The organism is Pseudomonas sp. LBUM1661, assembly GCF_059695925.1.
This window is the reverse complement of sequence record NZ_CP166794.1, coordinates 1,648,221-1,705,429: the sequence shown is the minus strand read 5'-3', so window position 1 is coordinate 1,705,429 and position 57,209 is coordinate 1,648,221. Positions and strand designations below refer to the sequence as shown.

The following is a 57,209-nucleotide window of genomic DNA, read 5'->3' as shown; positions in this document are numbered from 1 at the left end:
TAGGACGAGTCTGTGGGATAAATCACCACCCCGCCTTTGCGGATGATCTCGACAGCCTGTTTGATCAGGCGCGCTTGCGGGTTTTCCGGATGAATCTGGAAAAATTGACTCACATTCTCTACCTGTTCAGACGGCGGCAATAATTGGGTCATGTTTGAATCGACACCACAGTGGTGGCAGATCCTCCGGGAACGGGCGGTATTCGCCGATCTCGGACCAGCCTCCAGGGCCATGAAAATCACTGCCGGCGCTGACCAGCAGACCGAACTCGCGGGCAAGAATGGCCAGGCTGCCCACTTGTTCGGCGGGCTGATGGCCATTGACCACTTCGATCGCGTGGCCGCCTGCTTGAATATAGTCAGAAATCAGGCGACGACGTTTGCTGCGAGTGAAATCGTAATGCCAGGGATGCGCCAGGCTGACCCAGGCTTTGGCGGCGCGCAGGGTTTCGACGGTTTCTTCCAGGGTCGGCCAGTGTTGCTTGACGTCCCCCAGCTTGCCGGCACCCAGCCATTTGCGGAAGGCTTCGGCGCGATCCTTGACGAAGCCTTCGCGCACCATCCAGTCGGCGAAGTGCGGACGGGCCGGCGCGTTGCCGCTGTCGCCCAGTGCCTGCTGAATGGCCCGGGCACCTTCCAGCGCTCCCGGCATGCCTTTCAACGCCAACTTACGGCTTATTTCTTCGGACCGTAGCCAGCGGCCATCGTGCAATTTAGCGATGGCTTCGACCAATGCCGGCGCATTGACGTCGAAACCGTAGCCCAACACATGAATGGTCGCGCCGCCCCAGGTGCAGGACAATTCGACGCCGTTGACCAGTTGCATCCCCAGCGCGGTCGCCGCGTGGCGGGCCTCATCGAGGCCTTCGAGGGTGTCGTGATCGGTCAAGGCCAGGACTCGCACGCCTTTCTCGAACGCACGCGCAACCAGTACAGCAGGCGCGAGAGCGCCATCGGAGGCGGTGCTGTGGCAGTGCAAATCGACATTCACGGGGATGTGTAACCTCAAATCAGCTGGCGCTATCGCGCGCCCATATGTTTGTTATTATGCCGCCACATCCTGCTTCTGGCTGCCACTGTGAAACAATTCATCGATTTCATCCCGCTTCTGCTGTTTTTCATCGTCTTCAAAATCGATCCACGGGTCGTCGAGATTGCCGGCCACGAGGTAACTGTAGGCGGTATTTACAGCGCCACAGCGATGCTGATCATCAGTTCCGTGGTGGTTTACGGCACGATCTTCATCAAGCAGCGCAAGCTGGAGAAGAGCCAGTGGCTGACGCTCATTGCCTGCCTGGTCTTCGGTAGCCTGACCCTGGCGTTCCACAGCGAGACCTTCCTGAAATGGAAAGCCCCGGTGGTCAACTGGCTGTTTGCCCTGGCCTTCATTGGCAGCCACTTCATCGGCGAGCAGTTGCTGATCAAACGCATCATGGGCCACGCGCTGACTCTGCCGGAGCCGGTCTGGACACGCCTGAACATCGCCTGGATCGCCTTCTTCCTGTTTTGCGGCGCCGCCAACCTGTTCGTCGCGTTCACTTTCCAGAGCTACTGGGTCGACTTCAAGGTCTTCGGCAGCCTGGGCATGACGCTGCTGTTCCTGGTGGGCCAGGGCATCTACCTGTCTCGTCACCTGCACGATACCGATACCACTACGCCAAAAACCGAGGACTGACATGCTTTACGCAATCGTTGCCACAGACGTCGCCAACTCCCTGGAAGCTCGCCTGGCCGCACGGCCTGCGCACCTTGAGCGCTTGCAAGTGCTCAAGGGTGAAGGTCGTATCGTATTGGCGGGCCCGAACCCGGCCGTCGACAGTAATGATCCGGGCGCAGCGGGTTTCACCGGCAGCCTGATCGTCGCCGAATTCGATTCCTTGAGCGCCGCCCAGGCCTGGGCCGACGCCGACCCGTATATCGCCGCAGGCGTCTACGCCAACGTTTCGGTCAAGCCGTTCAAGCAAGTCCTGCCGTAACTTCCCGCCGCACGATGAACCTTATCGGTTCATCGCGCTCTCAACGCTCATTATTCTCGTTTGCCGGCCGACAACCTGCCCAATACTCGTATTGGAATCAGGAGTCGCGATGCGCAAAGGTCCGTTGTGTCTGATGTTGGTCACGTTGTCGATCGTGGCGCCTGCCCACGGTGAAGAAAGTGCAGGCGGTGGTTCAACGCCCCTGTCCTTGAGCGCCGGCGGCCAGATCGCCGAGTTGCAGCAGCGCTTGAAGGTGAGCGAGCAGCAACGAGAAGAACTGAGCAAACAACTGCAGAATACCGATAGCGAACGCGAAAGCGCTCAGTTGGGCCGGTTGCGCCAGGAGAACCAGCGTCTGAAGCTGCAACTCAAGGAAGCCCAGGCGAGCAGCCCGCTGCCACGCTGGCTGACTGATCAGCAGCAATGGTTCGTGATTGGCGCGGGAGTAGCGCTATTGGCTCTGCTCTGCGGTATCTTCGCCAGTGGTGCAACGAGAAAACGTAGGCAATGGCTAAATTGAGTGAGTCATGAGCGAGCTGTTATTAATTGATGATGACCAGGAGCTGTGTGAGCTCCTGAGCAGTTGGTTGAGCCAGGAAGGCTTTCAGGTCCGCGCCTGCCACGATGGGCAGAGCGCTCGTCGGGCACTGGCAGAAACGTCGCCGGCAGCCGTGGTGCTGGATGTGATGCTGCCGGACGGCAGCGGCCTGGAGTTGCTCAAGCAATTACGCAGCGACCATCCGGACTTGCCGGTGCTGATGCTGTCGGCCCGCGGCGAACCGCTGGACCGCATCCTCGGCCTGGAACTCGGCGCCGACGATTATCTGGCCAAACCGTGCGACCCACGGGAACTGACAGCCCGTCTGCGCGCCGTGCTGCGCCGCAGTCATCCGGCGGCGGTATCGAGCCAGCTCGAACTGGGCGACCTGTGCTTCAGCCCGGTGCGCGGCGTGGTCAGCATCGACGAACAGGAATTCACCCTCACAGTTTCCGAAAGCCGCCTGCTTGAAGCCTTGCTCAAGCAACCCGGCGAGCCGCTGGACAAACAGGAACTGGCGCAGATCGCCCTCGGTCGCAAGCTGACCCTGTATGACCGCAGCCTGGACATGCACGTCAGCAACCTGCGCAAAAAGATCGGCCCACACCCCGACGGCCGCCCACGCATCATTGCCCTGCGCAGCCGCGGTTACTACTACAGCCTCTGAAACCGAACGCGAGGCTGCGTTCGGCTTGTAGCAGAGGCAAAGTGTTGGATTTGTCAGGTCGGTGCGAAATCGTCTTTACCCAAGCTTTACGCTCCGCTGACCGCCGCTGACCTTGATCTCCGTAATCTGTACTCATCCGGAACGTACCGGGAACGAGACAAGGAGATTCACCATGCGCAAGACTCTTATCGCTCTGATGTTCGCTGCCGCCCTGCCGACCGTTGCCATGGCCATGCCTGAAGGTGCCGGCCCTATGGGTCCGATGGACGGCTCGCGCCACGGCGGTCAGATGCACGGCATGCACGGTAAAGGCCCGTACAGCCAACTGGACCTGAGCCGCGAACAGCGTGAGCAGATCCGCAAGATCATGGGCGAGCAGATGCACTCGCGTCAGCAACTGGTCGACAAGTACCTGGAAAAACTCTCGCCAGCGGATCAGAAAGCGCTGAAGGACGAAATGGCGGCCAAGCACCAGAAAGCCCAGGCCGATGTCCGCGCAGTGCTGAAACCAGATCAACAGAAGCAATTCGACGAGATCCAGAAAAAGAAGGCTGAGCGTCGCGCAGAATGGGCCGAGTTCAAGGCCTGGAAAGCGCAACAACCGCAAAAAGCGCAATAATGCGCTAACCCGACCCAACGGCTAAACCCCGTTGGGTCTGACTTCATTCAGTCTAATGTGGGAGCGGGCTTGCTCGCGAAGGCGGTGTGTCAGGTAAAGCATTTGCTGTCTGATACACCGCCTTCGCGAGCAAGCCCGCTCCCACATGGGTCTGTGTTTGTTTGAGGATTTTCTGTGCGCTCATTGTTCTGGCGTATTCTGGCCAGCTTCTGGCTGGCCATCGCTCTGGTTGCAGGGCTCTCCATTCTGCTCGGGCACATGCTCAACCAGGACGCGTGGATTCTCAGTCGCCACCCGGGCCTCAACACCCTGGCCGAACAGTGGACGCAAACCTACGAATCCCAAGGCGAGGACGCGGCCCAGGACATTCTCGAACAGCGCAAGCGCCAGTATCACATCGACGTTCAAGTGCTCAACGAGAGCGGCGATCCCGTGGTGCGCGGTACCTTCCCACGGCGTGCGGCGGCCTTTGAGGCGCGGCAGAACAACGATGACCGACGCCTGCCGTGGCGTCGCCTGACCGATGAATACACCAGCGCAAAAACCGGCGACACCTACCTGTTGATCTACCGCATTCCGCACCCGGAACTGGACGCCTGGCACCGCGAAAGCCTGCTCTGGCCGTTGAGTGCACTGGGGATCGCCCTGGTCGTACTGACCTTGTTCAGCCTGTTCGTGACCTTGTCCATTACCCGCCCACTCAATCGTTTACGTGGTGCGGTGCATGATCTGGGGCAAACCACCTATCAGCAGAACAGTCTGGTCAAACTGGCCAACCGGCGCGACGAATTCGGCGTGCTGGCCAATGATTTCAACCGCATGGGCGCGCGCCTGCAAAGTTTGATCGGCAGCCAGCGCCAACTGCTGCGTGACGTGTCCCACGAACTGCGCTCGCCCCTCGCCCGGCTGCGCATTGCGCTGGCATTGGCTGAACGGGCCAACCCCGAGGAACGGGAAAAACTCTGGCCACGCCTCACCCGCGAGTGCGACCGCCTCGAAGCGCTGATCAGCGAAATCCTGGTACTGGCGCGGGTCGATGCCGACAACGCCAGCGCCGAAGACGTCGATCTCAACGCCCTGCTCAACACGTTGCAAAAGGACGCTCAATTGGGTTCGCCGGAGCAGAGCGTGCGCCTTGAGGCCGAGTCGCAGCTGAACCTCAAGGGCTGGCCGACGATGATCGAGCGCGCCGTCGACAACCTGCTGCGCAATGCCCAGCGCTTTAACCCGGTGGGGCAATCGATTGAAATGCAGGCGGTGCGTCAAGGTGAACGGATTGTGGTCAGTGTGCGTGACCATGGGCCCGGTGTAGACGCCGAGCATTTGAGTCAGTTGGGTGAGCCGTTCTATCGGGCGCCGGGGCAGACCGCGGCCGGGCATGGCTTGGGACTGGCCATTGCGCGCCGCGCGGCGGAACGGCACGGCGGGAGTCTGGTGCTGGCCAATCATCCTGATGGCGGGTTTGTTGCCAGCCTGGAATTGCCGTTGGTGCCAGGGGCGGTGGTGCAACCCTGAAACCCTGTGGGAGCGAGCCTGCTCGCGAAGACGGCAGCACATCCAACACCAATGTGATTGGAAGACCGCTTTCGCGAGCAGGCTCGCTCCCACAGTAGATTGGTGGTGTCAGGCCTTCCCGGGCCAGGCGCTGACGAATTCGGCGAGGTCCACTTTTTCCGCCACTCGCGGCTCTTTCTGCGGCGTGCCCAGGTACAGGAACGCGATCACCTCTTCCCCTTCCGCCAACCCCAACCCTTTGGCCACGTGCGCCGAATAGGCCAATTCACCGGTGCGCCACACCGCGCCAATGCCTTGCGCATACGCCGCCAGCAAAATCCCGTGAGCCGCACAACCGGCCGCCAGCAGTTGTTCGGATTTCGGATATTTGACGTGATCCTGCAAACGCGCGATCACCACCACGACCAGCGGCGCACGCAGCGGACCGTTGCGCGCCTTGTCCAGCGCCGCTTCAGAGACTTCGCTGTCCTGCAACTTCGCGGCTTCGGCCAGCAGCTCGCCCATTTGCTCGCGCGCTGCGCCTTCGACTGTCAGGAAACGCCAAGGCTGCAAGTGGCCGTGGTCCGGCGCCCGCATGGCGGCGGCAAACAGCACTTCGCGCTGCTCCGCGGTGGGTGCCGGGTCGAGCAGTCGTGGAACGGAAACACGGTTGAGCAAAGCGTCGAGAGCCTGCATCGGCCACCTCCTGAAAAAATTGTCCGGGCATTCTAGCGGTATCTACCGCCGGGATGCCCGTTTACATGCCCAGCACCACAGGTAGAATGGCGCCCTTCCTTATTTCAGCCGAGCGGATTTCATGGCGTTGCCGACCTTACGTCTCATTGGATTCATCATCGGCCTCTTCCTGATCACGCTGGCCATCGCCATGGTCGTGCCCATGGCCACGCTGGTGATTTTCGACCGCACCGGCGACCTGCCCTCGTTCCTCTGGGCCAGCATGATTACTTTTGTCGCCGGCCTGGCGCTGGTCATCCCCGGCCGCCCCGAGCACGTCCATCTGCGCCCGCGCGACATGTACCTGCTGACTGTCAGCAGCTGGCTGGTGGTGTGCATCTTCGCCGCGCTGCCGTTTTTGCTGACCCAGCACATCAGCTACACCGACTCGTTTTTTGAAAGCATGTCCGGCATCACCGCCACCGGTGCGACGGTGCTCACGGGCCTGGACAACATGTCTCCCGGCATCCTGATGTGGCGCTCGTTGCTGCACTGGATCGGCGGCATCGGGTTTATCGGCATGGCGGTAGCGATTCTGCCATTGCTGCGCATCGGCGGCATGCGGCTGTTTCAGACCGAGTCGTCAGACCGTTCCGAAAAAGTCATGCCCCGTTCGCACATGGTGGCGCGTTTGATCGTTGCGGCCTACGTCGGCATCACCATTTTCGGCAGCCTGGCGTTCTGGTGGGCCGGGATGAGTCCGTTCGACGCGATCAACCACGCGATGTCAGCGATTTCCACCGGTGGTTTCTCGACCTCCGACCAGTCTTTGGCCAAGTGGCCGGAGCCTGCAGTGCATTGGGTCGCGATCGTCATCATGATTCTTGGTGCCCTGCCGTTCACCCTGTATGTAGCGACTTTGCGCGGTAACCGCAAAGCACTGATCAAGGATCAGCAGGTTCAAGGCTTGCTCGGCATGTTGCTGGTGACCTGGCTGGTGCTCGGCACCTGGTATTGGTGGACCACCCAGTTGCATTGGCTGGAGGCATTACGGCATGTGGCGCTGAACGTGACCTCGGTGGTCACGACCACAGGATTTGCGCTGGGGGACTACAGCCTCTGGGGCAATTTCTCGCTGATGCTGTTCTTTTATCTGGGCTTTATCGGCGGATGCTCGGGCTCGACCGCCGGCGGGATCAAGATTTTCCGCTTCCAGGTTGCGTACATTCTGCTCAAGGCCAACCTTCACCAGTTGATTCACCCGCGCGCGGTAATCAAGCAGAAGTACAACGGTCACCGTCTCGATGAAGAGATCGTGCGGTCGATTCTGACCTTTTCGTTCTTCTTTGCCATCACCATCTGCGTGATCGCGCTGCTGTTGTCGCTGCTCGGCGTCGACTGGATGACTGCCCTAACTGGCGCGGCCGCCACGGTGTCCGGCGTCGGTCCGGGACTGGGCGAGACCATCGGCCCGGCAGGCAACTTTGCGACCCTGCCGGACGCCGCCAAGTGGATTCTCTCGTTCGGCATGCTGTTGGGCCGACTGGAGATCATCACCGTGTTTGTGCTGTGTATTCCGGCGTTCTGGCGTCACTGACAAGAACAGGCGCCGCCATCAGCCGCACCCGGTACTCGCCGGGGGTGGCATCGAACCAGCGGCGGAAAGCACGGAAAAAGTTGCTCGGGTCGGCGAACCCCAACAGGTAGGCAATTTCCAGCAGCGTCATGTTTGGTTGCGCCAGATACTGCTCCGCCAGTTCGCGCCGGGTGTCGTCCAGCAACGTCTGAAAACTCGTGCCCTCTTCCTGCAAACGTCGCTGCAAAGTCCGTTGCGACAGGTGCAGCGTCTGCGCCACAGTGTCGCGCTTGGGCTCGCCCTGGGGCAGTAAACGGCACAACACCTGCCGCGCCTTGTGGGTCACGCGGCTCTCGGAAAACCGCGCCAGGTACTCGCCGGCAAACCGGTCGTGCAGCAGCGCCATGGCCTCGTTGGCCGTAGGCAACGGCGCCTCCATGTCGGCACGCTCGAAGATCAAGGCGTCGTAAGGCGCATTGAACACCAGCGGCGCATGAAAGGCCTGTTTATAGGGCTCGAGATTGGCCGGCTCATCGGCCTGGAACAAGACCTTGCGCGGTTGCAGGGTGCGCCCGGTCAACCAGCCGCACAATGCCAGCGCGCAAGCCAGGGAGGCTTCGGCACTCTGCCGGGTGGGTGGCAGATGGTCGCCGTGGACCGTCAGAATCAGCGCATAGCCTTCATCCAACAGTCGGAAACTCAGGTCGGCACTTTCAGCAATGATCCGCTGATAACGCACCAGGCGCTGAAAGCCCTCGGCCAGGGTCTGGCTGGACATCAAGGCGTAACCGGCGACATGGAAGGAGGCCGGTCGCACCACCTTGCCCATGTTCAGGCCAATCGCCGGGTTGCCGGACAGCTCAACCGCGCGCTGCCACAGTCGTGTCATGGAATCTTGCGGGAAGCGGGCATCCGGATCATCCAGTGCCGCGTAGTCGAGCCCCAGCTGCTTGAACAGAACCCGGCAATCCAGGCCGTCCATCTCCAGTGCTTTGACAATCCCCATCGCCCAGCTTGCAGAAGTCGTTCGTTCGCTCATGGCGTTTTCTTACATGATGAGCCGCATGCTACGGCCAATTTCCGAAGGATACTAAAGTGGCGCCTATTGTCACTGGCTGATGCCAATGTTCACTCTAGACTCAAATAAGCTACCCGCAGAACAACTTGCAGTCATAACAATAACCACAGAGATCGCAGTCGTGGAAAACGTCAAACGTTTCAACAGCTTCGCTGAGTTCTACCCGTATTACCTCAGCGAGCACAGCAACAGCACCTGCCGACGATTGCACTTCATCGGCACGACGCTGGTCATTTTAATCCTGGCGTTTACCCTCGGCAAAGGTGCATGGCTGTTCCTTTGGGCCCTTCCGCTGGCCGGTTACAGCTTCGCGTGGGCCGGGCATTTTTTCTTCGAGAAGAATCGTCCTGCAACCTTTCAGCATCCGTTTTACAGCCTGCTCGGCGATTTCGTCATGTACCGCGACATGATTCTGGGTCGAGTGCCGTTCTAGGTGCAATCAGTCACAACAAGAGGAAAGGCGATGAATGCCAATGCCCGCTTCACCCACATGCAGGACGGTACGCAAGAGGACTGGGCGATCATCGCCGCCGATTTCAGTGCCTATGCGAGGCAATTGCCGACCCGGATTGTGGCGCACCTGAAACTGCTGGAGGGTGATTTTGGCGGCTTCCCGGTGGATCGCCTGACCCATTCCCTGCAAACCGCCAGCCGCGCGTGGCGCGATGGCCGCGACGAAGAATACGTGGTCTGCGCGTTGCTGCACGACATCGGCGACACCCTGGGCTCCTACAACCACCCGGACATCGCCGCGGCGATCCTCAAGCCGTTCGTCAGTGCCGAGAACCTGTGGATGGTCGAGAAACACGGGATTTTCCAGGGGTACTACTTCTTCCATCATTTGGGCATGGACCGGCACCTGCGTGAGCAATTCAGTGATCATCCACAGTATCAGGCGACCATCGAGTTCTGTGCCAAGTACGATGCGGCGGCGTTTGATCCGGGGTACGACACGCTGCCGTTGAGCTTCTTTGAGCCGATGATGGCGCGGTTGTTTGCGCAGCCGAAGAATTCGATTTACAAGGCGGCGATGGAGGAACACACGCCAGCCTGACAAATGATGGGGACCGCTGCGCGGTCCATCGCGGGCAAGCCCGCTCCCACAAGGTTCTCGGACGTTCACAAACTGTGTGTTCACCTCGATCACTGTGGGAGCGGGCTTGCCCGCGAAGAGGCCCTTTCAGGCACTTTATTTCTACCAGGCTATGCCGGCTCCGGGACTTTCACCGCCTTCAACTCAGCCTCCCGCGCCTGGGCATCCGCCAACCGGAACAACTCGATCGAGCCATCCCAATGCTCGATCAGCGCCGTGCACGACTCGACCCAATCCCCGCAATTGAGGTAGTCCACCCCGCCGACCTTGCGAATTTCGGCATGGTGAATGTGCCCGCACACCACGCCATGCAATTCGCGTTTGACGCATTCGTGGGCGATGGCTTCCTCGAAATCGCTGATAAAGCTGACCGCGGTTTTCACCTTGTGCTTGAGGTACGCCGACAATGACCAATAGCCATAACCATAGCGGGCGCGCCAGTGGTTGAGCCAGCGGTTGAGGGTCAAGGTGAACTCGTAGGCCGAGTCGCCGAGAAAGGCCAGCCAGCGGTGGTAGCGGGTGATCACGTCGAACTGGTCGCCGTGGATCACCAGCAGATGACGGCCATCGGCAGTCACGTGCACGGCTTCATCGACCAGTTGGATGTTGCCCAGAATCAGCTTCGAATAACGACGGAGGAATTCGTCGTGGTTGCCGGTGACATAGATTACCTCCGTGCCGCGCTTGCTCATGGTCAGCAGGCGACGAATCACGTTGGTGTGCGCTTGCGGCCAGTACATGCCGCTGCGCAGTTTCCAGCCGTCGATGATGTCGCCGACCAGGTAGACCTTGTCCGCGTGGTAGCCCTTGAGAAACTGCGACAGGTGTTCGGCCTGGCAATCCCGTGTGCCCAAATGCACATCGGAAATCCATAGGGTCCGCACACGCTGCTTACGACTGGGTTTGGCGAGCTCGGCGCTGGTCATGGGCAACCCTCTGCGATTGTTTTTGCAAGCTTGCGCCAGCCCGGTTAACTGCCCATGACAGCGGCAAGTCAGTCCTGTGACAGCGCTCGCCGGTGTAGACTGACGCCCTGCCTCAGGAGACCTGCGATGAGACCGATCCTCACGCTACGCCACTACACTCACGACCTGATCGTCCACAGCCACGACCACGCGCAGCTGGTGTTCGGGTTGTCGGGTGCGCTGGATGTCGAGGTCGACGGGCGTGGCAGCCAGGTGGTTCAGCAGAGTTTCGCGGTGGTGCCGTCCGGAGCGCATCACGCCTGCGGCAGCGCCAATGGCAGCCGTTGCCTGGTGCTGGATGTGCCCGGTGAGGATTGGGTTTTTCAGTCATTGGGGGATCACGCCGACGCCAGCCGTCGCTTGCTCGACAACGCCGGGCGGCTGTCGCTGGATGCCGGGCAAAGCCAACTGGTGAGTTGGCTGGCGGGCAGTCAGGTCAGCGATCCACTGATTGCGCAGCAAGGCGCGGTGCTGTTGTTGGCCAGCCTCAATCACGCCAAACCCGAGCGTGTCGGCGGCCGCCGCCTGCCTTATGCGGCGCTGAATGCACACATCGATCAGTACGCCGCCTATCCGCTGCAAGTCGCCGATCTGGCGCGCCTGGCAGGCCTGTCCAGTGCCCGGCTGCATGCACGATTCGTCGCCGAATGCGGGCAGACACCGATGGACTACATTCGCAGTCGGCGACTGCACAGGGCGGTGGGATTGCTGCGAGACTCGGCGTTGCCCATTGGTGAGATTGCCAGCCGGGTGGGCTACAGCTCGCAGAGTGCCTTTGCCGCGGCGGTGTTGCGGGAATTCGGTGCATCGCCGGGCCAGTTGCGCCGCGAGGCTGGCGACAAAGGACGATAGTCTGGCGACAGACATGACTTCGCGTTGCGCGATTAAATAGCAGCTGGCGAAGCCTGCGGCTACAAGGGCGGTGTCTGTCTAAGCTCACTACGTTTATCAAGGATTGCAATGACTCCCCGCTCCGCCCTCGGCGCCCTGCATATCGGCGCACTCATGTTCGGCCTGACCGGTGTGTTCGGCAAACTGGCGGCGGCCTCCCCCGCCGTCATCGTCTTCGGTCGTGCGGCGTTTGCCGTGCTGGCGTTGGCGGTTTTTGCACGGTTTGCCAGCAACACGCGCTGGCAGCAACTACAAGCCGTGGACTGGCGCCGCCTGCTGCTCAGCGGCTTGCTGCTGGCCGGGCACTGGGTGAGTTTCTTTATTGCGGTGAAGGTGGCGGGCGTGGCGATCGCGACGCTGGGCTTTGCCAGTTTCCCGGCCTTTACCGTGATCCTCGAAGGCCTGATCTTTCGCGAACGAATTCGCGCCAACGAAATCCTGCTGGTGGTGCTGGTGAGTATCGGATTGGTGTTGGTCACGCCCGACTTCGACCTGGCCAGCGGCGCCACCACCGGCCTGCTCTGGGCGGTGGGTTCAGGTTTGCTGTTTTCGCTGCTCTCGCTGACCAACCGCGCCAGCTCCGGGCGGATTGCGCCCGTGCAGGCGGCGCTGTGCCAGAACGTCGTGGTCGCGCTGTGCCTGCTGCCGTTGGCGGCGCCGCAGTTGAGCGAAGTGCGTGCCATCGACTGGCTGTGGATCGGCCTGCTCGGGGTGTTCTGCACCGCTGTCGCACACAGCCTGTTCGTGGCCAGCCTGGCGGTGATCAAGGCGCGAACGGCGGCTGTGGTGTTCGCCCTCGAGCCGGTGTACGGCATCACCGTGGCCTGGCTGCTGTTCAATGAAAACCCGACCCTGCGCATGTTGATCGGCGGTGCGTTGATCATCGTGGCGATCGTGGTTTCCAGTCGGCTCTCGGGTGGCTCAAACAAGAAAGTCGTGGCCGCAGAAGCCGCGTCTCACTGAGTCCTGTCGTTGTGCCCCAAGTCGCGGTCCGGATCAATTTGATCGCGGACCCGCTGCTTGAGCACCTTGGCCTCGGGGAAACCACCGTCAGCCTTGCGCTCCCAGATTTGCACGTCGTCACAGAAAATGTGAAAGACCCCACCGGTGCCGGGCACCAGCGACACTTTGCCCAGATCGTCGCCGAAGGTGCTGAGCAGCTCCTGGGCCAGCCAGGCAGCGCGCAACAGCCACTGGCATTGCGTGCAATAGGTGATGACGATTTCTGGTTTGCGGGCGGTCATGATCGGCGAAGCTCCTGAGCCTGAGGGCGTCATCATAACTGCCTTTTTGGCTCGAACGCCGTCAAAATGTGGGAGCGGGCTTGCTCGCGAATGCGGTGTATCAGGCAACATCAACGGTGACTGATACACCGCATTCGCGAGCAAGCCCGCTCCCACATTTTGATTAGCGGTGCGGCATTATCGGATGCCAGCCAACAGATTCCGGGCGGTCTGCTTGAGTGGCTCGTTACCTTCCTTGAGCAGTTCGTTGAGCAGTTCGATGGCACTGTCCAGGTCGCCGTCGTCGATGCAGGTCTGGGCTTGCTCCAGTTTGCTGGAGCTGTTCGGCTCGTCCGGTTCCGGATGCAGCGGCTCAAGTTCCAGCGACTCGCCGGCATCGCTGAACTCGTTGAGAAAGGCGTCGTCCAGAGACTGTGAGTCCGGTTCCGCGACCCACTCGATTTCCGGCTCGTCGAGTATCGCGTCATCGGGCATTTCGAACACCTCGGGCAACACGTGCAGGTTCGAGATGAACGCGGGCTCGTCGACGTGTGGCGATACATTCGACGGTTTCGCGGCGGCCGGCGGGTTTTCAAACGGACTGATCAGGTCCCAATTCGAATCCATCGACAAATCATCCAGGTTCAACTGGAACTCATCGCTGGGCACTGCTTCAGCAATAGATGCTTGGGTTGGCGTTATTGCCACGACGGCAGCCAACGGTGCCGCACTGCTCAATTTCGGGAAGCGAGCGCGCAGGTCGTGGAGTTTCTGGACGTCGTACCCGGCGTCACGCAGGCTGTTTTCCTGGGTTTCATAGGCGCTCGCATCCCCTTGTTTACCCAGCACTTCCAGCAGTTGCACGGCCAGATCGGTGCGCTGCGGTTCCTTGATCAGCGCCTCCCGCAACAAACCGATCGCTTCGGAAAAACGACCATAGGCCAGATAGATGCCGACCCCTTCGAGCACATCGCCCGCTGGAGCTTCTTCAGCCGACCCGTTTGCGGATTGCCGCACGGCAGCCTGCGCAACTGGTTCTGTCGCGGGTTTGAGCACCGGTTCATGCCGCAATGGCAACACCGCTGAAGGCTCGGGCACCACCTGGGCCTGCTGACGTTGACGCCGAACGAACAGCCCCAGCAACAGCAGAATCAGCAGCGCCAGTACCCCAAAGATCGGCAGCCAGTGGGTCGGTTCGGGCTCGTTGACCACGACCGGCGCAGGCGCCACAGCGACCGGTGCAACCGGCTCCGCTGGCGCCTGCCTGACTTCTGCCAATTGGGTTTGCAGTTCGGTCACCTGCTTTTTCTGGCCGGCGATCTGCTCGTCTTGCGCCTGGAGTTTCGCGTTCAACTGATCGAGGCTGGCTTGCAGCTGCTGATTTTGCAGCACGCTGGCGGCCAGTTGTTCAGCAACAGGATCAGGCACAGGTGCAGCGGCAGGTTGTTCGACACGAGGGGTTGGCGGCTTCTTGCTCTTTGGCGCGGGCGCAGGAGCGACGCTCGGTTCGACGGTCGGGAATGCGGAAGACCGGGAATCGGCTACCGGTTCATCACTGACAGGAACAATCCCCGGTGAACCCGGCGGATCGATCAATACTGTGTATTCGCGCAGCACGCGGCCGTTCGGCTGATTGAGCTGCACGAGGAAATTCAGGAACGGCTCTTTGACCGGTTTGTTCGAGCTGACCCGGATCAGACTGCGGTTGCCGCGCAGGATCGGAGTGAACTTCAGATCGTTGAGGAAGAACACGCGCTCGACGCCGGCGCGGCCGAACTCGTCCGCTGTCGCCAGGCTGACGGAGAGCTCACCCTCCTCCAGGCCGGCGGCATCCACCAGGGCGATGTCGGCGCGCAGCGGTTGATTCAGCGCCGAATGCAGGGTGATGTCACCCAAGCCCAGCGCGGGCGCCAATGCCGAGTAAGTGACAGCACCACCGACCAGAAGCCACCTGGCGCAACACCGCGAAACCACGTGCCAACTCTCGAGCATGAGCATCCCTTAAATAACCAGAACCAACCTTGTACGTATTCGCACATCCGGTACGAACACGATATTGCCTAGTAGTTCTTTATAGTCTGCCCAACGGGGTATCTCAAAAGTCCGGTGCGCGGTTATGCCTCAAGATTTTTCCAGGTTAGCCAGAATATGCCCGTGGACACGCATGCAGACCTTCAAGTCCGCCTCATCGACGCCTTCGAACAACTCGCGGCGCAGTTGGGTGGCAATGGTTTCAATTTGTTCGATCAACGGCAGGGCTGGCGCACAGAGGACAATTTTTTTCGCCCGACGGTCTTCCAGCACCGATTGACGTTGCACCAATCCCTGACTTTCGAGACTGTCGAGCAGGCGGGCCAGGGTCGGCCCTTCTACGCCGACGCTTTGCGCCAGTTCCCGTTGGGTCGGGGCCTCCTCGAATCGCGCCAGGTGCAGCAGCACCAGCCAGCGGGCCTGGGACAAGCCAAGGCCGGCCAGCCGGCGGTCCAGTTCGGCACGCCAGCCGCGCGACATCTGGGCCAGTTGCATGCCAAAGCGGTGTTGATCGGTTAACGGCATAAAACACTCATGATTAGACTGAAATAGAGAAATACTAATTATTAGTCAGCTAAGCATGACCCTTGGCTGGAGGCAAGGCTTGCTCTGTACTGAATCGTTACATCTATGAGGCGGGTCACTTAAATCTCGAATTCCGATTGCAGCGCGGCCCGAACACAGTACAAAACCCCTTCCGGCACACGACCGGCGAACAGCGCGGCGATCTCCGCCACGGGCGGCAATTCGCCTTCGCCGTCGAGGAACGCATCCTGGATTTCGCCCATCAGCTCTTCGGGCAGATCCAGCGCCTGCTCCAGCGACAACTGCTGTTTGCCAATCGCTTCGGCCAGCATCGTGTAGACGTTCTTTTCCGAGCACTGCAGCTGCCCGGCGATCTGCAGCGGCGTCATGCCGGCGCGGGCCAGGGTGATCAGTTCGTGGCGCACGTCGGCCACCACTTTCGGCGCCTCGACCTGGCCGCCGAGGACTTCCAGGAAGGCGTCGCCGTAACGCTCCAGCTTGCGCGCGCCGACGCCGCTGACCGTGGCCATTTCCGCCAGCGAGGTCGGCTGGCTGCGAAGCATTTCCAGCAAGGTCGAATCGGGGAAAATGACGTACGGCGGCACACCATGTTCTTCGGCGAGCTTGCGACGCAGGGCGCGCAAGGCTTCCCACTGCTCGCGTTCTTCGCCGCGTACCAGTTGGCTCGCCTGGCTCTTGCTGCTTTTCGCGGTGGTTTGCGGCTTGAGGTCGCGGCGCAGTTCCAGGGTGACTTCACCCTTGAGCAGTGGCCGGCAAGTGTCGCTCAGGCGCAAGCCGCCGTAGCCTTCAAGGTCGATGTCCGCCAGACCACGGGCAACCAGCTGTCGGAACAGCGAGCGCCATTCACTCTCGCCCATTGCCTTGCCGACACCGTACACCGACAGATGCTGATGGCCGAAGCTGCGGACCTTTTCATTGTCCTTGCCCAGCAGCACGTCCACCAGATGCCCGACGCCGTAGCGCTGGCCGGTGCGATAGATCGCCGAGAGCGCCTGACGGGCCGGCTCGGTGGCGTCCCAGGTCTGCACGCCATCGACGCAGTTGTCGCAATGGCCGCAGGGTTCGGGCATGTCTTCGTCGAAGTAGGCCAGCAGCGTCTGGCGGCGGCAGCGGGTTTCTTCGCAGAGCGAGAGCATGGCGTCGAGCTTGTGCTGCTCCAGACGCTTGTGACGCTCGTCGCCTTCGGAGTTCTGCAGCATCTGCTTGAGCATCACCACGTCTTGCAGGCCGTAGGCCATCCAGGCATCCGCCGGCAGGCCGTCACGACCACCGCGACCGGTTTCCTGGTAATACGCCTCAAGGGATTTCGGCAAATCGAGGTGCGCGACGAAGCGCACGTTGGGCTTGTCGATGCCCATGCCGAACGCCACGGTGGCGACCATGATCAGGCCTTCCTCGTTGAGGAAGCGCTTCTGGTGGTGAGCCCGCGTGTCGTTGGGCAGACCGGCGTGGTAAGGCAGCGCCGGGAAGCCTTGTTCGCTGAGGAACACCGCCACTTCATCGACTTTCTTGCGCGACAGGCAATAGACGATGCCGGCATCGCTGCGCCGCTCGGCGAGGAATGCCAGCAATTGCTTGCGTGGCTGCTCCTTGGGCACGATGCGGTAGAAAATGTTCGGCCGGTCGAAACTCGAGAGGAAACGCTCGGCATTCTGCAGATGCAGACGGTCGACGATTTCTTCCCGGGTGCGCTTGTCCGCCGTCGCCGTCAGGGCGATGCGCGGGACGTTGGGGAACAACTCCGCCAATTGGCCCAGTTGCAGGTATTCGCGGCGGAAGTCGTGGCCCCATTGGGACACACAGTGAGCTTCGTCGATGGCGAACAGGGAAATCTCGAGGCTTTGCAGGAAGGCCAGCATGCGCGGCTGCACCAGTCGCTCGGGCGCGAGATAGAGCATTTTCACTTCACCGCGCTTGATCCGCGCGGCCAGGTCGCGCTGTTGCTCCGCGCTCAACGTGGAGTTCAATGCGGCAGCGGCGACGCCCAGCTCTTCGAGGGTCGCGACCTGGTCGTCCATCAGCGCGATCAGTGGCGACACCACCACCGCCAGGCCTTCGCGCAACAGCGCAGGCACCTGGAAGCACAAAGATTTGCCGCCACCGGTAGGCATCAGCACCAGGGCGTCGCCGCCACTGGCCACGCGCTCAATGATTGCACCCTGACGGCCACGGAAACTGTCGTAGCCGAAGATGTCCTTGAGGACGCGTTGAGCCTGTTCGAGCATAAAAACTCCAAAAATCACCGAAACATCCCTGCAAGGCTGGTTCAGAACCACGAAGGCTGCACCGACAAATCGTAAGTGCGCATTGCATGACGCTTCACATTTCAGCCGTGACGCCAGCAGGGCATCACAAAACGCGCGAGTATACCCGAGCCCTGCCCGGCAAAGGGCGCCGCTGATAAGAGGCTCGTGGGTGCAAATATGCCGCGCGGCTGGCCTGAGTGCTCAAGAAGGCCTAGAATTCCCGCATCTGTTTAATTCCCAAGGTAGCCCTTTAATGTCCTTCGCTGAGCAACTAACCCGCCTGCAAGTCTTCCTCGACGCCGACGAACTGCATGACGAGGCGCTGGACTACGTGGCCGCCCACGGCTACCTCACTGCGCTGTCGATCTGTTCCGAGACCGTTCCCGACCGTGAATGGATCGACGCCCTCTTCGCCGAAGAGCCGCATTACGCCGACGACACCGAGCGTGAAGCGATCGAATCCACCCTGCTGGCCCTCAAGGCTCATATCGCCCGCCAACTGGCGTCCGACGAAGAGTTCGAGCTGCCGTGCGACCTGGACCTGGGCGAAGAGCCGGATGATTCCGACCTGCGCGGCTGGTGCATCGGTTTCATGGAAGGCGTGTTCCTGCGCGAAGCGGCCTGGTTCGAAACCGCCGAAGACGAAGTCAGCGAAATGCTGCTGCCGATCATGGTCGGTTCGGGTCTGTTCGACGAACAGCCTGAGTTCGAAGACATCGCCAAAGACGCCAACCTGATGGACGACATGATCGTTCAGATCCCGGAAGCCCTGACCGCGCTGTACCTGCTGTGCCAGGCACCCGACGAAAAACCTGCGATCCTCAAGCCACGTCATCACTAAGGTTTTGCCTATGGACAACCCCATAGGCAACCGCTCCCTGATGTTGCGCTACGTGCTGCTGGCCATCGGCTGGCTAAGCGTAGCGTTGGGGGTGATCGGGATTTTCCTGCCGGTATTGCCCACCACGCCTTTCCTGCTGCTGGCGGCCGCCTGCTTCGCCCGCAGTTCGCCGCGTTTCTATCAGTGGCTGGTGGAGCACCCACGGCTTGGGCCGTGGATTCGCGACTATCTTGAGGGCAACGGCATTCCACTCAAGGGCAAGGTCTACGCCATTTTGCTGATGTGGGTGAGCATTCTGTTCTCCTGCTACCTGGTGCCGCTGCCTTGGGCGCGGGGGTTTATGTTGACCAGTGCGGTGTTGGTGACGGTCTACATCCTCAGGCAGAAGACTTTGCGCAAGTTTTGAGTCTGTTTTTTGGGGCTTTTTTGATTGGGGGGCATATCCGTTTCTGCGGTAACGGCTACTTTTGGTTCCGCCCTTACGGCGGGTCACTTGGAAAAGCCCCAAGTAACCAAGGGCTCTTGCCCCGCCATTCGGTGCCTCGCTTAGGCTCGGCATGCCCTCACTCCGGCATTGCTCCGGGGGCCCGCCGCCATCGGCCATCCATGGCCGGGGGCGGCTACCGCGGCATCCTTGCCGCGGTGCCCCCTACGCAACGCCTGCGTTCGGCCTCTGGGAAAGGGGCAGCAGATCAAGATCAAAAGCCGAAGCAAAGCAACAGCAAGATCAAAAGATCGCAGCCTTCGGCAGCTCCTACATTGACCGTGTTCGACCATCTATTTGTATCGCACCGATCCCCTGTAGGAGCGAGCCTGCTCGCGATGGACGCACAGGCACCGCGGTTATCCCGTTGAAACGCGCCATCATTGACGTTCTTCGCGAGCAAGCTCGCTCCTACAGAGGAACTCGCATTCCCCAATCAGGCCGGCCCGCAGGCCGCCGTGCTTTTGATCTTGATGCACCGCCCCATCGTGAGGCCGAGCGCAGGTTCTGCGCAGTGGGCAACCCGGCAGGGATGCCGGGTTAGCCGCCCCCGGACAGGGATGGCCGATGGCGGCGGGCCCACGGAGCAGGACCGGAGCGAGGGCATGCCGAGCCTAGGCGAGGCACCGAACGAAAGGGGCAAGAGCCCTTGGTTACTTGGGGCTTTTCCAAGTGACTCGCCGTAAGGGCGAAACCAATAGCGGCCATCACCAAAAAACGGATATGCCCCCGATAAAAAAGCAAGCCGTTACCCAAGAAACGGATATGCCCACCATCAAAGACCCATAGACCCGACGACAAACCCGCCCAGACTAAAAACACCGCCTAGACTCCAGACATCTGCACTTGAGCAGCCAGACATGTCCCGTAGTCTGCGTAGTCCAGGATGGTCAACGCTCCGACTTCGGCTCGGCGGATGGCTACTGCTGTCGGTTTTGCTGTTGACCGGGCTCGGCAGCGTATGGGCCGAGTGGAATTTTGCGCAGATTATGCAAACCGCTGAAAACCGCTACGGCCCCCTCGGCCCCGCCCAGGGACGGATCGTGGCCTGGAGCCAGATGCTGCAAAGCGAAATCAACGCGCCTGCGCCCGAGCAACTGAATGCAGTCAATCACTTCTTCAATCAACAACTGACCTTTCAGGACGACAGCCGCATCTGGCGTCAGACCGATTACTGGGCCACCCCCGTCGAATCCCTGATCAAGGGTGCCGCCGACTGCGAGGACTACGCCCTGGCGAAGTATTTCAGCCTGCGCCACCTCGGCATTCCCAGCGAGCAACTGCGCATCACCTACGTCAAAGCCCTGAGCCAGAATCAGGCGCACATGGTGCTGACCTTCTACAGCAGCCCTACGGCCGAGCCGCTGGTGCTGGACAACCTCATCGGCGACATCCGCCCCGCCTCCCAACGCAAAGACCTGCTGCCGGTGTACGCCTTCAACGCCGAAGGCCTGTACTTGCCAGGAACCAATGGCGGTCAACGCAGCAGCGATTCGAAAAAACTGTCGCGCTGGCAAGACGTACTGAAAAAGATGCAGGCCGAAGGGTTCGCCGTGGGCGACGGCTAGCCACCCGGTAAGGAGCGATTTATGTCACTGCGCAAACAGTTGTTTCTCGCCATCTGCCTGTTCTTGCTGGTGGCGTTCAGCGGCAGTTTTTTTGTCGGCCTGGAAAGCTCCCGCGACCAGACGCTCGGCCAGTTGCGCTCCCACGCCCAGGACGCCGCCACCGCGCTGGGTTTGTCGTTGACCGCGCAAATCGACGACCCGGCGATGATCGAGTTGATGGTCAGCTCGATTTTCGACAGCGGTTATTTCAACAGCATCCGGGTCGTCAACATTGTCGATGAGCACGTGTTGGTAGAACGCAGCTCGCCGTCGCACATCAAAGGCGTTCCCGGTTGGTTCGTGAGCCTGGTCAACCTCCGTCCACAAGGGGGTGAAGCGCTGATCATGCGCGGCTGGGAGCAAGTGGCGCGGGTCGAAGTGCTGAGCAATCCGCAGTTCGCCCTGGCCAAACTCTGGGACAGCACCCTCGGCAGCCTGATCTGGTTGTTGCTGTGTGGACTGCTCAGCGCGGTGTTCGGTGGCTGGTTATTGCGCCGGCAATTTCGTCCGCTCGACAGCATGGTCAAACAGGCCGAAGCCATCAGCAAACGCGAGTTTGCAAGCCTGCCGAAACTGCCACGCACCCCGGAATTGAAACGCGTGGTCCTGGCGATGAACCAGATGGTCGAGAAGCTCAAGGCGCTATTCGCCGAGGAGGCGGCGCGCAGTGAACAGCTACGCGCCGAATCCTATCAGGACAGCCTGACGGGCTTGGCCAATCGGCGCTTGCTGGACGAACAACTGGCCGACCATTTGCTCGAGTCCGAGCAGAGCAGCGACGGCCATTTGTTGATGTTGCGGATCAACGATCTGGTCGGCCTCAACCAGCGCCTTGGCGGCCAACGCACCGACGCCTTGATCAGGTCCGTCGGTGAACTGCTCACACGCCTGACCCAACTACCCGAGCGTCGGACCTGGCTCGCGGCGCGCAATCGAGGTGGAGAGTTCAGCCTGCTGACGCCGGGCGTCGACATCAAGGAGGCGGTGCGCCTGGCCACGGAAATCAGCGCCACCCTGGAAAACCTGCGCCTGACCGGTGCCAGCGATTGCATGCCGGTCGCGCATTTGGGCATCGTCGCCTATCACCCCGGCGAACCGGCCAGCGACGTGCTGATGCGCCTCGATCACGCGCTGACCGAAGTCCGGCAACATCCCGAACGGCCGTGGATGCACCTGGCCTACTCCGAGACCGCGACAAACCATACCCAACAAGACTGGCGTAGCTGGATCGACGACGCCCTGACCGAAGGCAAGCTGCAGTTGTATTTCCAGCCGGTGGTGCAATGCACCGACACCAGCCAGGTGCTGCATCACAAAGTCCTGGCCCGCCTGCTCGACCCGCAAGGTCAGGCGATTGCCGCCGGGCATTTCCTGCCGTGGGTCGAGCGTCTCGGCTGGTCGGCGCGGTTCGACCTGGTCATGCTCGAAACCACGCTGGAATACCTCGTCGTCAACCGCTGGCCGTTGGCGTTGAGCGTGTCGGGCAGCACCCTTCGCGATCGGGCCCAGTTGCAGCTAATCCTCGACATGCTCGAATCGCTACCCGACCTCGCGCCGCTGCTGACCCTGGAAATCGATGAACGACAACTGCCGCCTCCCGACGAACTGCAACGCCTGAGCCACAGCCTGCTCGACACCGGTTATCGCATCGGCCTGCAGCACTTCGGCGGCAGCTTCAGCCAGATCGGCAACCTGACTCAACTGGGATTGGCTTACTTGAAAATCGATGGGGCCTACATTCGTGGCATCGATGAGCAACCTGACAAGCGGCTATTCATCGAGGCGATCTTCAGGGCCACCAACAGCATTGATTTGCCGCTGATTGCGGAAATGGTCGAAACCCAGGGGGAATTGGAGACGATCAAGGAACTGGGGGTGTTCGGGGTGATGGGTCGGTTGATCGGGCCACCGGAGCCGATGTGATGTGCCAGTTGGACCGAGTCATCGTTCTTCGCGAGCAAGCCCGCTCCAGAACAGCAAAAACCCGCCATCCCCTTTCACCGGGATGGCGGGTTTTGTCGTTTCAGATCAAACCGTATCCACCTTCAACGAATGATCATTGAGCATCCCGTTGATAATCGTCGCCGTATCATGCCCCCCGGCAACCACCCCGCCCGCCCCCGGCGTCACCCCGTAATGGCTGGCCAGGTTCACCCCGGCGAGGTCGATGGTCTGGTTCGGCGCAGCGCCGGCCATGCCGCTGACGTCGATGCTGGTGACCAGTGATGCGCCGCTGCCGGTGATTTTGAAGTGCAGGTAGTCATCCAGCGAGGCGGCGGTGCCGTTTTCGCCTTGCAGCAGTTGCGACAGGTCGAGCTTGTCGGTGCCTGGGGTGAAGTCGGTGACGACGTCGTGGCCGCTGTTGCCTTTGAGCCACTGGAAGGTGTCGGCACCGCTGCCGCCGGTGAGGGTGTTGTTGCCCAACCCGCCGATCAGGAAGTCGTCCCCGCCCCCGCCCTTGAGAATGTCGTCACCCAAGCCGCCGTTGATGATGTTGCTGTTGTTGTCACCGGTGAGGCTGTCGTTGAAGTTCGAACCGGTGAGGTTTTCGATCCCCGTCAAGGTGTCGGTGCCGGCGCCGAGGGTGTTTTGTGCAGTGAGCAGGCTCAAGTCGACAGTGACCCCGGCCGTGGCGTGGGCATAACTGGCGGTGTCGTTGCCAGTGCCGCCGTCGAGCAGATCGTTGCCGGCACCGCTGAACAGCAAGTCATTGCCGGCGCCACCGTGCAGCTCGTTGGTGCCTGAACCGGCGGTAAGCACATCGTTGCCGTCGCCGGCATTGATGACGTTGTTGCCCGTGCCGGCTATCAACACATCATCGCCCGCCGTGCCGGTGAGGGTGTGGCCTTCCTGATAGCTGATGGTCACGCCGGCGCTGTCGCTGCCGCCATGGTTGTCGTTGGCGGTGTAGGTGCCGTGGTAGTCCGGGGTGATGTCGTGCGCCCCGGCATAGTTGACGGTCATGGTCAGCTGGTAGTCTTCCGAGCCCTTGCCACCGCTGCCCGAACCATTGTCATCGATGTTGATGAGATGGATCTGGTAGGTGCCGTCCGCCGCAGCGGTGATGGTCTGGCCATCAGCGATGGGAATGAACGCGCCACCATTGACCGAGTACTCCATGACGACATGACCGGCGGTCAGATTGTGATCAAGGTTGAGGGTTTCACCCTGCTTCAGATTGACGGTGATACGGTCTTCATCGTTGGCGCTGCTGGTGGAGACCTGGCCCAGATAACCACTGACCACCAGCACCGCCGTCATGGTGGCCGCGTTGGCAGCAAAGGCGCTGCGCACATTCGCCAATGCCTGGTTAGCCGCGAGGTTGCCGCTGTTGGCAAAACTGATGAGGCCACTGCCGGTGAAATCTCCGCCCTTGGCGATCCAGCCGGTGTTGAAGGTCGTCGGCGAGGCCGTGAGCTGATCGCCGTTGGGATCGGTGTCGTTGGCCACCAGCAAATCACCCGGCACCACGACACTGCCCGACAGCACGTTGGTGATGACGTGATCATCGACCGCCACCGGCGGCGCGTTCGGAAGAACTTTGACCACCAGCGTGGAGCTGGCCAGGTCGCCGTCGTTGTCGCTGACGCTGAAGCCGATGTTTTCGGTGAGCACCACCCCCGTGGTTTGTTGCGAGGTGTAGGTGTACTCGCCGGTGTCGAGGTTCACCACCAGCGTGCCTTTGTTATCGGTGGCGATGCTCAGGGTGTTGTTGACCGTGTTGAACGTGCCGTGGTTGAGGCCACCGCTGAAGGCCAGCGAGCCCTGGTTGCTGTTCCCTTTGGGGTCAAAGGTGTAAGTGGTGCCGTCCACCGTGATGGTTTTGATGAAACCGCCATCGGCACCGAACGTGCCGCCCTCACCCAGCAGCGAGCCAGTGACCGGCGCGCCGACCACGGTGCCCGACAACACCGAATTGAGTTGGTTGAGGTCGGTCACCACCACGGCGTTGGTGTTGGTGTGGGAACTGCCGTCGTAGGCCAAGGGATCGAGGTTGGCGTTGCTCACGCCGCTTCCCAGGCCAATCGCGTAGTTCTTGATGTCATTGGCGTCGAGGAACGCTTTCCAGGCCGCCTCATCCGCAGCACTGATCGTTCCAATGTTGGGCTTGCCGTCGGAGAAGAAGTAGCCGACGTTCTGTGCCCCCGTCAGTTTTCCGCTGGTGTCGAACGCGTCTTGCGCCACGGCCACGGCCGCGTCGTAGTTGGTGTTACCGCCCGGTGTCAGGCCGGCGATGATTGACTTGGCCGTGGCGACATCGACCCAGACCGAAGTCTTGTCGGTGGCGCCGGTGCTGAAGGTGACGATCTGCACTTTCACATCGCCCAGGTCGTCGTACTTGTCGAGCAAGGCGCTGATCGCCTTTTGGGCCAGCTCCAGTCGCGACAGGCCACCCACACGGGAAGCTTCGGCCATGCTGCTGGACACATCGATCACCAGCAGCAGGTTGGAGTCGATCTCCATGGCCGCCACCGAACGTTCCGACGCCACGGCTTTGGGCACGTCATCGACGATGTTGACCACGATGGTGCTGGTGGTGCTGTTGCCCAGTGCATCGGTGGCTTTGTAGGTGAAGCTTTCGCTCAGGGTGTTCGGTCCGTCGTTGGCGTTCGGTGAGGTTTTCGGCGCCGAGGTCAGGGTGTAGGTGTAGGTGCCGTTGGGGTTGAGGAGGATTTGCCCAAAGGTGCCGGTGGCGCTGCCGACCAGCGTGTACGTCACGGCGCCACTGGCGCCGGTGACCGAGCCGACCAACGTGCCGGAAGCGGTTTCGCCGGTGTTGCCGGGCTCGCTGCCGGTGACGGTGCCCGCCGCCAGGTCCTGGCCGTCCTTGCTCAGGTCGAGGGCTTTTTCGTAGACGGTCACGTCGGTATCGGTGACCGCCCTGATGCAACTGTTGCTGACATCGATGGTGATGGTGGTGGTGCTTTGATCGCCATCGGCATCGCGCACGGTGTAGGTGAAAACATCGGTCGCACCGGGACCGTTCACGGCGTTCGGGTTGCTGTGATAAACCGCGTTGCCATTGGCATCAAGGGTCAGGTAGCCGTAGGTGCCGTTGATTTGTGAGCCGAGGCCACCAATGGCCGAGGTCGAGGTGTCCGCGCCTGCACGTACGCCGACCACCGCACCACTGAGCGCCGGGCCGTCGGCACCGCCGATGTCGTTGTCCAGCACGTTGCCGCTGACGGTGCCGCCTTCTACCACGCTCGCCGAATCCGCTTTTGCGGTCGGCAAATCATCGACGATGTTGACGTTGATTTGTCCCGACGCAGTGCTGCCATCGCTGTCGGTGGCCACCACGTTGATGTTCTCGGTGAGGCTGTTGGCACCGTTGGCGTTCGGGTGGGTTTCGTTATCCACCAGGGTATAGCTGTAGCTGACGACGCCAGTGGCCGGGTTGTAACCGGTGATGGTCAGGGTGCTGCCCAACGGCGTAACGGTCGATTGCGGGAAGCCTGCCGCCACACCGCCGGTCAACACACTGATGCCGCCCACGGTCAGGGTTTGCAGGCCGTCGAGCGCGGTGACGGTGAACGTACCGCTCTGGGTCAGGGCTGCCGCGTCTGGATGGGTGCCGTCGCTGAGGTTTTTCTCGTAGACCGTCAGTTCGCCACAATCAATATCCAGGCCCTTGATGATGACGGGGTCGTTGTTGTTGTGGATGTTCAGCACCAGTGTTGCGGTGCTGGTGTCGCCGTCCGAATCAGTGAGGGTGTAAGTGAAATTTTCCGTGCCGTTGCCATTGCCGTGCAGCGCTTTGAAGTCGGCGTCGCTGGTGTTCAGGGTGTAGGTGTACGTACCGTTGGCGTTCAACACCAGGGTGCCGTAAGTACCGGTAAAGGTGCCGGGAGTGACGGGGCCGGCGTTCGGGCCGATCGGTACGCGGTCGGCACCTTGCACGTCGTTGGTCAACACGTTGCCGTCGAGGGTCAGCAAGGTTTCCGACGCCGTGTGGACGTTGCTGTCGTTCACCGCTTTGGGCACGTCATCGACAATGTTCACCACGAGGGTGCTGGTGGTGCTGTTGCCCAGCGCATCGGTGGCTTTGTAGGTGAAACTTTCGCTCAGGGTGTTGGCGCCGTCATCGGCGTGGGGCGTGGTGCTCGGCGGCGTTGTCAGGGTGTAGGTGTACGTGCCGTTGGGGTTGAGCTGGAGCTGCCCGTACGTGCCGGTGGCGCTGCCGACCAGGGTGTAGGTGATCGCGCCAGCGGCGCCGGTGACCGAACCGACCAACGTGCCGGAAGCGGTTTCGCCGGTGCTGCCAGGCTGGCTGCCAATGGCGGTGCCGGGCGCCAGGTCCTGACCGTCCTGGGTCAGATCAAGGGCTTTCTCGTAGACGGTCACGTCGGTATCGCTGACCGCTTTGATGCAGCTGTTGCTGACATCGATGGTGATCGTGGTGGTGCTTTCATCGCCATCGGCATCGCGCACGGTGTAGGTGAAAACGTCGGTCGCACCGGGGCCGTTCACGGCGTTCGGGTTGCTGTGATAAACCGCGTTGCCATTGGCATCGAGGGTCAGGTAACCGTAGGTGCCATTGATCTGTGAACCGAGACCACCAATGGCCGAAGTCGAGGTGTCGCTGCCGGCGCGCACGCCGACCACCGCGCCACTGAGGGCCGGGCCGTCAGCGCCGCCGACGTCGTTGTCCAGCACGTTACCCGACACCGTCGCCCCCTCGGCCACCGAGGCGTGATCCGGGTTGGCGGTGGGCAGGTCGTCGACGATGTTGACGTTGATCTGCCCCGACGCGGTGCTGCCGTCGCTGTCGGTGGCGACCACGTTGAAGTTCTCGGTGAGGCTGTTGGCACCGTTGGCGTTCGGATGGGCTTCGTTGTCCGCCAGGGTGTAGGTGTAACTGACCACGCCCGTGCTGGCGTTGTAACCGGTGATGGTCAGGGTGCTGCCCAACGGCGTGACGATCGACTGCGGAAAGCCCGCGGCCACGCCGCCGGTGACCACGTTGATCCCGCCCACGGTCAGGGTTTGCAGACCATCGAGGGCGGTCACCGTGAAGGTGCCGCTTTGGGTCAGTGCCGGTGCATTGGGGCTGGTGCCGTCACCGAGGCTTTTCTCGTAAACGGTCAGTTCGCCGCCATCGGCATCCAGACCGCCAATGGTCACCGGGTCATCGTTGTTGTGGATGTTCAGCACCAGTGTTGCAGTGCTGGTGTCACCGTCGGAATCGGTGATGGTGTAGACGAAGTTTTCCGTGCCGTTGCCATTGCCGTGCAGTGCTTTGAAATCGGCGTCGCTGGTGTTCAGGGTGTAGGTGTACGTGCCGTTGGCGTTGAGCACCAAGGTCCCGTAAGTACCGACGAAGGTCCCGGGGGTGATCGGCCCGGCACTCGGGCCGACGGGCACGCGGTCGGCGCCTTGCACATCGTTGGTCAGTACGTTGCCGTCGAGGGTCAGCAAGGTTTCCGAGGCCGTGTGGGTGTTGCTGTCGTCCACGCCTTTGGGCACGTCATCGACGATGTTCACGTCCAGATTGCCATTGGCCGTGGTGCCGTTGTCATCGACCACGACCACGGCAAATTGCTCGGAAATGCTGTTGGCGCCGCTGGCGGTCGGATGCGCTTCGTTATCGGCCAGGGTGTAGCTGTAGCTGACCACGCCGGTCGCGCTGTCGTAGCCGGTGATGGTCAGCGTGCTGCCCAACGGCGTGACGACCGATTGCGGGAAACCTGCGCTCACGCCGCCGACCACCACGTTGATGCCGCCCACGGTCAGGGTTTGCACACCGTCGAGGGCGGTGAGGGTGAAGGTGCCGCTTTGGGTCAGCGCCGTGGAATTCGGAGCGCTGCCGTCGCTGAGGTTCTTTTCGTAGACGGTCAGCTCGCCGCCTTCAGCGTTGAGGCCGCCAATCGTGACCGGGTCGTCGTTGTTATGGATGTTCAGCACCAGGTTTGCGGTGCTGGTGTCGCCGTCGGCATCGGTCAGGGTGTAGGTGAAGGTTTCCGTGCCGCTGCCGCCACCGTGCAAGGCTTTGAAGTCGGCATCGTTGGTGTTCAAGGTGTAGGTGTAGGTGCCGTTGGGATTGAGTACCAGGGTGCCGTAAGTCCCGGTGAACGTGCCGCCGATAATCGGCCCGCTGCCAGGGCCGGTGGGAATGCGGTCTGCGCCCTGGGAGTCGTTGGGCAGCACGCTGCCGGTCAGGGTCACCAGTGTTTCCGAGGCGGTGTGGGCGTTGGTGTCGTCGACGGCCTTGGGCACATCGTCGGTGATGTTGACGTCCAGCGTGCCAGTGGCCGTATCGCCGTTGGAATCACCGGCCACCACCGTGAACTGTTCGCTGAGGTTGTTGATGCCGTCACCGGCCGAATGGGTTTCGTTGCCGTTGAGGGTGTAGCTGTAACTCACCACGCCCGTGGCCGGGTTGTAGCCGGTGACGGTCAGGGTGTTGCCCAATTGAGTGGTGATCGATTGCGGGAAACCGACGACCACACCGCCGCTGATCACGTTGATCCCGCCGATGCTCAGGCTGGTCAATCCATCAGGTGCAGACACGGTGAACGTGCTGTTCTGGGTCAATGCACCGGGGTTGCTGGCCGAACCGTCGGCCAGGTTGGCTTCGTTGAGGGTCAGCTCACCCCCCACCACTGAAAGCCCGGTGAGGGTGACCGGGTTGTTCGGTACCGGCGGAATAACGCCGGTGCCGCCGGCACCTGCACCGTTGTCGCCGTTGTCCGGATCACCGGCCAGACGTTCCAACGGGAATTCGGGAATGCCATTGAAGCCTGCGGTAGGGAACCCGATAGTCGGGTCGACCCGACCGCCCACTTCTTCGAGCATCACGAAACTGTGCCCGCCACCCGCCGCTCCGGGCGCCCCGGTTGACGTCGGGCCGGCCGCTGTAGCTTCACCGGTCTGGGTCGGGTCATCCCCCGCCGCGATGGCTTTTTGCAGTTGCTCGACATCCGTCAGTTGCGCCTGAGTCGGCGTCACCGCTTCAGCGGTGTCGACGTGGGGCGCCTGATGCGCGAGTAACTGGGAGGTCATTTGCAGGCTGCTGCCACGCCCGAGCGTCAGTTCCTGGCCATTTTGCAGGTGCACCGCCACCGCGCCTTCGGCCCCGGTGATCAGTTGATCGCCGGCGAACAACCGGTCCCCCTCGACCAAGGCACGCCGGGTGCCGTCGCTTGCTTGCGCGAACACCTGACCAATGACCTTACTGACGATACCGATGAGCGTAGCCATGTGCATTTCCTCCGCTGCCAACCGCTGTCGGCGCCCTGTTTGTGCGAAGAACTGCTCATGGTGTAAGCGGGTTGACTGGCGGATCGTCTGCCGGAAAGCGGTTACTTGAAGCAAGCCGCTGCCCCGGCGACGTTCTCGCCAAGCATGTCGCTCGTGGGCGACGTGTCCGGTTCGGGATAAAACCCTATGCAATCAACAGCATCGGGATCCACTTCCAACACAACTGCCCTGTGAACGATTCGTAACAGTCCTGATCCACCAAAGTGACAAAAAACCGTCGCCACCAGACTGTTCCGTTTCCCTCCCCTCCAGCACTTCTCCGCTCTATGTCGCTAAGTGGATGAAACTATCCTCAGGCCCGAAATGAACAACCTAAAGCTCATAAATCAAGGGCTTTCGGAGTGAACAATGTGCTGGATTTTGCAGAGCGCATAAGTTTTTTTTGGCATAGGCGTTATGAAAAACAGTTCTTAGGTTCTCTCTAGAATGTTCTTAGCTCTGTTGTTACAAGCATGAAACGGTTTTACCTATAAATGCCGTCAAATAATTGGCGACTGATAAGCACCATCAGGACTTCAGGGAGATGTATCCATGCGCGCCTTAACCCCTCTTTGCAGCGCAATTCTGTTGGCTATGGCCTTCACGTCCCACGCTCAAGCCATGTCATTGACCGAAGCGATCCAGAGCACCATTGCGACTCACCCGGAGCTGGCGTCGCGGGTGGACAGTCGCCTTTCGGCCGATGAAGACGTGAAAGTCGCCAAAGGGGGCTTTTATCCATCGGTTGATCTGAATGCCGCCTACGGGCGCGGGTACAGCGATAACACCAACACCCGGGCGTTCGGCAATCACCACACCGAAATCCTCACCTACACCCAATCGGAGCTGCGTCTGCGGCAGATGCTCTTCGATGGTTTCAACACCCCCAACGAAGTCGAACGCACCAAAGGCGTGGTCAACTCCCGGGCCTATTACGCGCAAGGCACCGCTCAGGATCTGGCCTTGCGCACCACCGAGGTTTACCTCGAAGTGCTCAAGCGCCGCGAGCTGGTGACCCTGGCCACCAACAACCTGCAAGCGCACCTGCGGGTCAATGACCAGATCGGCTTGCGTACGCAGCGCGGTATCGGCAGTAACGCCGACTCCGACCAGTCCACCGCGCGCCGGGCACTGGCGCAGAACAACCTCGACACCGCCGAAGTCGATCTCGCCGATGCCGAGTCGAATTTCTACGCCGTGGTCGGGCGCCTGCCCGATGAACTCGAAGCACCGCCGTCGATCCGTGGTGAACTGCCCACGTCCCTGCCGGAAGCACAGCAGAGCATGGTGGAAAACAACCCGTACCTGAAATCCGCCCAGGCCGACGTGCAATCGGCCGAGAGCCAGTACGAAGTCGCCAAGTCGCCGTTCTACCCACGCTTCGACGCCGAAGCCGCGGTGGGCGCGAACAACAACGTGCAGGGTGAAGAAGGTCACGACAACGAGTGGCGGGTGGGCATCGTGATGAACTACAACCTGTTCCGCGGCGGCAGCGACAAGGCGCGCCTGCAGTCCGATGCGCACAAGATCAATCAGGCGATGGACATCCGCAACAACGCCCTGCGCCAGCTCAACGAGAACATTCACCTGGCCTGGAACGCCATGGTCAACGCGAAGAAACAAACCCCGACCGCCCGCGAATACGCTGACACCAGCCGACGCGTGCGCGTGGCGTATCAGGACCAGTTCGGCCTCGGCCAACGCACCCTGCTCGATTTGCTCGACAGTGAAAACGAGCTCTACAACGCCAACCGCCGCTACACCGAAGTGCGGTACACCGAGGAGTACTCGATGTACCGCGTGCTGGCGAACATGGGCCAATTGTTGAGCAAGCAACGGGTGGTGCTGCCCGCCGATGCGATCGCCCAGACCGAAGTGAAAAGCGAAGCCCGTCTGCCTGAGCTGAGATAGCCCACTGGAGCGATCACTGTGACCAGCTTGCAATCCGGCAACACCGGTGTCGATCCACGCCTGAGCTTCGATGACCCGCTTCTGGACGGTCTGCTGATTCTCTGCAAACTTCATGGCGCGACGGTCAGTCGCGCCAGCCTGAGTGCCGGGCTGCCAATGGCACACCAACGCATGAGCCTGGACCTGCTGCCACGTGCAGCGGCCCGGGCCAGTTTGCAGGCGCGTGTGCTGTGCCGAAACCTGGCGGATATTTCCGCGCTCAACCTGCCCGTGATGCTGATCCTCAACAATGGCCGCACCGCGATTCTGCGGCGCTACGGCGAGGACGGTCGCTTGCTGATTCTGCCCAGTGAAGCCGACGGCGGTGAGCAATGGGTCAGCCGTGAAGAACTGGCCGAAAACTACAGCGGCCAGGCGCTATTCGCCCGCCCGCGTCACGAACTCGAAGACCTGCGCTCGCCGCTGGTGCCACGCGTGGAAGCGTGGTTCCGCGACACCCTCAAGCTGTCGAAATGGCTGTACAGCGATGCGATCCTGGCCAGTTTCCTGATCAACCTGCTGGGGCTGATGGTGCCGTTGTTCGTCATGCAGACTTACGATCGTGTGGTGCCCAACCAGGCGACGTCTACCTTGTGGGTGTTGTCCATCGGCTTGCTGATCGGTACCGGTTTCGAACTGGTGCTGCGCGTGGTGCGCGCGCACTTGCTGGACACCGCCGGGAAGAAAACCGACGTGATCCTGTCCGCCACGCTGTTCGAACGCATCACCGGCATGGCCATGAAAGCGCGGCCCGCCACCATCGGCGGTTTTGCCCAGAGCATTCATGACTTCCAGGGCCTGCGCGAATTCCTCACCGCCGTGACCCTGACCAGCCTGATCGACCTGCCTTTCGCGGTGCTGATGCTGGTGGTGATCGGCCTGCTCGGCGGCTGGCTGGTGGTGATTCCGCTGCTGGCGTTTCCGATCACGATCATCTTCGCCATGATCATTCAGGTCCGTCTGCGCGACACCGTGCAGAAAAGCCTGAGCCTCGGCGCCGAACGCCAGGCGCTGCTGATCGAAACCCTCGGCGGCCTGGAAACCCTCAAGGCTTGCAGCGCCGAAAGCGAACGCCAGCACAAATGGGAAAGCACCCACGGCGCCCTCACCCGCCTCGACAGCCACGCGCGCAACCTCTCGGCGCTGGCCACCAACGGCACGCTGTTCATCCAGCAATTTTCCGGCATGGCGACCATCGTCGCCGGCGTCTACAGCATCATCGCCGGCAACCTCAGCGTCGGTGCGCTGGTGGCGACCTACATGCTCGGCAGCCGGGTACTCGCACCCTTGGGACAGATCGCCGGGCTGATCACGCGCTACCAACAAGCGCAATTGACCATGAAAAGCACCGATGCGCTGATGTCCTTGCCGCAAGAGCGCGACGCCAAACAGCGGCCGCTGGATCGCACACAACTGCACGGCGCACTGGACGTCAGTGGCGTGACGTTCCACTACAACGGCCAGAATGCGCCGGCGCTGGCCAACGTCAGTTTCAGTGTGAAACCCGGCGAACGGATCGGCATCATCGGCCGCAGCGGCTCGGGCAAAAGCACCCTGGCGCGGCTGGTGATGGGGTTCTATGCGCCGGAAGAAGGTCAACTGCTGCTCGACGGCCTGGACCTGCGGCAACTGGACGTCGCCGACCTGCGCCAGCAAATCGGCTACGTCGCTCACGACTTGCCGCTGCTGGCCGGCAGCCTGCGCGACAACCTGACCCTCGGCGCACGTTACATCAGCGATTCACGGATGCTCGAAGTCGCCGAACTGACCGGCGTTACCGAACTGGCCCGCCAGCATCCCCAAGGTTTCGACCGGCCGGTGGGTGAACGCGGGCAACTGCTGTCCGGTGGTCAACGCCAGGCGGTATTGCTGGCCCGGGCCTTATTGCTCGACCCGCCAATCATGCTGCTCGACGAACCCACCAGCGCCATGGACAACAGCAGCGAAGACGTTCTGCGGCAAAAACTCCACGGCTGGGTCCAGGGCAAAACCTTGCTGCTGGTCACCCACCGCACCTCGATGCTCAGCCTGGTGGATCGGCTGGTGGTGCTGGACAACGGGCGGATCGTCGCCGACGGTCCGAAAGAAGCGGTCATCGATGCACTGCGCAAGGGCCGTGTCGGCTCTGCGGCTGTCTAGGAGCTAGCCATGGCCCGTTCATCCTCCGACACGTCCAAGGACAGGGGTTACTTCGGCAGTTTCAGCAAAAGCGCCGAAAGCGAATTCATGCCGGAAACCGCTGGCGCCTCATTGCAAGACTCCCCGCGGTGGTCACGAATCACTGTGTGGCTGGCTGCCGGGCTGATCATTACCGCAGTGATCTGGGCCAAGTTCGCCGTGCTGCAAGAAGTCACCACGGGCGAAGGCAAGGCGATTCCGTCGAGCAAGGTCCAGGTGATCCAGAACCTGGAGGGCGGCATCGTCACCGAGATCTTCGTTCGCGAAGGGCAAATGGTGAACAAGGGCGATACGCTGCTGCGCCTGGACGACACGCGGTTTCTGTCGAACAAGGGCGAAAGCGAGGCGGATCGTTATGCGCTGACGGCGCAGGTGGAACGGCTGTCGGCCGAGGCGGAAGGCCGGCCGTTCAAGCTGTCGCCGGAAGTGATTGCCAAGGCACCGCAAGTGGCCGAAGACGAACGCTCGCTGTACGAACAACGCCAGCGTCGACTCGCCAGCGAGCAGCGCACCCTGAGTGAACAACTTCGACAAAAAACCCAGGAGCTGGCGGAATTCCGTTCGAAACAAGGCCAATACAGTTCCAGCCTGGGACTGTTGCAGCAAGAGATGAATATGTCGGCGCCGCTGGTGGGCACCGGGGCGGTTTCGCCGGTGGAAATCCTTCGGCTCAAACGCAGCGCGGTGGAAATTCGCGGCTCGCTGAACGCCACGACCCTGGCGATTCCCCGTGCCGAATCGGCGATCAACGAGATCAAAAGCAAGATCGACGAGTCGGAACAATCCTTCCGCTCGGACGCGGCGAAAGAGCTCAACGAGAAACGCACCGACCTGTCGAAAATCACAGCGTCGAGCATCGCCATCGACGACCGCGTGACCCGCACCACGGTGGTCTCGCCGGTGCACGGGATTATCAAGGTGCTGAAGGTCAACACCATCGGCGGCGTGGTCCAGCCCGGCAGCGACATGGTGGAAATCGTGCCGCTGGAAGACAACCTGCTGATCGAAGCCAAGGTCCGGCCACAAGACGTGGCGTTCCTGCATCCGGGGCAGAAGGCGATGGTCAAGTTCAGTGCCTACGACTACACGATTTATGGCGGGTTGAGTGCCAAGCTTGAGCTGATTGGCGCGGACACGATTACCGATGACAAGGGCAACAGCTTTTATCTGATTCAGGTAAGGACTGATAAGAATCACTTGGGTGGTGATGTGAAACCGCTGCTGATTATTCCGGGGATGGTGGCGACGGTGGATATCATTACTGGGGAAAAGAGTGTGTTGGATTATTTGCTCAAACCAGTGTTGAAGGCGCGGACTGAGGCGATGCGGGAGCGGTAGTCTCTGGCCAGGATTTGCTGTGATTGTTCTACCGCTATCACGAGCAGGCTCGCTCCCACAGTGGATCGCATTTCTTCTGGAAGAACTCGGTCGAATGTGGGAGCGAGCCTGCTCGCGATGAGGCCCGCACAGGCAATGATCATTTCGGCCCATGATTACGCAAAAAGGTCTCCTCCCCCATCGCTGCAATCTGCCCCTCGATCAACGCTTCGAACGGTTTTAACAACGGCTCGAAAGAGCTTGGCGATTCGAGAATCTGCAACGCCTGCACAATCGCTTCCACCGTCGACAACGCCCCAGGCCCCGGCGCCTTGCGCAATCGATACCGCGACACGCCGCCATCCACCAAGGTCACTCTGGGCAACGCCGCCAATAACGGATTAAGGTGCAACATCTTGCGCGCCTTGCGCCAGGTGCCGTCCGGGACCACCAGCAGCAGCGGTTCGTCGGTTTCGCGGTAAGCCTGCAATGGCTGCGCTTCCTCACCCGGAAACAGCAACCGCGCCTGATACCCCGATTGATTCAACAACCCCGGCAACTCCTCAAACACCTCGCCCACGATCAACTCGGCATTGTTCAAGCCCAACGCCGCCAGCCGTGCGGTGTTCAGCGCATGGTTCACTTCACTCGGATGTTGCAACAGCAACACCCGGGTGCGGCTGTCGAGGCTCGGGATCAGCGGGCACAGGCAATGCGTTTGCGGGCGCAGGCAACGGGAACACTGGATTCTGGACATCGATCAAGCCTGATTCAGTTGTGCTTTAAGTAAGTCGCGGAAGGTCTGGATCAGCGGTTCGCGGCTGCGGCCACGGCGCACGATCATCGAGAACGGTGCCTGGTAACCAAACGTCGCCGGCAGCAAAACCCGCAGGTCTCCCTTGTCGGCCCAGGCCTGGGCGTAGTGCTCCGGCAGGTAACCGATGTAGGCACCGGACAGCACCAGAATCAACTGCGCCTCCATACTTTCCACGGTCGCCGCGCTGTGTTTGAAACCGTGCCGGGCCAGCTCGGCCTGGCTCCAGTAGCCGCGACCGACCATGCGCTGCTGCGTGATGACTTGCTCGGGAATACGCCGCTCGGTGAACAGCGGATGCCGGCTGCTGCAATACAACCAGTGTTGTTCGCGGTACAGCGGCATGTAGACCAGCCCGCTCATGCGTGTGGAGAACGCGCCGATGGCCAGGTCGAGGCGGTTGTCCTGCACGCCGAGTTGCAGTTCGTACGGGCTCATCACCGACAAGTGCAAATGCACCGCCGGGTGCTCCTGACTGTAGGCGCCGATGGCTTCGGCAAACGGCAAGGCCTTGTCGCTGACGGTGGAGTCGATCACCCCCAGGTTCAGCGTGCCGCGCAATTCGCCCTTGAGTGCGGCAGCGTACTGCTCGAAACCTTCGAGCTCGCCGAGCAGGCGCAGGGTTTCCTGATGGAACAGCTCGCCTTTGCTGGTCAGGCTGAAACCACCGCGACCGCGATGGCAAAGCACCAGGCCCAGCGCTGCTTCGAGCTGGCTCATGTAGGTGCTGATGGCCGAGGTCGAGAGGTTGAGCTCTTGCTGCGCGTTGGCAAACCCCTGATGGCGGACCACGCTGACGAAGATGCGCAATAGTTTCAGGTCGGGTAAAGCGTTGGCCATGGAGCACTCCAGCAAAAACGTATCAACGACGAGGTCCCTGTAGCAGCTGCCGAGCCCGCGCCGCCGAACACAGCCTCGCAGGCTCGACAGCTGCTACGTCTAATACCGTCAGTCTATCGGCACACTTTCCATTAGTTTAGAAAAATCTGAACTAAGTATTTGCCCGTAGCGATTCTTCCCGGCCACTACATTTCGCAGAATCGGCCCACAGCGGTACCCGTGTCTCCCCGACCGGCGTAACCGACATAAATAAAACAACGACGATGAGGCCTTACCCGTGGACAAGATTCTTCACCAACCACTGGGCGGCAATGAAATGCCGCGCTTCGGCGGCATCGCCACCATGATGCGACTTCCCCATGTGCCCACCGCTGCCGGTCTGGACGCTGCTTTTGTTGGCGTTCCGCTGGACATCGGCACTTCGCTGCGCCCCGGCACCCGTTTCGGGCCTCGCGAAATCCGCGCTGAGTCGGTAATGATTCGCCCGTACAACATGGCGACCGGCGCTGCCCCATTTGACTCGCTGTCGGTTGCCGACATCGGCGACGTGGCAATCAACACCTTCAACCTGCTGGATGCCGTGCGGATCATCGAAGAATCCTACGACAACATCCTCGAACACGATGTGATCCCGCTGACCCTGGGCGGCGACCACACCATCACCCTGCCGATCCTGCGTGCCATCCACAAGAAGCATGGCAAGGTTGGCCTGGTGCACATCGACGCTCACGCTGACGTGAACGATCACATGTTCGGCGAGAAAATCGCCCACGGCACCACCTTCCGTCGTGCTGTCGAAGAAGGCCTGCTGGACCCGGACCGCGTTGTGCAAATCGGTCTGCGCGCCCAGGGCTACACCGCTGATGACTTCAACTGGAGCCGCAACCAGGGCTTCCGTGTGGTTCAGGCCGAAGAGTGCTGGCACAAATCCCTGGCGCCGTTGATGGCTGAAGTTCGCGAGAAAGTCGGCGGCGGGCCGGTGTACCTGAGTTTCGACATCGACGGCATCGACCCCGCCTGGGCGCCAGGTACCGGCACCCCGGAAATCGGTGGTCTGACGACCATTCAGGCGATTGAAATCGTCCGCGGCTGCCAGGGCCTCGACCTGGTCGGTTGCGATCTGGTAGAAGTCTCGCCCGCTTATGACACCACCGGCAACACCTCACTGCTGGCCGCCAACCTGCTGTACGAAATGCTCTGCGTACTGCCTGGCGTGGTCCATCGCTGAGGATCGGTCATGAACCAACGTGATCAGGTTTTGAACGCGGCGGCCGATCTGGTCTGCGCCTTCGCCCGTAACGATCGCGAAGCCTACTTCGGCGCGTTCAGCGCCGATGCCAGCTTCGTCTTCTACACCCTCGAACAGCCTCTGCTGTCGCGCGATGCCTATCAGGCGTTGTGGGACACCTGGCGTTCCGAGGACGGCTTCGAGGTGCTTTCGTGCACCTCAAGCAACGCCTTCGTCAGCCTGCAGGGTGACGTGGCGATTTTCATTCATGACGTGGCCACCGAGCTGCGCATGCAAGGGGAGCAACACTTCAGCCAGGAGCGCGAGACGATTGTTTTCAAGAAACAAGCGTCTGGCCAAGAACAACAAGGCCTATGGCTGGCCTGCCACGAACACTTGTCCGCCTTGCCGGAAGGGCTGCCAACCCCTTAGCCAAACGGGTGACGCTCACGCACGATGAGCGCGCCTTTATGATCGGAGCTGATCATGAATAACAACAACAAAGACCAAAGCCTTACGCAAATCGAAACCTACGGGGTCGAACAGATCCCGGACAGCGAACGCACCGCAGGCCCGACGGATTTGTTCCGGATGATCTTCGGCGGTTCCAACACCTTTGCCACCGCCGTGCTCGGCAGCTTCCCGGTGCTGTTCGGCCTGTCTTTTCAGGCCGGCGTCTGCGCCATTGTGCTGGGCGTACTGCTGGGCTCGCTGATCCTTGCGCCGATGGGCCTGTTCGGTCCGATCAATGGCACCAACAACGCCGTGTCTTCCGGTGCGCACTTCGGCGTGCACGGGCGGATCGTCGGTTCGTTCCTGTCGCTGCTGACCGCCATCGCCTTCTTCTCGCTCTCGGTGTGGAGTTCGGGTGATGCGCTGATCGGTGGTGCCAAACGCTTGATCGGTCTGCCGGAAACCGACTTGACCCTGGGCCTGGCCTACGGTCTGTTCGCGATCCTGGTACTGGCCGTGTGCATCTATGGTTTCCGCTTCCTGCTGTGGGTCAACAAGATCGCGGTGTGGAGTGCCAGCCTGCTGTTCCTGCTGGGCATCTTCGCGTTCGTCGGGCCGTTCGATGTGAACTACGCCGGCACCGTGAGCCTGGGGCAACCGGGTTTCTGGGCGGCCTTCATCGGCGCTGCGCTGGTGGCGATGAGCAACCCGATTTCCTTCGGGGCGTTCCTCGGTGACTGGTCGCGCTACATCCCTCGCGAAACGCCAAAAGGCCGGATCATGGCGGCCGTGGTGATCTCGCAGATCGCCACCTTTATCCCGTTCCTGTTCGGCCTCGCCACTGCCACCATCGTAGCGCTCAAGGCGCCGGACTACATCGCCGCCAACAACTACGTCGGCGGCCTGCTGGCCGTTTCGCCGAGCTGGTTCTTCCTGCCGGTGTGCCTGATTGCGGTGATCGGCGGCATGTCCACCGGCACCACCTCGCTGTATGGCACCGGGCTGGACATGTCCAGCGTGTTCCCTCGCGTGCTGTCGCGGGTCAAGGCGACGTTGCTGATCGGCGTGATGTCGATTGCGTTCATCTTCATCGGACGCTTCGCCGCTAACCTGGTGCAGAGCGTGTCGACCTTCGCCGTGCTGATCATCACCTGCACCACTCCGTGGATGGTGATCATGATCATCGGCCTGGTCGTGCGTCGCGGCTTCTACTGCCCGGATGACCTGCAAGTCTTCACCCGCGGCGAGAAAGGCGGTCGTTACTGGTTCACGCACGGTTGGAACTGGCGTGGTCTGGGTGCCTGGATCCCGAGTGCGCTGGTAGGTCTGTGTTTTGTGAACCTGCCGGGGCAGTTTGTCGGTGTGCTGGGCGATCTGGCCGGCGGCATCGACGTCAGCCTGCCGGTCACCCTCGGCCTGGCCTCGCTGGTGTACCTGACGCTGCTGAGCCTGTTCCCTGAATCGGGGGAAGTGTTTGGCCCAAACGATGCACGCAGTAAGGGCACGGATTCGCTCGCTAAACCGTCGGTGCGACAAGTCGCCTGATCAAACGCATTACCTGTGGGCGCCGGCCAACCCGGCTCCCACAGGGATTGATTTTCGCCTCACCATAAAAAAGACAATCGGAGACACGCCATCATGGCATTGGATTTATTCGTCGTACTCATCTACGCCGCCGCGATGCTGATACTCGGCTACTACGGCATGCGCAAAGCCAAGACCAACGAAGACTTTTTGGTCGCCGGTCGTAACCTCGGTCCAAGCCTGTACATGGGCACCATGGCCGCCACCGTTCTGGGTGGTGCGTCCACCGTCGGCACCGTGCGTCTGGGCTACGTCCATGGCATCTCCGGTTTCTGGCTCTGCGCCGCACTGGGCTGCGGGATCGTGGCGCTGAACCTGTTCCTCGCCAAACCGCTGCTGAAACTGAAGATCTACACCGTTACCCAGGTGTTGGAGAAACGCTACAACCCGATGGCCCGCACGGCGAGCGCGGTGATCATGCTGGCGTATGCGCTGATGATCGGCGTGGTCTCGATCCTGGCCATTGGCACCGTGCTGCAGGTGCTGTTCGACCTGCCGTTCTGGCTGTCGATATTGGTCGGCGGTGGTGTGGTGGTGATTTACTCGGCGATCGGCGGCATGTGGTCCCTGACCCTGACCGACATCGTCCAGTTCGTCATCAAGACCGTGGGCTTGATGTTCATCCTGTTGCCAATCTGCCTTTACCGCGTCGGTGGTTGGGATGAGTTGGTGTTGAAACTGCCGGCCACCGCCTTCAGCTTCACCACGATTGGCTGGGACACCATCATCACCTACTTCATGATCTACTTCTTCGGGATCCTGATCGGTCAAGACATCTGGCAGCGTGTGTTCACCGTCAAGAGCGCCAAAGTGGCTCAGGTCGCCGGTACATTCGCAGGCTTCTACTGCATTCTTTACGGACTTGCCTGCGCCCTGATCGGCATGGCCGCTCATGTGCTGATCCCGGACCTGGACAACGTCAACAACGCGTTCGCCGCCATCGTCAAATTGTCCCTGCCGGACGGTATTCGTGGCCTGGTAATCGCTGCCGCACTGGCGGCCATGATGTCCACCGCCAGTGCCGGCCTGCTCGCAGCCGCCACTACCCTGACCGAAGACCTGCTGCCGAAACTGCGCGGCGGTAAACAGTCGAGCCTGGGCATCAACCGCCTGTTCACCCTGCTGACCGGCATCGCCGTGCTGGGTATCGCGCTGGTGGTCAACGACGTGATCAGTGCCTTGACCCTGGCCTACAACCTGTTGGTGGGCGGCATGCTGATCCCGCTGATCGGCGCGATCTTCTGGAAGCGCGCAACCACCGCCGGCGCTATCGCCAGCATGGGCATGGGCTTTGCCACCGCGCTGCTGTTCATGATCAAGGACGGTATGGACGCTAACACCCCGATCTATTACAGCCTCGCCGTAGGCCTCGTGAGCTTCGTGGTGGTCAGCTTGCTGTCCCCTCGTCCAGCAACCGTGGCCAGCGCCGCCTAAGCTGAACATAACGACTTGATGCTTTCTTCGACGGGTGTGGCGTCGGTTGCCACACCCGTTTTTTTTCGTCTGGAGAAAACCTTAGATGAAGATTGTTTCTCGCGACCAGTGGTTCGAGGTCAAACAGCTGAGCGACGGCATTCGCTTGATTCACGAGCCGTACATTCGGCCCTTTTATCGCTGCAACCTCTGGCACATACAGGGTCGCGACAAGGACCTGCTGCTGGACAGCGGTTCCGGGCTGGTGAGCCTGCGCGAACAACTGCCGTGGATCACCGAGCGGCCGCTGGTGGCGGTGGCGAGTCATTGCCATTTCGACCACATCGCCGGGCATCACGAATTTCCCGAACGCCTGGTGCACCCGGCCGAGGCGCAGATCCTGGCCGCGCCGGACGGTGACAACACCTTGAGCACAGCGTTCGTCGGCGACGATATGTTCGAGGCTCACCCCGACTGCCCGTTGTGCTACGCCGAGTATCGGGTCAAGGCCGCGCCAGCGACTGGTTTGATAGAAGAAGGTAACGTGCTGGACCTGGGTGACCGGGTGCTGCAAGTGCTGCACACACCGGGGCATTCGCCGGGTGGCATCAGCTTGTACGAAGCCGCCACCGAGACGCTGTTCAGCGGCGACATCATCTACGACGGGCCGCTGATCGAAGACGCCTACCACTCCAACCTCGACGATTACGCTCGCAGCCTGCAACGCTTGCACGCGCTGCCGATCCGCACGGTGGATGGCGGGCATTTCGGGAGTTTTTCCGGGGAACATTTGCGCACGATGATTGACGAGTGGCAGCGCCTGCACGGCTGAAGCCTGCTGTACTCAAACCCAGGGAAAACAACAATAACGCCCTCGAAGAGCCACCATGAAAAAAGCCGCCGTGCGTGCCGCCGTGCATCGCTTGATCAGCCGCCTGCTGGAAGGTCGGGAGGATTTCGACGACAACGCCAGCCTGGCGCAGTTGGGATTGGATAAAGAAGACATCGAAGAGCTGATCTTCCATCTGGAGGATGAGCTGGGGTTGACCGCGTTTACGGCCGAAGAAGACCGGATGCTCAAGACGGCGAGAACGGCGAATGACTTGAGCCGGTTTTTGCTGGAGATTGGGCGGCATTGAGACCGCCCGTCACCTTGGATTTGCCCGCTTATCTATCGCTGCGTTTTACCTTTAGCAGCTGTCGAGCACCGCGAGGCAGCGTTCGTGGGCGGAGCCGCCGTGAAATCAGCCGACGCGGTGTGTCAGGAAAACCTCGCTTTCAGGTTTTACGACGGCTGCGCCGCCGAACGCAGCCTCGCAGGCTCGGCAGCTGCTACAGAGCCGAAGGCAGTCTCGTAGGCTCAGCTGCATCGCGCTTACCGGCGGCGCTGCTGGCGTCGGCGTTGTTCGTCGTCAGTGCGAATAGGCACAGGTTGCAGAGGCGGTTCGATCAAACCGAGTGCGACACCCAGGTCGTGCAGCCAGTTTTGGATTTTCTCTTTCATGGTGCCCCCTTCAGGGTAGTGCCGAGCGACCAGAATTCTGTAGTCGCTTCGCACTGATAATAGTCGGAAGTCCTACGCATTGCTCGGCAAAAGTCGCAATGATCTGTTACTGAATTGATCAAAATACCTGACCGTTAGTTCAAGCCGCCCGATCAGTCCTGGCCAAGCGCTTTGCGCAAACGGCGGCGCACCCACTGCTCAGCGCTGACAAAGGTGATACCGAGCAACACCAGCACCGCACCGATCACGAAGTTGGTGCTCAGTTTTTCGCCCAGCAGCACCACGCCAAACGTGACGCCGAACAGCGGCGTCATGAACGAGAACACCGCCAGGTTCGCCGCCAGATAGCGGCGCAGCAGCCAGAACCACGTCAGGTAACTGAAGAACGACACCACCAAACCCTGAAACAGCACACTGGCCACCGCGACGGTGGTCAGGCTCACGTGGCTGACCTGACCGCTGGCGATCGCGATCAACAGCAGGCCGACGAAACCGACAATCAACTGATAGAACAACGTCAGGGTCACCGGCGCTTCCGACAGGCGCGAAGCACGCACCACCACCGTGGTCGCACCCCAGGAAGCGCCGGCCAGCACGCCCAGTGCGTCGCCCAGCAACATGCGGTGATCGAGGTTGTCCCACGACACCCCACCGGCAAACGCGATGGCGATCCCGACGAAAGCGAGGAAAATGCCCAGCCACTGGACGGGCCGTAAACGTTCGCTCGGCAACAGCCAATGAACGCCCAATGCAGTGAAGATTGGCGCGGTGTAAAGGAACACCGACATGTGCGCCGCCGTAGTCAGTTGCAGGCCTTCGGAAATGAAGAAGAACTCCAGGCCAAACAGTGCACCGGCCAGTAAGCCGCCGCGCCACGTACTTGGGACTTGATCCCAACCCCCCTTCCAGCAGATCAGTAATCCTACGAGCAACGCGGAAATGCCCGACCGCCCGGCGGCCTGCATGACCGGGGCAATGTCAGGCGCCGCCCACTTGATCATCACCTGCTGCACGCCCCAGATCAGGCATAACCCGATCATCACTTGCAGGGCAAACCCATCGGCGCTACGCCGGGTGGCGCTCACCGGACAACCTCGACAACACAATCCATGGCAGGGACTCGACAGTAAAAAGCAAAGCCCCGGCCTGCTTGTTGAACAAACGGCGCCGGGGCGAAAAAATCATGCTGTCGATTATTAACCACTTGGCCAGAAAAAAGAGCCCGAGGGAGACCTTTAAATCGCCATCAGCGTCATCCGGCCGTGGCCGGTGAGCGGTCAGCTCAGCTCGATGCGGTCGGCATGAATGACGATCTGGCCGTTCTTGTACAGCGCACCGATCGCCTTCTTGAAGTTGCCCTTGCTGACACCGAACATACTGCTGATCACCGTCGGGTCGCTCTTGTCGCTGACCGGCAACGTGCCGTTGTTATCGCGCAACTTGGCGAGGATCTTCGAGTTCAGGCTGGTGGCGGCTTCTTCGCCGACCGGTTGCAGGCTCAGGCTGATCTTGCCGTCGGCGCGGACTTCTTTGATAAAGCCCTTCTCTTCTTTACCGGCGCGCATGAACTTGAAGATTTCGTTCTTGTGGATCAAGCCCCAGTGCTTGTTGTTGATGATGGCCTTAAAGCCCATATCGGTGGCTTCAGCAACCAGCAAATCAACTTCCTGGCCAGGGGTGTAGTTGGCCGGGGTCTTGTCCAGGTAGCGGTCCAGACGCGCTGTCGCGGTGATGCGGCGGGTGTGCTTGTCGAGGTAGACGTGCACCACCACGTACTCACCGGCGGTCATCTGGCGTTTTTCTTCGGAGTACGGCAGCAACAGATCCTTCGGCAGACCCCAATCCAGGAACACGCCGATGCTGTTGACTTCAACGACTTTCAAACTGGCGAATTCACCGACCTGAACTTTCGGCTTTTCGGTAGTTGCGATGAGTTTGTCATCGCTGTCCAGATAAACAAAAACGTTGAGCCAATCTTCATCTTCGCTGGGAATATCTTTGGGGATATAACGATTAGGCAGGAGGATTTCGCCGTCCGCGCCACCGTCCAGATATAAACCGAAGTTAGTGTGTTTAACCACTTGCAAACTGTTGTAGCGCCCGACTAAAGCCATTTCCAATACCCTCATTGCGTGGGCGGCATTCTACCCGGTTTTGCTGGCGGTGTTTGGTGGCCAGCCCGGTGGCGTGGGAAAATCCGCCGAAGGCCTTAATTTTCCTGGATTTTATCCTCGGGCTCGCGGCCACTCGTCAGACCGATCCGGCTCCCCTGGCACGACCTCGGCGAGCTGCTTTTGCTTTTTGCTGGCGGGTGTTCTTATTTAAAACAGCAGCTTAGCCGGATAATTCGAACAATAAGGAGTGATTAATCGAGTGCAGCGCCCGCTATTTCAGGGAGATATTTGCCAAGCAATTGTCAAGTATTTCCTGTACGATGCCTGGCCAAGTTAATTTTCTACAGGTTAATGGCCGCCATGCGTGTAAAAGCATCCAACAGCAAAGCAAAGCCAGCTCCAGCCGTTGAAACCAGCGAATCGATCAACAACCAGATTGCTGCGTTCCTCAAGTCCGGTGGCGAGATCCAGCAAATTGCCAAAGGCGTCAGCGGCCAGACATTCGGCCCGTCCAAGCAGATCACGCTAGGCAAGAAGTAACGCTTTACAAGATCCCCCCGCGTTACCTGGTCCATAAGCGCTTTGAGCTTCGAAGCGCTTGGGCTGGAACCCTCCCGTAATACCCCGCCAAACACATCAATATTTCAAAAATCGACGAACGGCCCTCGATGCCGAGCATTCGCCGGTATGCTTGCACACGTCTAGATCAAGCGTTTGGCAGGTTTCGCAACCTGCGCCTCGCTGTCAATGGAGTGACGCATGCTCAAACCCTCTCTTGTATTGCTCGCCGCCCTGCTGTCGTGTTCGATCGCCAACGCGCAAATTTTCCAGCGTGAACTGGGTGACTTCGATCTCAAACTCGGCACCACGCCCAGCCGCAGCATGGCCCAAGGGCTGGTCAAACCCTCCAGCACCGGCTCGTTCCACGGTGGCCTCGACCTGAGCCATGAAAGCGGCTTCTACGTGGGCCAGTGGGCACCGAGCATGGGGCTCACGCCAGGGGCCAACCTTGAAGTCGACTCCTACATGGGCTTTAAACAGCCTTTCGACAATACCCTCGGCTACGAAGTCGGCATGATCCGTTACAGCTACCCGAAGGTGGATACCCTCGACAGCCAGGAGCTTTTCGGTGGCCTGACCTTTCTGGGCAGCCGTTTCGGCGCCGCGTTCAGTAACGACCCCGACAAACAGAACAGCACCGTGTTCGCCGACCTCGGTGGCAATCAGCCGTTCGGCATCGGGATCAGCATGAAATACACCACCCATCAGCTCAATACGCCGGTGTCCGTCGACGGCGGCTATGTCGGCAGTTTCACCGATTGGTCGGTGCAATTTTCCCGCCCGTTCATGGGCGTCGACCTGGACCTGATCTACAGTGGTTCCAGCCTCAGCGGCAGCGACTGTTCCGCCTATTCGGGGCACAACAGCCAGTGCGACGGGCTGGTGACCCTCAAGGCCGAACGCGCCTTTTATTGATCGGCTGAACTGCCGGGATCATTCTGCGTTCACATGAGAACCTACGCTTTCGCAAGGACTCGCCCATGTCGCGCTGGTTGAAATGTCTCGCCGTCGTTCTCACCCTCAGTCTTGCGCTCGGCGCGTGCAGCCGTGTGGGCCTGGCTTATCGCAACCTCGACGTGATCATCCCGTGGACGCTCAGCGATTACCTGGACATGAACGGCGAGCAGAAAGGCTGGTTCAACGAACGCCTCAAGGAGCACCTGAGCTGGCACTGCACCACGCAACTGCCGGGCTACCTCGACTGGCTGGACCGCTTGCAGGTGATGGTGGAAACCAATCAGGTCACCGACGCGGGCCTGCAAACCCGCACTCAGGAAGCCAAAGCCGCCATCGCCCAGACTGCGCGGGAAATCACTCCATCGGCGATCGAGTTGCTGCAGGGCCTGGATGACAAGCAAGTGGCGGAGATGAACGACGCCTTCGCCAAGGACCAGCGCAAACGCCAGGAAGACTACGTCAAACCGTCGCTTGACCAGCAGATCAAGCAGCGCGGTGAGCGTATGGAAAAGCGCTTGACCGACTGGCTTGGCCCGCTCAGCGCAACCCAGCGACTACGGATTGCGGCGTGGTCGAGCGCCTTGGGCGACCAGAATACCCAATGGATTGCCAATCGCGCCCATTGGCAAAAGCAGTTCAGTGCAGCGGTTGCCCAGCGTCATAGTCCGGAATTCCCACAGCGAATCGAGACGCTTCTGGTCAATCGCGAGAGTTTGTGGACGCCCGCTTACCGTCAGGCCTACGCCAACACCGAAACCCAGGCGCGAGGATTGTTTGTGGATTTGATGGCCGAGAGCACACCGGAACAGCGCCAGCGGCTGCTGAAAAAAATCGAAGGCGTGCGCAAGGATTTCAACGATTTGAAGTGTTTGAAAGCCGTACACCAAGGCTAACCCAGCGACAACAATCCAATGTGGGAGCGGGCTTGCTCGCTCCCACATTGGGCGTCAGGCGATCTGCGCTTTCGACGCCACCTGATCAAACGTCACTTCATCCAGCGCATCTTCCTGCTCATCCAGTACCTGCCGCGGATGGTCATTACCCGGAATGCTGCTGTCGATCAGGCTCAATAAACTCGAGCCCCGAGGCGTCAGGATGTAGTTCGAACCGGTGCCACCCTGTTCCTCGGGCCGTGGCTCGATGTAACCGCGTTCCAGCAGTAACTTTTCGTACTCGCCGGCCACCGCTTTCAGGTGATCCAGGTTTTCAGTCTCCTCACCTTCCGACGCTTTCTCCGCCGCGTACTGCTCGGCGTAGGGCCGTGGGGTGAAGCTGCTTGCACCGTTCTGCACCTCGTGCAGCAACCGCTCAATCAAATCCCAGTTATAAGTCGTCATCCTGATTCAACCTCCGGTACCCGTGAGAAAGATGGCCTTCATAGGTTGTGACCGACGCCGTGGGTAGCCGTTCAGCTTTGGTTTTGAATAGCACCGACCGGCGGTATGTCGAATTGGGCACAGGTCAAACGACTAGGCTGTGTAAGCCACCTCCCCGCACTTTGCAGGAGAATCCCGATGAACATTCAGAATCATCCCGTCGTGTCCCGAGAAGAATGGCTCGCCGCCCGCAAGCAACACCTGGCCCACGAAAAGGCCTTCACCCGGGAGCGCGACAAACTCAGTGCCGAACGCCGTGCGTTGCCTTGGGTGAAGATCGATAAGGACTACCGCTTCCAGGGCCCCAACGGCGAACTGAAACTGGCCGACCTGTTCGGTGGTCGCAGCCAATTGGTGATCTATCACTTCATGTTTGCCGATGGCTGGGACGAAGGCTGCCCCGGTTGCTCGTTCCTCTCCGATCACATCGACGGTGCCAACCAGCACCTGGCCCATCATGACGTCGCGGTCGTGGCGGTTTCCCACGCACCGTTTGCCGAATTCCAGGCGTTCAAGCGGCGCATGGGCTGGAAATTCGACTGGGTATCGTCGGCAGGCTGCGACTTCAACTATGACTTTGGCGTTTCGGCACGCGCAGAAGACGTTGCTGCCGGTACGGCGACCTACAATTACGAAAAAACCGACGGTTCGGAAGAGGAACTGCCTGGCCTCAGCGTGTTTTATCGCAATGAAGCCGGTGAGATTTTCCACACCTATTCCACGTATGCCCGAGGCCTGGACATGTTGGTAGGTGCCTACAACTACCTCGACCTCACGCCCAAGGGCCGCAATGAAGAGGAAATCATGGAATGGGTGCAGCATCACGATCGATATGATGACAAAGCCCCGGCCAGCTGCTGCCATGGGGGATAGACGGCAGAGACCGAGTCGCGGCCTTCGCGAGCAAGCCCGCTCCCACATTTGACCGCATGCTATCCAGCAACTCGGTCAAATGTGGGAGCGGGCTTGCTCGCGAAGGCTGACTGACATTCAACACCAATACCCCCGGCACTGAACTTTTCCCCCATCCAACCCTCAACCGGATAACCCGCCTTAACCGGAACTGAGGCACACCCTATGAAAACCCTGCTGAAACTTACCCTCGTCTCCACCCTCGCCTGCGCCCTGCCCGTTTGGGCCTGTACGCCCGAGGAAGCCACCGCCAAGCGCGAACAACTGGCCAAGGAAGTCACCAAGCTCACCGAGCAGAATCCGGCCAAGGCCAAGGAGATCAACGCTGAGTTGCAGAAAATGGATCTGGGGACCGCCAGCAAAGATTTGCCGGACAAGTGCCAGTTGATTGATCAGCGCTTGAAGGAATTGGGGGTGGCTGAGAAGAAGGCCGAGGGTTAAAGACGCAAGATCAAAAGACATAAAAAAACCGGACATCAGTCCGGTTTTTTTATGGGATCGCTACAGCGCTTACTCAGCAGCCGGCGCTTCCGGCTTGCGGCGCTTCAGCGGTGCCATGCCGTCCTTGCTGACCAGCGACAGGGCGTCGGTCTTCGGGCGGTTGGCGATCTTGCGCTTGGTCGGGGCCTTGGCGCCGGTTTTCTTCTTGTCGCCCTTGGCGTCGACCTTTTTCTTCTTCACGCCAACGGCTTTGCCCGAGGCCTTGACCTTTTTCGGTCCGCCGTAGGTGCCTTTGACTTCCTTGATGGTGCGGCGCTCGAAGCTCTGCTTGAGGTAGCGCTCGACGCTCGACATCAGGTTCCAGTCGCCGTGGCAGATCAACGAGATAGCCAGGCCGTCGTTACCGGCGCGGCCAGTACGACCGATGCGGTGAACGTATTCGTCGCCGCTGCGCGGCATGTCGAAGTTGATCACCAGGTCCAGGCCATCCACGTCCAGGCCGCGAGCCGCGACGTCGGTGGCAACCAGGATCTTCACGCCGCCCTGCTTCAGGCGGTCGATGGCCAGTTTGCGGTCTTTCTGGTCCTTGTCACCGTGCAGCACGAACGCTTTGTATTCCTGCGCCACCAGACGGCCGTAGATACGGTCGGCCATGGCCCGGGTGTTGGTGAACACGATGGCCTTCTGATAGGTCTCGTTGGCCAGCAGCCAGTTCACGATCTGTTCTTTATGCTGGTTGTGGTCAGCGGTGATGATCTGCTGACGGGTGGTCGCGTTCAGGTCGCTGACGTTGTTGAGCTGCAAATGCTCAGGGTTGTTCAGCACCTTGGCGACCATCTCGCGCAGGCCCGAACCGCCGGTGGTGGCGGAGAACAGCATGGTCTGCTGACGGTTGGTGCACTCTGCCACCAGACGCTGCACGTCTTCGGCAAAACCCATGTCGAGCATGCGGTCAGCTTCGTCGAGGACCAGCACTTCGACTTCTTTCAGGTCGAGGTTGCCGGCGTTCAGTTGCTCGATCATCCGGCCCGGCGTACCGATCAGGATGTCCGGCACCTTGCGCAGCATGGCGGCCTGGACCTTGAAGTCTTCACCGCCGGTGATCAGGCCGGACTTGATGAACGTGTACTGGGCGAAGCGCTCGACTTCCTTGATGGTCTGCTGGGCCAGCTCGCGGGTCGGCAGCAGAATCAGGGTCTTGATGCTGACGCGGACTTTCGCCGGGCCGATCAAGCGGTTGAGGATCGGCAAAACGAAGGCCGCGGTTTTGCCGCTACCGGTTTGCGCTGTCACCCGCAGGTCACGCCCTTGGAGCGCCAGCGGAATAGCCGCTGCTTGCACAGGCGTTGGCTCGACAAATTTAAGCTCGGCCACGGCTTTGAGCAGGCGTTCGTGCAGGGCGAATTGGGAAAACACGGGTGCTACCTCGAAGAAATACAAAAAAACAGCTGCATAGGGTAACGGTTTCGAGCGCTAAGGCCGAGTTTCTTTATACAAACGGCTGCAAAGAGTGGCTTTTTTGTTGCCTGATTTGTCCCCAAACGTAATACAGACCGTCTTAAATGCTCTAATCGCCCTGTCGCGTCCTACAGAAGAACCGTTTTTGCCCATGGATATCAAACAGCTCTGGCTCAACGTCCAAGACCTTTGGGGTGCCCTCGATCAGCACCCGCTCCTGCATTCCACCCTCGCGCTGATGGTGTTGCTGGTGATTGCGCTGGTCCTCGGACGAGTGGCGCGCTACCTGATCCTGCACGCCACCAAACTGCTCGGCCGCCAGCCGGCCCTGCACTGGATCAACGACTTTCGGCATAACAAGGTCTTTCATCGGCTGGCGCAGATGACGCCGTCGCTGGTGATCCAGTTCGGTCTGTACTTGGTGCCGGAACTGAGCAAGACCAGCCTGATCTTCCTCGGTAACGTGGCGCTGGCGTTCACCATTCTGTTTCTGGTGCTGGCCATCAGCGCGCTACTCAGCGCCTTGTTGGACATCTACGCGCGCACCGAACACGCCCGCACCCGTTCGATCAAAGGCTACGTGCAACTGGCAAAAATGGTGCTGTACGTGTTTGGCGCGATCATCATCGTCGCCACGCTGATCGACCGCTCGCCGCTGTTGCTGTTGTCGGGTCTGGGCGCCATGTCGGCGGTGATTCTGTTGGTCTACAAGGATACGCTGCTGTCGTTCGTCGCCAGTGTGCAGCTGACCAGCAACGACATGCTGCGGGTCGGTGACTGGATCGAGATGCCGCAAGTGGGCGCTGACGGTGATGTGGTCGACATCACGTTGCACACGGTCAAAGTGCAGAACTTTGATAAGACCATTGTTTCGATACCGACCTGGCGCCTGATGTCCGAATCGTTCAAGAACTGGCGCGGCATGCAGCAGTCCGGTGGACGCCGGGTCAAGCGCAGCCTGTTCATCGACGCCAGCGGCGTGCGTTTCGTGCGCGATGACGAAGAGTCGAAACTGGCCCAGGTGCACCTGTTGACCGACTACATCAGCCGCAAACAGGCCGAACTCAAGGCCTGGAACGAAGCCCAGGGCAACGTCGCGGCGATGTCGGCCAACCGTCGACGGATGACCAACATCGGGACGTTTCGCGCCTATGCGCTGGCGTATTTGAAGAGTCACCCGGAGATCCAGCCGAACATGACTTGCATGGTCCGCCAGATGCAGACCACCGCCCAGGGCATTCCGCTGGAAATCTACTGCTTCACCCGCACCACCGTGTGGGCCGATTACGAGCGGATTCAGGGGGATATTTTCGATTACCTGCTGGCGGTGCTGCCGGAGTTTGGCTTGAGCCTTTATCAGCAACCCAGTGGCGGGGATCTAAGGGCCGGGTTGCTGCCAGCGGTGCTGGGCTCGGCAAGCATTCCAGAGCAGCAGAAGCACCTCATGTAACCCATAAACCCAATGTGGGAGCTAGCCTGCTAGCGATAGCGGTGTATCAGTCACCTCTATATCGACTGACACTCCGCTATCGCCAGCAGGCTGGCTCCCACAGGGGTTATGCGGTGGCTGGGGATTTACGGATGCCCAACCGGCTGATCCACACCGCCATCAATATCACCGAACCACCGAGCAACAACCGCCCCAGCTCTTCGTGCTGATTCCAGATCAGCAGATTGATCAACAACCCCACCGGCACGTGCAGGTTGTTCATCACCGCCAGCGTCCCGCCATTCACCAGGCACGCGCCCTTGTTCCACCAGTACAAACCCAGCGCCGTCGAGACCAGGCCCAGGAACACCAGCACGCCCCATTGCAGCGGTGCTTCGGGCAGGAAATTCTGTTTGCCAAACAACAGAAACGCCGGCAACGCCACCGCCAGGGCACCGAGGTAGAAGTAACCGAAGCGCCGATAATGCGGCAGGTCGCTCGGATGGCGCGCCACCAAGTGTTTATAGAGCACTTGCCCGGCGGCGTAGGTGAAGTTGGCCAGTTGCAGCAGCAGGAAGCCCATGAAGAAATCCGGGTTGATCCGGTCGTAGCGAATCACCGCCGCGCCCATCACCGCCACCAGTGCCGCAATCAGCGCCCAAGGATTGAAGCGCCGGTTCAGCGCATCTTCGATCAGGGTCACGTGCAACGGCGTGAGGATGGTGAACAGCAACACTTCCGGCACCGTCAGCACGCGGAAACTCAGGTACAGGCAAACGTACGTCACCCCGAATTGCAATGCACCGATCAGCAGCATGCCACGCATGAACGCCGGTTCGACCTGACGCCAGCGGGTCAGCGGAATAAACACCAGCCCCGCCAGCAGCACCCGCACCAGCACCGCGAAGTAACTGTCGACATGACCGGCCAGGTATTCGCCGATCAGACTGAAGGAAAACGCCTGGATCAGCGTGACAAAAAGTAGATAGCCCATGCTCGCCTCGTTTCGAATGGCGGCGACGATAGCGGTTTTTACCTGTTACCGCGAGAACACACAGCCCCCCTGTAGGAGCCGAGCTTGCTCGCGAAGACGGTGGCACATGCAACATTGATGTTGGCTGACACACCGCCTTCGCGAGCAAGCTCGGCTCCTACAGGTCCTTGTCCAGTCCAACAAATCGCAGGCAAAAAAAAGCCCGATCTCGCTAAAGCGTTCAATCGGGCTACAGCACTCAGGAGCAACAAGTGCAAAGGGAGGTCGATGCGCGTACAGGCTTGAAGGGTTGCGCCAGGTCACTTGAACATCCAGCGATTATCTGGCGATTAACGCCTCAAGCGACTTGCGAAAGCTTGGCGTTGGCCTGGTTCAGGCCTTTCTCCTGGAAGTCACCGCCCAGGTTCATGCCTTCGGCGTGAATGAACGTCACGTCGTGGATCCCGATGAAACCCATGACCTGACGCAGGTAGGGTTCCTGGTGATCCGCCGTGCTGCCGGCGTAGATCCCGCCGCGAGCGGTCAGCACGTAGGCACGCTTGCCGCTGAGCAAACCCTGAGGGCCGGTGTCGGTGTACTTGAAGGTCACACCGGCACGCAGCACGTGGTCGAGCCAGGCTTTCAAGGTGCTCGGGATGGCGAAGTTGTACATGGGCGCAGCCATGACCAGCACATCAGCGGCCAGCAGTTCGTCAGTCAATTGGTTGGAGCGTTCCAGGGAAGCCTGTTCGATGTCGTTGCGCTGTTCGGCGGGTTTCATCCAGCCGCCCAGCAGGTTGATATCCAGGTGCGGCACCGGGTTGACGGCCAGGTCACGAACGGTGATCTGGTCGGCCGGGTGAGCGGCTTTCCACTGGCTGATGAAGGTCTGGGTCAGTTGACGGGAAACCGAGTCTTGCTGACGGGCGCTGCTTTCGATGATCAGAACGCGTGACATGGGATGTAGGCTCCATCTGAGAATGCTGTAAGGCGATGGAGTGAAGGTTAAACAGAGTCATATCGATGAAAAAGCGCAAATAACTGCTATAACCCATCAATAAATTCGTTTATAAGCGGAGCGTGCCCGGTTGGACGGCTCCGCTTTCAGTCATGCAGGGGTGCAGGTCAGTTTGATCCGCAGCTTGATAATGGAGCGGGTGAACTTGGCGGTGGCATTTTTGTGCTTGCCGGCCGCGACCTCGATATTGCGAGTGCGCGGCGCTTCCGGGCCGTTGCTGAAGACCACTTTGCAGCTTGCATCGGTGTCGCCGTAGTTGTTCACCTGAATGGAGCCGATGTCGTTGTCCGTGTCATAGGTGTTGTAGTCGATCTTCATGCCGTTGAGATTCTTCTCCACATCGATCGGATAGGCAAACGCCGTCAGCGGCAACATCGCCAGCAGCACCACATAACAGAATTTTTTCATTCAGCAGTCTCCAATAGGGACCGCCACTTTAGGACAAGAGGAGCTATTCATGAAAGCGCCCCGCGTGACCCTTGATCAATGGCGAACGCTTCAGGCCGTGGTCGACCACGGTGGTTTCGCCCAGGCCGCCGAAGCGCTGCACCGCTCGCAATCGTCAGTCAGCTACACCGTGGCGCGCATGCAGGACCAACTCGGTGTGCCGCTGCTACGCATCGACGGCCGCAAAGCGGTGCTCACCGAAGCCGGCGGCGTGCTGCTGCGCCGCTCGCGGCAACTGGTGAAACAGGCCAGCCAGCTGGAAGACCTGGCCCACCACATGGAACAGGGCTGGGAAGCCGAGGTGCGGCTGGTGGTCGATGCCGCATACCCAAGCGCCCGCCTTGTCCGCGCGTTGACCGCGTTCATGCCGCAAAGCCGTGGCTGCCGGGTGCGTCTGCGCGAAGAAGTGTTGTCGGGTGTGGAAGAAGTCTTGCTTGAAGGCGTGGCCGACCTGGCCATCAGCGGTTTCAGCATCCCCGGCTATCTGGGCGCGGAATTGAGCGACGTCGAGTTCGTGGCGGTCGCCCACCCCGAACATCCGCTGCATCGCCTCAACCGCGAACTGAATTTCCAGGACCTGGAAAGCCAGCTGCAAGTGGTGATCCGCGACTCCGGCCGGCAACAGCCACGGGACGTCGGCTGGCTCGGCGCGGAACAGCGCTGGACGGTCGGCAGCCTGGCCACCGCTGCGACGTTTGTCAGCAGCGGCCTGGGTTTTGCCTGGTTGCCTCGGCACATGATCGAACGGGAAATCAAGGAAGGTACGCTCAAGCTGCTACCGTTGGATCAGGGCGGCAGTCGCAACCCGAGCTTTTACCTGTACTCGAACAAGGACAAACCGCTGGGCCCGGCCACGCAGATTCTCATCGAACTGCTGCGCACCTTCGACACCGCGCCGCTGGATGCCCCTTTCGCCGCCCCTGAACAAGCCTGACATGGAGTAATGCATGGCCTATTTCGAACACGAAGGTTGCAACCTGCACTATGAGGAATATGGCCACGGCACGCCATTGCTGCTGGTCCACGGGCTAGGTTCCAGCACCCTGGACTGGGAAAAGCAGATCCCGGCGCTGTCGGCCCACTACCGGGTGATCGTCCCGGACGTGCGTGGCCACGGTCGCTCGGACAAACCCCGCGAGCGTTACAGCATCGCCGGGTTCAGCGCCGACCTGATCGCCCTGATGGAGCATTTGAACCTCGGCCCGACACATTATGTAGGGCTTTCGATGGGCGGCATGATCGGCTTTCAACTGGCGGTGGACCAGCCACAACTGCTCAAAAGCCTGTGCATCGTCAACAGCGCGCCCGAGGTCAAACTGCGCAGCCGCGATGACTATTGGCAGTGGTTCAAGCGTTGGAGCCTGATGCGTGTCCTCAGTCTCGGCGCCATCGGCACGGCCCTTGGAGGCAAGCTGTTCCCCAAACCGGAACAGGCGGATTTGCGACAAAAGATGGCCGAGCGCTGGGCAAAAAACGACAAACATGCTTATCTCGCCAGCTTCGATGCGATCGTTGGTTGGGGTGTTCAGGAACGACTTTCGAAGGTCTCCTGTCCAACCCTCATTGTCAGCGCCGACCGTGACTACACACCAGTCTCGCTGAAAGAGACTTACGTAAAACTGTTGCCCGATGCGCGGCTGGTGGTGATCGCCGATTCGCGCCACGCCACCCCGCTGGATCAACCCGAACGCTTCAACCAAACCCTGCTCGAGTTTCTCACCGCAGTCGACACCACCACACTCAGGATCACTGACCCATGCTGAAAAAAATCGCCCTCGTCGCTGGCTCCGTTCTGTTTGCCGCCAACCTGATGGCCGCCACGCCCGCCAAGGCGCCGCACGTGCTGCTGGACACCACCAATGGTCAGATCGAAATCGAACTGGACCCGGTCAAGGCGCCGATCAGTACCAAGAACTTCCTTGAATACGTCGACAGCGGCTTTTACAACAACACGATTTTCCACCGTGTGATTCCGGGTTTCATGATCCAGGGTGGTGGTTTCACGCAACAAATGCAGCAGAAAGAAACCAAGGCGCCGATCAAGAACGAATCGAAAAACGGTTTGCATAACGTCCGTGGCACCCTGTCCATGGCCCGTACCTCCAACCCTGATTCGGCCACCAGCCAGTTCTTCGTCAACGTCAAGGACAACGACTTCCTCGACAGCGGTGATGGCTATGCCGTGTTCGGTAAAGTGGTCAAAGGCATGGACGTGGTGGACGTCATCGTCAATTCGCAAACCACTACCCGTGGCGGCATGAAAGATGTGCCGGCCGATCCGGTGTTCATCAAGTCGGCCAAGCGCATCGACTGAGTCTAAGCTGAACAGGGAGTTCTGAGCGGCGCCGGTTTTTCCGGCACCGCTCATTGTGCTTAAAGGAGAGCCCGTGCGCGGGCGGAGAACTGATGCTTTATCGCCGTTTTGAGAAACTGATCGACATATTCCGCGACGC

General features: G+C 60.5%; 53 protein-coding genes and 1 pseudogene (2 of these 54 cut by a window edge). 34 read left to right on the top strand and 20 right to left on the bottom strand.

Annotation, left to right across the window (positions count from 1 at the left end; all coding sequences use genetic code 11):
• Both ACA057_RS07730 and ACA057_RS07725 read right to left on the bottom strand, forming a co-directional pair.
• Positions 1-113, bottom strand: the beginning of a protein-coding gene (locus tag ACA057_RS07730) for an L-threonylcarbamoyladenylate synthase (RefSeq protein ID WP_152974939.1). It extends 517 nt beyond the left edge of the window; the window shows 113 of its 630 coding nt (coding positions 1-113); it begins with the start codon at positions 111-113; its stop codon lies beyond the left edge, outside the window.
• A gap of 13 nt (positions 114-126) precedes the next feature.
• Positions 127-990 carry a PHP domain-containing protein gene (locus ACA057_RS07725; protein WP_497347219.1) on the bottom strand — a complete coding sequence of 288 codons (864 nt, stop codon included), beginning with the start codon at positions 988-990 and terminating at the stop codon, positions 127-129.
• 87 nt (positions 991-1,077) lie between these two features.
• On the opposite strand from ACA057_RS07725, the gene ACA057_RS07720 reads away from it, so the two are divergent.
• From ACA057_RS07720 to ACA057_RS07695, 6 genes are all read left to right on the top strand, one after another.
• Positions 1,078-1,674 (top strand): septation protein A, encoded by a 597-nt coding sequence (locus tag ACA057_RS07720; RefSeq protein ID WP_497347217.1) that lies wholly within the window; start codon positions 1,078-1,080, stop codon positions 1,672-1,674.
• 1 nt (position 1,675) lies between these two features.
• Positions 1,676-1,975, top strand: coding sequence for a YciI family protein (locus tag ACA057_RS07715; protein WP_084320523.1), 300 nt, complete (start codon positions 1,676-1,678; stop codon positions 1,973-1,975).
• Between the two features lie 109 nt (positions 1,976-2,084).
• Positions 2,085-2,495 (top strand): SH3 domain-containing protein, encoded by a 411-nt coding sequence (locus tag ACA057_RS07710; protein ID WP_497347215.1) that lies wholly within the window; start codon positions 2,085-2,087, stop codon positions 2,493-2,495.
• A gap of 7 nt (positions 2,496-2,502) precedes the next feature.
• On the top strand, positions 2,503-3,180 hold the full coding sequence (locus ACA057_RS07705) for a response regulator transcription factor (protein ID WP_059407604.1): 678 nt from the start codon (positions 2,503-2,505) through the stop codon (positions 3,178-3,180).
• A 172-nt stretch (positions 3,181-3,352) separates the two neighbouring features.
• Entirely contained in the window at positions 3,353-3,799 is a 447-nt protein-coding gene (locus tag ACA057_RS07700) for a Spy/CpxP family protein refolding chaperone (RefSeq protein WP_497347212.1), read from the top strand.
• Between the two features lie 174 nt (positions 3,800-3,973).
• Positions 3,974-5,314, top strand: a complete 1,341-nt coding sequence (locus ACA057_RS07695) for a sensor histidine kinase (protein ID WP_497347210.1) — start codon at positions 3,974-3,976, stop codon at positions 5,312-5,314.
• Positions 5,315-5,422: 108 nt separating this feature from the next.
• Here ACA057_RS07695 and ACA057_RS07690 read toward each other — a convergent pair whose 3' ends face one another.
• Positions 5,423-5,989 carry an NAD(P)H nitroreductase gene (locus ACA057_RS07690; RefSeq protein WP_497347208.1) on the bottom strand — a complete coding sequence of 189 codons (567 nt, stop codon included), beginning with the start codon at positions 5,987-5,989 and terminating at the stop codon, positions 5,423-5,425.
• A 121-nt stretch (positions 5,990-6,110) separates the two neighbouring features.
• Between ACA057_RS07690 and ACA057_RS07685 the strand changes: the two genes are divergently transcribed.
• Positions 6,111-7,565 (top strand): TrkH family potassium uptake protein, encoded by a 1,455-nt coding sequence (locus ACA057_RS07685; RefSeq protein ID WP_497347206.1) that lies wholly within the window; start codon positions 6,111-6,113, stop codon positions 7,563-7,565.
• Here the strand turns inward: ACA057_RS07685 and ACA057_RS07680 are convergent.
• Positions 7,522-8,583 carry an AraC family transcriptional regulator gene (locus tag ACA057_RS07680; RefSeq protein ID WP_497347204.1) on the bottom strand — a complete coding sequence of 354 codons (1,062 nt, stop codon included), beginning with the start codon at positions 8,581-8,583 and terminating at the stop codon, positions 7,522-7,524. The genes ACA057_RS07685 and ACA057_RS07680 overlap by 44 nt on opposite strands.
• Before the next feature lie 160 nt (positions 8,584-8,743).
• On the opposite strand from ACA057_RS07680, the gene ACA057_RS07675 reads away from it, so the two are divergent.
• Both ACA057_RS07675 and ACA057_RS07670 read left to right on the top strand, forming a co-directional pair.
• On the top strand, positions 8,744-9,055 hold the full coding sequence (locus ACA057_RS07675) for an Mpo1-like protein (protein WP_497347202.1): 312 nt from the start codon (positions 8,744-8,746) through the stop codon (positions 9,053-9,055).
• 30 nt (positions 9,056-9,085) lie between these two features.
• Positions 9,086-9,676: an HD domain-containing protein gene (locus ACA057_RS07670; protein ID WP_497347200.1), complete on the top strand. Its 591-nt coding sequence runs from the start codon at positions 9,086-9,088 to the stop codon at positions 9,674-9,676.
• Between the two features lie 149 nt (positions 9,677-9,825).
• On the opposite strand, the gene ACA057_RS07665 is transcribed toward ACA057_RS07670, so the two are convergent.
• Positions 9,826-10,641 carry a UDP-2,3-diacylglucosamine diphosphatase gene (locus tag ACA057_RS07665; protein WP_497347198.1) on the bottom strand — a complete coding sequence of 272 codons (816 nt, stop codon included), beginning with the start codon at positions 10,639-10,641 and terminating at the stop codon, positions 9,826-9,828.
• 126 nt (positions 10,642-10,767) lie between these two features.
• Between ACA057_RS07665 and ACA057_RS07660 the strand changes: the two genes are divergently transcribed.
• Together ACA057_RS07660 and ACA057_RS07655 are read left to right on the top strand one after the other, a co-directional pair.
• A complete protein-coding gene (locus ACA057_RS07660; protein ID WP_497347196.1) occupies positions 10,768-11,532 on the top strand; it encodes a helix-turn-helix transcriptional regulator in 765 nt (254 codons plus the stop codon).
• 108 nt (positions 11,533-11,640) lie between these two features.
• Positions 11,641-12,534 (top strand): DMT family transporter, encoded by an 894-nt coding sequence (locus tag ACA057_RS07655; RefSeq protein WP_497347194.1) that lies wholly within the window; start codon positions 11,641-11,643, stop codon positions 12,532-12,534.
• On the opposite strand, the gene ACA057_RS07650 is transcribed toward ACA057_RS07655, so the two are convergent.
• The 4 genes from ACA057_RS07650 to recQ form a co-directional block, all read right to left on the bottom strand.
• A complete protein-coding gene (locus tag ACA057_RS07650) occupies positions 12,528-12,815 on the bottom strand; it encodes an Rdx family protein (RefSeq protein WP_201119029.1) in 288 nt (95 codons plus the stop codon). The two genes, ACA057_RS07655 and ACA057_RS07650, sit on opposite strands and share 7 nt — an antisense overlap.
• A gap of 177 nt (positions 12,816-12,992) precedes the next feature.
• Positions 12,993-14,786 (bottom strand): motility hub landmark protein FimV, encoded by a 1,794-nt coding sequence (locus tag ACA057_RS07645; protein WP_497347191.1) that lies wholly within the window; start codon positions 14,784-14,786, stop codon positions 12,993-12,995.
• Positions 14,787-14,915: 129 nt separating this feature from the next.
• Complete coding sequence (locus tag ACA057_RS07640) at positions 14,916-15,350, bottom strand: MarR family transcriptional regulator (protein WP_059407617.1); 435 nt, start codon at positions 15,348-15,350, stop codon at positions 14,916-14,918.
• A 119-nt stretch (positions 15,351-15,469) separates the two neighbouring features.
• Positions 15,470-17,596 (bottom strand): DNA helicase RecQ, encoded by a 2,127-nt coding sequence (gene recQ, locus ACA057_RS07635; RefSeq protein ID WP_497347189.1) that lies wholly within the window; start codon positions 17,594-17,596, stop codon positions 15,470-15,472.
• A 274-nt stretch (positions 17,597-17,870) separates the two neighbouring features.
• Between recQ and ACA057_RS07630 the strand changes: the two genes are divergently transcribed.
• The 4 genes from ACA057_RS07630 to lapD all read left to right on the top strand — a co-directional run bounded on the left by ACA057_RS07630 (position 17,871) and on the right by lapD (position 22,472).
• Positions 17,871-18,458 carry a UPF0149 family protein gene (locus ACA057_RS07630; protein WP_008156162.1) on the top strand — a complete coding sequence of 196 codons (588 nt, stop codon included), beginning with the start codon at positions 17,871-17,873 and terminating at the stop codon, positions 18,456-18,458.
• A 10-nt stretch (positions 18,459-18,468) separates the two neighbouring features.
• Positions 18,469-18,864, top strand: a complete 396-nt coding sequence (locus ACA057_RS07625) for a YbaN family protein (protein WP_497347185.1) — start codon at positions 18,469-18,471, stop codon at positions 18,862-18,864.
• A gap of 938 nt (positions 18,865-19,802) precedes the next feature.
• The gene (gene lapG, locus ACA057_RS07620; protein ID WP_497347183.1) at positions 19,803-20,510 is read left to right on the top strand and encodes a cysteine protease LapG; all 708 of its coding nucleotides are present in this window, start codon (positions 19,803-19,805) and stop codon (positions 20,508-20,510) included.
• Between the two features lie 21 nt (positions 20,511-20,531).
• Positions 20,532-22,472 carry a cyclic di-GMP receptor LapD gene (lapD, locus tag ACA057_RS07615; protein WP_497347181.1) on the top strand — a complete coding sequence of 647 codons (1,941 nt, stop codon included), beginning with the start codon at positions 20,532-20,534 and terminating at the stop codon, positions 22,470-22,472.
• 105 nt (positions 22,473-22,577) lie between these two features.
• Here the strand turns inward: lapD and ACA057_RS07610 are convergent, their stop codons facing one another.
• Positions 22,578-29,750, bottom strand: coding sequence for a retention module-containing protein (locus ACA057_RS07610; RefSeq protein WP_497347179.1), 7,173 nt, complete (start codon positions 29,748-29,750; stop codon positions 22,578-22,580).
• Positions 29,751-30,341: 591 nt separating this feature from the next.
• Here ACA057_RS07610 and ACA057_RS07605 point away from each other — a divergent pair.
• The 3 genes from ACA057_RS07605 to ACA057_RS07595 are packed head-to-tail and all read left to right on the top strand — an operon-like array spanning position 30,342 to position 35,255.
• A complete protein-coding gene (locus tag ACA057_RS07605; RefSeq protein ID WP_497347177.1) occupies positions 30,342-31,700 on the top strand; it encodes a TolC family outer membrane protein in 1,359 nt (452 codons plus the stop codon).
• An 18-nt stretch (positions 31,701-31,718) separates the two neighbouring features.
• Entirely contained in the window at positions 31,719-33,878 is a 2,160-nt protein-coding gene (locus ACA057_RS07600; protein ID WP_497347175.1) for a type I secretion system permease/ATPase, read from the top strand.
• Between the two features lie 9 nt (positions 33,879-33,887).
• Entirely contained in the window at positions 33,888-35,255 is a 1,368-nt protein-coding gene (locus ACA057_RS07595; RefSeq protein WP_497347173.1) for an HlyD family type I secretion periplasmic adaptor subunit, read from the top strand.
• Positions 35,256-35,394: 139 nt separating this feature from the next.
• On the opposite strand, the gene ACA057_RS07590 is transcribed toward ACA057_RS07595, so the two are convergent.
• Together ACA057_RS07590 and ACA057_RS07585 are read right to left on the bottom strand one after the other, a co-directional pair.
• Positions 35,395-35,991, bottom strand: a complete 597-nt coding sequence (locus tag ACA057_RS07590) for a tRNA-uridine aminocarboxypropyltransferase (protein WP_497347171.1) — start codon at positions 35,989-35,991, stop codon at positions 35,395-35,397.
• 3 nt (positions 35,992-35,994) lie between these two features.
• The gene (locus ACA057_RS07585) at positions 35,995-36,888 is read right to left on the bottom strand and encodes a LysR family transcriptional regulator (RefSeq protein WP_007945995.1); all 894 of its coding nucleotides are present in this window, start codon (positions 36,886-36,888) and stop codon (positions 35,995-35,997) included.
• A gap of 277 nt (positions 36,889-37,165) precedes the next feature.
• Between ACA057_RS07585 and speB the strand changes: the two genes are divergently transcribed.
• The 6 genes from speB (at position 37,166) to ACA057_RS07555 (ending at position 42,705) form a co-directional block, all read left to right on the top strand.
• A complete protein-coding gene (gene speB, locus ACA057_RS07580) occupies positions 37,166-38,116 on the top strand; it encodes an agmatinase (protein ID WP_045058686.1) in 951 nt (316 codons plus the stop codon).
• Positions 38,117-38,125: 9 nt separating this feature from the next.
• Positions 38,126-38,548: a YybH family protein gene (locus tag ACA057_RS07575; RefSeq protein WP_497347169.1), complete on the top strand. Its 423-nt coding sequence runs from the start codon at positions 38,126-38,128 to the stop codon at positions 38,546-38,548.
• A 54-nt stretch (positions 38,549-38,602) separates the two neighbouring features.
• Positions 38,603-40,114 carry a purine-cytosine permease family protein gene (locus tag ACA057_RS07570; RefSeq protein WP_497347167.1) on the top strand — a complete coding sequence of 504 codons (1,512 nt, stop codon included), beginning with the start codon at positions 38,603-38,605 and terminating at the stop codon, positions 40,112-40,114.
• A 93-nt stretch (positions 40,115-40,207) separates the two neighbouring features.
• Positions 40,208-41,587 carry a sodium:solute symporter family protein gene (locus ACA057_RS07565; protein ID WP_497347165.1) on the top strand — a complete coding sequence of 460 codons (1,380 nt, stop codon included), beginning with the start codon at positions 40,208-40,210 and terminating at the stop codon, positions 41,585-41,587.
• 85 nt (positions 41,588-41,672) lie between these two features.
• Positions 41,673-42,398 (top strand): MBL fold metallo-hydrolase, encoded by a 726-nt coding sequence (locus ACA057_RS07560; protein WP_497347163.1) that lies wholly within the window; start codon positions 41,673-41,675, stop codon positions 42,396-42,398.
• A 55-nt stretch (positions 42,399-42,453) separates the two neighbouring features.
• Entirely contained in the window at positions 42,454-42,705 is a 252-nt protein-coding gene (locus ACA057_RS07555; RefSeq protein ID WP_497347161.1) for an acyl carrier protein, read from the top strand.
• Positions 42,706-42,941: 236 nt separating this feature from the next.
• On the opposite strand, the gene ACA057_RS07550 is transcribed toward ACA057_RS07555, so the two are convergent.
• The 3 genes from ACA057_RS07550 to ACA057_RS07540 form a co-directional block, all read right to left on the bottom strand.
• Entirely contained in the window at positions 42,942-43,070 is a 129-nt protein-coding gene (locus tag ACA057_RS07550) for a PA1414 family protein (RefSeq protein ID WP_007914492.1), read from the bottom strand.
• A 152-nt stretch (positions 43,071-43,222) separates the two neighbouring features.
• Positions 43,223-44,155 (bottom strand): DMT family transporter, encoded by a 933-nt coding sequence (locus tag ACA057_RS07545; RefSeq protein WP_497347159.1) that lies wholly within the window; start codon positions 44,153-44,155, stop codon positions 43,223-43,225.
• Between the two features lie 192 nt (positions 44,156-44,347).
• A complete protein-coding gene (locus tag ACA057_RS07540; RefSeq protein ID WP_497347157.1) occupies positions 44,348-45,184 on the bottom strand; it encodes a CvfB family protein in 837 nt (278 codons plus the stop codon).
• 351 nt (positions 45,185-45,535) lie between these two features.
• Here ACA057_RS07540 and ACA057_RS07535 point away from each other — a divergent pair, with 351 nt between their 5' ends.
• The 3 genes from ACA057_RS07535 (at position 45,536) to ACA057_RS07525 (ending at position 47,595) form a co-directional block, all read left to right on the top strand.
• Positions 45,536-45,724: a PFL_1563 family small protein gene (locus tag ACA057_RS07535; protein WP_017337097.1), complete on the top strand. Its 189-nt coding sequence runs from the start codon at positions 45,536-45,538 to the stop codon at positions 45,722-45,724.
• Positions 45,725-45,943: 219 nt separating this feature from the next.
• Positions 45,944-46,660, top strand: coding sequence for a TorF family putative porin (locus ACA057_RS07530; RefSeq protein WP_497347155.1), 717 nt, complete (start codon positions 45,944-45,946; stop codon positions 46,658-46,660).
• A gap of 65 nt (positions 46,661-46,725) precedes the next feature.
• Positions 46,726-47,595: a DUF6279 family lipoprotein gene (locus tag ACA057_RS07525; protein ID WP_497347153.1), complete on the top strand. Its 870-nt coding sequence runs from the start codon at positions 46,726-46,728 to the stop codon at positions 47,593-47,595.
• A gap of 54 nt (positions 47,596-47,649) precedes the next feature.
• On the opposite strand, the gene ACA057_RS07520 is transcribed toward ACA057_RS07525, so the two are convergent.
• Entirely contained in the window at positions 47,650-48,039 is a 390-nt protein-coding gene (locus ACA057_RS07520; RefSeq protein ID WP_401358248.1) for a transcriptional regulator, read from the bottom strand.
• A 177-nt stretch (positions 48,040-48,216) separates the two neighbouring features.
• Here ACA057_RS07520 and ACA057_RS07515 point away from each other — a divergent pair, with 177 nt between their 5' ends.
• Positions 48,217-48,951 carry a DUF899 domain-containing protein gene (locus ACA057_RS07515; RefSeq protein ID WP_497347151.1) on the top strand — a complete coding sequence of 245 codons (735 nt, stop codon included), beginning with the start codon at positions 48,217-48,219 and terminating at the stop codon, positions 48,949-48,951.
• Positions 48,952-49,155: 204 nt separating this feature from the next.
• Positions 49,156-49,431: a hypothetical protein gene (locus tag ACA057_RS07510; RefSeq protein WP_497347149.1), complete on the top strand. Its 276-nt coding sequence runs from the start codon at positions 49,156-49,158 to the stop codon at positions 49,429-49,431.
• A gap of 69 nt (positions 49,432-49,500) precedes the next feature.
• Here ACA057_RS07510 and ACA057_RS07505 read toward each other — a convergent pair whose 3' ends face one another.
• The gene (locus tag ACA057_RS07505; protein ID WP_497347147.1) at positions 49,501-50,847 is read right to left on the bottom strand and encodes a DEAD/DEAH box helicase; all 1,347 of its coding nucleotides are present in this window, start codon (positions 50,845-50,847) and stop codon (positions 49,501-49,503) included.
• Positions 50,848-51,040: 193 nt separating this feature from the next.
• On the opposite strand from ACA057_RS07505, the gene ACA057_RS07500 reads away from it, so the two are divergent.
• The gene (locus tag ACA057_RS07500) at positions 51,041-52,339 is read left to right on the top strand and encodes a mechanosensitive ion channel family protein (protein WP_497347145.1); all 1,299 of its coding nucleotides are present in this window, start codon (positions 51,041-51,043) and stop codon (positions 52,337-52,339) included.
• A 106-nt stretch (positions 52,340-52,445) separates the two neighbouring features.
• On the opposite strand, the gene ACA057_RS07495 is transcribed toward ACA057_RS07500, so the two are convergent.
• The 3 genes from ACA057_RS07495 to ACA057_RS07485 all read right to left on the bottom strand — a co-directional run bounded on the left by ACA057_RS07495 (position 52,446) and on the right by ACA057_RS07485 (position 54,717).
• Complete coding sequence (locus tag ACA057_RS07495; protein ID WP_497347143.1) at positions 52,446-53,312, bottom strand: carboxylate/amino acid/amine transporter; 867 nt, start codon at positions 53,310-53,312, stop codon at positions 52,446-52,448.
• Between the two features lie 337 nt (positions 53,313-53,649).
• On the bottom strand, positions 53,650-54,249 hold the full coding sequence (locus ACA057_RS07490; protein ID WP_059403997.1) for an FMN-dependent NADH-azoreductase: 600 nt from the start codon (positions 54,247-54,249) through the stop codon (positions 53,650-53,652).
• Positions 54,250-54,399: 150 nt separating this feature from the next.
• Positions 54,400-54,717: a 3-phosphoglycerate kinase gene (locus ACA057_RS07485; protein ID WP_497347141.1), complete on the bottom strand. Its 318-nt coding sequence runs from the start codon at positions 54,715-54,717 to the stop codon at positions 54,400-54,402.
• 49 nt (positions 54,718-54,766) lie between these two features.
• Here ACA057_RS07485 and ACA057_RS07480 point away from each other — a divergent pair, with 49 nt between their 5' ends.
• The 4 genes and pseudogenes from ACA057_RS07480 to ACA057_RS07465 form a co-directional block, all read left to right on the top strand.
• A complete protein-coding gene (locus ACA057_RS07480) occupies positions 54,767-55,690 on the top strand; it encodes a PA3225 family LysR-type transcriptional regulator (protein WP_059403995.1) in 924 nt (307 codons plus the stop codon).
• Between the two features lie 13 nt (positions 55,691-55,703).
• Positions 55,704-56,509 (top strand): annotated as a pseudogene (locus ACA057_RS07475) (alpha/beta fold hydrolase).
• 3 nt (positions 56,510-56,512) lie between these two features.
• Positions 56,513-57,070, top strand: coding sequence for a peptidylprolyl isomerase (locus ACA057_RS07470; RefSeq protein WP_497347139.1), 558 nt, complete (start codon positions 56,513-56,515; stop codon positions 57,068-57,070).
• A gap of 92 nt (positions 57,071-57,162) precedes the next feature.
• Positions 57,163-57,209, top strand: the 5' portion of a protein-coding gene (locus ACA057_RS07465; protein WP_497347137.1) for an ABC transporter ATP-binding protein. The gene runs 1,786 nt beyond the window's last position; the window shows 47 of its 1,833 coding nt (coding positions 1-47); its start codon is at positions 57,163-57,165; its stop codon lies beyond the right edge, outside the window.

Coding starts and splice junctions, on each gene's coding strand:
- ACA057_RS07595 (WP_497347173.1), top strand. CDS start 33,888: ATGGCCCGTTCATCCTCCGACACGTCCAAGGACAGGGGTTACTTCGGC.
- ACA057_RS07470 (WP_497347139.1), top strand. CDS start 56,513: ATGCTGAAAAAAATCGCCCTCGTCGCTGGCTCCGTTCTGTTTGCCGCC.
- ACA057_RS07525 (WP_497347153.1), top strand. CDS start 46,726: ATGTCGCGCTGGTTGAAATGTCTCGCCGTCGTTCTCACCCTCAGTCTT.
- ACA057_RS07565 (WP_497347165.1), top strand. CDS start 40,208: ATGGCATTGGATTTATTCGTCGTACTCATCTACGCCGCCGCGATGCTG.
- ACA057_RS07575 (WP_497347169.1), top strand. CDS start 38,126: ATGAACCAACGTGATCAGGTTTTGAACGCGGCGGCCGATCTGGTCTGC.
- ACA057_RS07665 (WP_497347198.1), bottom strand. CDS start 10,641: ATGACCAGCGCCGAGCTCGCCAAACCCAGTCGTAAGCAGCGTGTGCGG.
- ACA057_RS07585 (WP_007945995.1), bottom strand. CDS start 36,888: ATGGCCAACGCTTTACCCGACCTGAAACTATTGCGCATCTTCGTCAGC.
- ACA057_RS07655 (WP_497347194.1), top strand. CDS start 11,641: ATGACTCCCCGCTCCGCCCTCGGCGCCCTGCATATCGGCGCACTCATG.
- ACA057_RS07640 (WP_059407617.1), bottom strand. CDS start 15,350: ATGCCGTTAACCGATCAACACCGCTTTGGCATGCAACTGGCCCAGATG.
- ACA057_RS07605 (WP_497347177.1), top strand. CDS start 30,342: ATGCGCGCCTTAACCCCTCTTTGCAGCGCAATTCTGTTGGCTATGGCC.
- ACA057_RS07500 (WP_497347145.1), top strand. CDS start 51,041: ATGGATATCAAACAGCTCTGGCTCAACGTCCAAGACCTTTGGGGTGCC.
- ACA057_RS07685 (WP_497347206.1), top strand. CDS start 6,111: ATGGCGTTGCCGACCTTACGTCTCATTGGATTCATCATCGGCCTCTTC.
- ACA057_RS07480 (WP_059403995.1), top strand. CDS start 54,767: ATGAAAGCGCCCCGCGTGACCCTTGATCAATGGCGAACGCTTCAGGCC.
- ACA057_RS07670 (WP_497347200.1), top strand. CDS start 9,086: ATGAATGCCAATGCCCGCTTCACCCACATGCAGGACGGTACGCAAGAG.
- ACA057_RS07560 (WP_497347163.1), top strand. CDS start 41,673: ATGAAGATTGTTTCTCGCGACCAGTGGTTCGAGGTCAAACAGCTGAGC.
- ACA057_RS07570 (WP_497347167.1), top strand. CDS start 38,603: ATGAATAACAACAACAAAGACCAAAGCCTTACGCAAATCGAAACCTAC.
- ACA057_RS07610 (WP_497347179.1), bottom strand. CDS start 29,750: ATGGCTACGCTCATCGGTATCGTCAGTAAGGTCATTGGTCAGGTGTTC.
- ACA057_RS07495 (WP_497347143.1), bottom strand. CDS start 53,312: ATGGGCTATCTACTTTTTGTCACGCTGATCCAGGCGTTTTCCTTCAGT.
- ACA057_RS07700 (WP_497347212.1), top strand. CDS start 3,353: ATGCGCAAGACTCTTATCGCTCTGATGTTCGCTGCCGCCCTGCCGACC.
- ACA057_RS07650 (WP_201119029.1), bottom strand. CDS start 12,815: ATGACCGCCCGCAAACCAGAAATCGTCATCACCTATTGCACGCAATGC.
- ACA057_RS07510 (WP_497347149.1), top strand. CDS start 49,156: ATGAAAACCCTGCTGAAACTTACCCTCGTCTCCACCCTCGCCTGCGCC.
- ACA057_RS07540 (WP_497347157.1), bottom strand. CDS start 45,184: ATGGCTTTAGTCGGGCGCTACAACAGTTTGCAAGTGGTTAAACACACT.
- lapD (WP_497347181.1), top strand. CDS start 20,532: ATGTCACTGCGCAAACAGTTGTTTCTCGCCATCTGCCTGTTCTTGCTG.
- ACA057_RS07645 (WP_497347191.1), bottom strand. CDS start 14,786: ATGCTCGAGAGTTGGCACGTGGTTTCGCGGTGTTGCGCCAGGTGGCTT.
- ACA057_RS07660 (WP_497347196.1), top strand. CDS start 10,768: ATGAGACCGATCCTCACGCTACGCCACTACACTCACGACCTGATCGTC.
- ACA057_RS07690 (WP_497347208.1), bottom strand. CDS start 5,989: ATGCAGGCTCTCGACGCTTTGCTCAACCGTGTTTCCGTTCCACGACTG.
- ACA057_RS07625 (WP_497347185.1), top strand. CDS start 18,469: ATGGACAACCCCATAGGCAACCGCTCCCTGATGTTGCGCTACGTGCTG.
- ACA057_RS07520 (WP_401358248.1), bottom strand. CDS start 48,039: ATGACGACTTATAACTGGGATTTGATTGAGCGGTTGCTGCACGAGGTG.
- ACA057_RS07705 (WP_059407604.1), top strand. CDS start 2,503: ATGAGCGAGCTGTTATTAATTGATGATGACCAGGAGCTGTGTGAGCTC.
- recQ (WP_497347189.1), bottom strand. CDS start 17,596: ATGCTCGAACAGGCTCAACGCGTCCTCAAGGACATCTTCGGCTACGAC.
- ACA057_RS07535 (WP_017337097.1), top strand. CDS start 45,536: ATGGCCGCCATGCGTGTAAAAGCATCCAACAGCAAAGCAAAGCCAGCT.
- ACA057_RS07515 (WP_497347151.1), top strand. CDS start 48,217: ATGAACATTCAGAATCATCCCGTCGTGTCCCGAGAAGAATGGCTCGCC.
- ACA057_RS07715 (WP_084320523.1), top strand. CDS start 1,676: ATGCTTTACGCAATCGTTGCCACAGACGTCGCCAACTCCCTGGAAGCT.
- ACA057_RS07485 (WP_497347141.1), bottom strand. CDS start 54,717: ATGAAAAAATTCTGTTATGTGGTGCTGCTGGCGATGTTGCCGCTGACG.
- ACA057_RS07555 (WP_497347161.1), top strand. CDS start 42,454: ATGAAAAAAGCCGCCGTGCGTGCCGCCGTGCATCGCTTGATCAGCCGC.
- ACA057_RS07680 (WP_497347204.1), bottom strand. CDS start 8,583: ATGAGCGAACGAACGACTTCTGCAAGCTGGGCGATGGGGATTGTCAAA.
- lapG (WP_497347183.1), top strand. CDS start 19,803: ATGTCCCGTAGTCTGCGTAGTCCAGGATGGTCAACGCTCCGACTTCGG.
- ACA057_RS07530 (WP_497347155.1), top strand. CDS start 45,944: ATGCTCAAACCCTCTCTTGTATTGCTCGCCGCCCTGCTGTCGTGTTCG.
- ACA057_RS07550 (WP_007914492.1), bottom strand. CDS start 43,070: ATGAAAGAGAAAATCCAAAACTGGCTGCACGACCTGGGTGTCGCACTC.
- ACA057_RS07710 (WP_497347215.1), top strand. CDS start 2,085: ATGCGCAAAGGTCCGTTGTGTCTGATGTTGGTCACGTTGTCGATCGTG.
- ACA057_RS07590 (WP_497347171.1), bottom strand. CDS start 35,991: ATGTCCAGAATCCAGTGTTCCCGTTGCCTGCGCCCGCAAACGCATTGC.
- ACA057_RS07490 (WP_059403997.1), bottom strand. CDS start 54,249: ATGTCACGCGTTCTGATCATCGAAAGCAGCGCCCGTCAGCAAGACTCG.
- ACA057_RS07630 (WP_008156162.1), top strand. CDS start 17,871: ATGTCCTTCGCTGAGCAACTAACCCGCCTGCAAGTCTTCCTCGACGCC.